General features: G+C 44.4%; 41 protein-coding genes. 13 read left to right on the top strand and 28 right to left on the bottom strand.

What is annotated here, in order from left to right; all coding sequences use genetic code 11:
* Nucleotides 1–506, top strand: a 506-nt coding sequence (locus AB4517_RS14840) for a hypothetical protein (protein WP_372148535.1), incomplete at its 5' end; no start/stop codon positions are given.
* On the top strand, nt 503–1579 hold the full coding sequence (locus tag AB4517_RS14845; protein ID WP_372148536.1) for a sensor histidine kinase: 1077 nt from the start codon (nt 503–505) through the stop codon (nt 1577–1579). The genes AB4517_RS14840 and AB4517_RS14845, both read left to right, overlap by 4 nt.
* Nucleotides 1580–1730: 151 nt before the next feature.
* Here the strand turns inward: AB4517_RS14845 and AB4517_RS14850 are convergent, their stop codons facing one another.
* A complete protein-coding gene (locus AB4517_RS14850) occupies nt 1731–2117 on the bottom strand; it encodes a DUF6575 domain-containing protein (protein WP_372148537.1) in 387 nt (128 codons plus the stop codon).
* A gap of 313 nt (nt 2118–2430) precedes the next feature.
* On the opposite strand from AB4517_RS14850, the gene trxB reads away from it, so the two are divergent.
* The 4 genes from trxB (at nt 2431) to azu (ending at nt 7777) form a co-directional block, all read left to right on the top strand.
* Nucleotides 2431–3390: a thioredoxin-disulfide reductase gene (gene trxB, locus AB4517_RS14855; protein WP_017059752.1), complete on the top strand. Its 960-nt coding sequence runs from the start codon at nt 2431–2433 to the stop codon at nt 3388–3390.
* Nucleotides 3391–3551: 161 nt separating this feature from the next.
* Nucleotides 3552–5336: a heme ABC transporter permease/ATP-binding protein CydD gene (cydD, locus tag AB4517_RS14860; protein WP_102320490.1), complete on the top strand. Its 1785-nt coding sequence runs from the start codon at nt 3552–3554 to the stop codon at nt 5334–5336.
* On the top strand, nt 5329–7050 hold the full coding sequence (cydC, locus tag AB4517_RS14865; RefSeq protein ID WP_017066197.1) for a heme ABC transporter ATP-binding protein/permease CydC: 1722 nt from the start codon (nt 5329–5331) through the stop codon (nt 7048–7050). Before cydD ends, cydC begins: the two co-directional genes overlap by 8 nt.
* A gap of 274 nt (nt 7051–7324) precedes the next feature.
* Complete coding sequence (gene azu, locus AB4517_RS14870; RefSeq protein WP_017063577.1) at nt 7325–7777, top strand: azurin; 453 nt, start codon at nt 7325–7327, stop codon at nt 7775–7777.
* Nucleotides 7778–7848: 71 nt separating this feature from the next.
* Here the strand turns inward: azu and AB4517_RS14875 are convergent, their stop codons facing one another.
* The 9 genes from AB4517_RS14875 to AB4517_RS14915 all read right to left on the bottom strand — a co-directional run bounded on the left by AB4517_RS14875 (nt 7849) and on the right by AB4517_RS14915 (nt 19814).
* Nucleotides 7849–9732: a methyl-accepting chemotaxis protein gene (locus tag AB4517_RS14875; protein WP_017066828.1), complete on the bottom strand. Its 1884-nt coding sequence runs from the start codon at nt 9730–9732 to the stop codon at nt 7849–7851.
* A gap of 323 nt (nt 9733–10055) precedes the next feature.
* Complete coding sequence (locus AB4517_RS14880) at nt 10056–11627, bottom strand: BCCT family transporter (RefSeq protein WP_372148538.1); 1572 nt, start codon at nt 11625–11627, stop codon at nt 10056–10058.
* A gap of 271 nt (nt 11628–11898) precedes the next feature.
* Entirely contained in the window at nt 11899–13497 is a 1599-nt protein-coding gene (locus AB4517_RS14885; protein WP_108123279.1) for a BCCT family transporter, read from the bottom strand.
* A 149-nt stretch (nt 13498–13646) separates the two neighbouring features.
* Nucleotides 13647–14285 (bottom strand): response regulator transcription factor, encoded by a 639-nt coding sequence (locus AB4517_RS14890; protein ID WP_017060961.1) that lies wholly within the window; start codon nt 14283–14285, stop codon nt 13647–13649.
* Entirely contained in the window at nt 14278–15633 is a 1356-nt protein-coding gene (locus tag AB4517_RS14895; RefSeq protein WP_017063573.1) for a cache domain-containing protein, read from the bottom strand. The genes AB4517_RS14890 and AB4517_RS14895 overlap by 8 nt, the downstream gene beginning before the upstream one ends.
* A 104-nt stretch (nt 15634–15737) precedes the next feature.
* Nucleotides 15738–17021, bottom strand: a complete 1284-nt coding sequence (locus AB4517_RS14900) for a TRAP transporter large permease subunit (protein ID WP_029235146.1) — start codon at nt 17019–17021, stop codon at nt 15738–15740.
* A 9-nt stretch (nt 17022–17030) separates the two neighbouring features.
* Nucleotides 17031–17576 carry a TRAP transporter small permease subunit gene (locus AB4517_RS14905; protein WP_017060958.1) on the bottom strand — a complete coding sequence of 182 codons (546 nt, stop codon included), beginning with the start codon at nt 17574–17576 and terminating at the stop codon, nt 17031–17033.
* A gap of 197 nt (nt 17577–17773) precedes the next feature.
* Nucleotides 17774–18868, bottom strand: coding sequence for a TRAP transporter substrate-binding protein (locus tag AB4517_RS14910; RefSeq protein ID WP_017060957.1), 1095 nt, complete (start codon nt 18866–18868; stop codon nt 17774–17776).
* A 553-nt stretch (nt 18869–19421) separates the two neighbouring features.
* Nucleotides 19422–19814, bottom strand: coding sequence for a hypothetical protein (locus AB4517_RS14915; protein WP_017060956.1), 393 nt, complete (start codon nt 19812–19814; stop codon nt 19422–19424).
* Between the two features lie 220 nt (nt 19815–20034).
* Here AB4517_RS14915 and AB4517_RS14920 point away from each other — a divergent pair, with 220 nt between their 5' ends.
* On the top strand, nt 20035–20835 hold the full coding sequence (locus AB4517_RS14920) for a DUF2982 domain-containing protein (protein WP_017060955.1): 801 nt from the start codon (nt 20035–20037) through the stop codon (nt 20833–20835).
* Nucleotides 20836–20946: 111 nt separating this feature from the next.
* Here AB4517_RS14920 and AB4517_RS14925 read toward each other — a convergent pair whose 3' ends face one another.
* The 15 genes from AB4517_RS14925 to nrfB form a co-directional block, all read right to left on the bottom strand.
* Nucleotides 20947–21600 (bottom strand): MBL fold metallo-hydrolase, encoded by a 654-nt coding sequence (locus AB4517_RS14925; RefSeq protein WP_017060954.1) that lies wholly within the window; start codon nt 21598–21600, stop codon nt 20947–20949.
* Between the two features lie 205 nt (nt 21601–21805).
* The gene (locus AB4517_RS14930; protein ID WP_017060953.1) at nt 21806–22354 is read right to left on the bottom strand and encodes a YcbK family protein; all 549 of its coding nucleotides are present in this window, start codon (nt 22352–22354) and stop codon (nt 21806–21808) included.
* Nucleotides 22355–22552: 198 nt separating this feature from the next.
* Entirely contained in the window at nt 22553–24091 is a 1539-nt protein-coding gene (locus AB4517_RS14935; protein WP_372148539.1) for a murein L,D-transpeptidase, read from the bottom strand.
* A gap of 80 nt (nt 24092–24171) precedes the next feature.
* Nucleotides 24172–25260, bottom strand: coding sequence for a DUF1513 domain-containing protein (locus AB4517_RS14940; RefSeq protein ID WP_102332082.1), 1089 nt, complete (start codon nt 25258–25260; stop codon nt 24172–24174).
* Nucleotides 25250–26311, bottom strand: coding sequence for an imelysin family protein (locus AB4517_RS14945; RefSeq protein ID WP_372148540.1), 1062 nt, complete (start codon nt 26309–26311; stop codon nt 25250–25252). The genes AB4517_RS14940 and AB4517_RS14945 overlap by 11 nt, the downstream gene beginning before the upstream one ends.
* 142 nt (nt 26312–26453) lie before the next feature.
* Nucleotides 26454–27842 carry a di-heme oxidoredictase family protein gene (locus tag AB4517_RS14950; RefSeq protein ID WP_372148541.1) on the bottom strand — a complete coding sequence of 463 codons (1389 nt, stop codon included), beginning with the start codon at nt 27840–27842 and terminating at the stop codon, nt 26454–26456.
* A 111-nt stretch (nt 27843–27953) separates the two neighbouring features.
* A complete protein-coding gene (locus tag AB4517_RS14955; RefSeq protein WP_372148542.1) occupies nt 27954–29213 on the bottom strand; it encodes an imelysin family protein in 1260 nt (419 codons plus the stop codon).
* Between the two features lie 176 nt (nt 29214–29389).
* Nucleotides 29390–29986 (bottom strand): GTP cyclohydrolase II, encoded by a 597-nt coding sequence (gene ribA / locus AB4517_RS14960; RefSeq protein WP_009848836.1) that lies wholly within the window; start codon nt 29984–29986, stop codon nt 29390–29392.
* Between the two features lie 249 nt (nt 29987–30235).
* Nucleotides 30236–30412: a hypothetical protein gene (locus tag AB4517_RS14965; protein WP_017060980.1), complete on the bottom strand. Its 177-nt coding sequence runs from the start codon at nt 30410–30412 to the stop codon at nt 30236–30238.
* 89 nt (nt 30413–30501) lie between these two features.
* On the bottom strand, nt 30502–30942 hold the full coding sequence (nrfF, locus tag AB4517_RS14970; protein ID WP_372148543.1) for a heme lyase NrfEFG subunit NrfF: 441 nt from the start codon (nt 30940–30942) through the stop codon (nt 30502–30504).
* Nucleotides 30939–31493 carry a DsbE family thiol:disulfide interchange protein gene (locus tag AB4517_RS14975; RefSeq protein WP_017063563.1) on the bottom strand — a complete coding sequence of 185 codons (555 nt, stop codon included), beginning with the start codon at nt 31491–31493 and terminating at the stop codon, nt 30939–30941. The genes nrfF and AB4517_RS14975 overlap by 4 nt, the downstream gene beginning before the upstream one ends.
* Nucleotides 31474–33390, bottom strand: a complete 1917-nt coding sequence (locus AB4517_RS14980; protein WP_372148544.1) for a heme lyase CcmF/NrfE family subunit — start codon at nt 33388–33390, stop codon at nt 31474–31476. Before AB4517_RS14980 ends, AB4517_RS14975 begins: the two co-directional genes overlap by 20 nt.
* Nucleotides 33391–33518: 128 nt before the next feature.
* Nucleotides 33519–34493 (bottom strand): cytochrome c nitrite reductase subunit NrfD, encoded by a 975-nt coding sequence (nrfD, locus tag AB4517_RS14985; RefSeq protein ID WP_372114430.1) that lies wholly within the window; start codon nt 34491–34493, stop codon nt 33519–33521.
* A 2-nt stretch (nt 34494–34495) separates the two neighbouring features.
* Entirely contained in the window at nt 34496–35182 is a 687-nt protein-coding gene (nrfC, locus tag AB4517_RS14990; RefSeq protein ID WP_017060985.1) for a cytochrome c nitrite reductase Fe-S protein, read from the bottom strand.
* A 3-nt stretch (nt 35183–35185) separates the two neighbouring features.
* Complete coding sequence (nrfB, locus tag AB4517_RS14995; RefSeq protein WP_372114431.1) at nt 35186–35770, bottom strand: cytochrome c nitrite reductase pentaheme subunit; 585 nt, start codon at nt 35768–35770, stop codon at nt 35186–35188.
* Nucleotides 35771–36252: 482 nt separating this feature from the next.
* Here nrfB and nrfA point away from each other — a divergent pair, with 482 nt between their 5' ends.
* Together nrfA and AB4517_RS15005 are read left to right on the top strand one after the other, a co-directional pair.
* Nucleotides 36253–37683 (top strand): ammonia-forming nitrite reductase cytochrome c552 subunit, encoded by a 1431-nt coding sequence (gene nrfA, locus AB4517_RS15000; protein WP_372148545.1) that lies wholly within the window; start codon nt 36253–36255, stop codon nt 37681–37683.
* Nucleotides 37684–37808: 125 nt separating this feature from the next.
* On the top strand, nt 37809–38153 hold the full coding sequence (locus AB4517_RS15005) for a rhodanese-like domain-containing protein (RefSeq protein ID WP_372148546.1): 345 nt from the start codon (nt 37809–37811) through the stop codon (nt 38151–38153).
* Between the two features lie 39 nt (nt 38154–38192).
* Here the strand turns inward: AB4517_RS15005 and AB4517_RS15010 are convergent, their stop codons facing one another.
* Entirely contained in the window at nt 38193–38822 is a 630-nt protein-coding gene (locus AB4517_RS15010; protein ID WP_372148547.1) for a tetratricopeptide repeat protein, read from the bottom strand.
* Between the two features lie 200 nt (nt 38823–39022).
* Nucleotides 39023–41683 (bottom strand): DNA topoisomerase (ATP-hydrolyzing) subunit A, encoded by a 2661-nt coding sequence (gene gyrA, locus AB4517_RS15015; protein ID WP_372148548.1) that lies wholly within the window; start codon nt 41681–41683, stop codon nt 39023–39025.
* Between the two features lie 258 nt (nt 41684–41941).
* Here gyrA and ubiG point away from each other — a divergent pair, with 258 nt between their 5' ends.
* The 4 genes from ubiG to AB4517_RS15035 all read left to right on the top strand — a co-directional run bounded on the left by ubiG (nt 41942) and on the right by AB4517_RS15035 (nt 46991).
* Nucleotides 41942–42685, top strand: coding sequence for a bifunctional 2-polyprenyl-6-hydroxyphenol methylase/3-demethylubiquinol 3-O-methyltransferase UbiG (gene ubiG / locus AB4517_RS15020; protein ID WP_170926849.1), 744 nt, complete (start codon nt 41942–41944; stop codon nt 42683–42685).
* 508 nt (nt 42686–43193) lie between these two features.
* Nucleotides 43194–45476 carry a class 1a ribonucleoside-diphosphate reductase subunit alpha gene (gene nrdA / locus AB4517_RS15025; protein WP_017060992.1) on the top strand — a complete coding sequence of 761 codons (2283 nt, stop codon included), beginning with the start codon at nt 43194–43196 and terminating at the stop codon, nt 45474–45476.
* Nucleotides 45477–45579: 103 nt separating this feature from the next.
* Nucleotides 45580–46713: a class Ia ribonucleoside-diphosphate reductase subunit beta gene (nrdB, locus tag AB4517_RS15030; protein WP_017063554.1), complete on the top strand. Its 1134-nt coding sequence runs from the start codon at nt 45580–45582 to the stop codon at nt 46711–46713.
* Complete coding sequence (locus tag AB4517_RS15035; protein WP_050643837.1) at nt 46713–46991, top strand: 2Fe-2S iron-sulfur cluster-binding protein; 279 nt, start codon at nt 46713–46715, stop codon at nt 46989–46991. Before nrdB ends, AB4517_RS15035 begins: the two co-directional genes overlap by 1 nt.
* Nucleotides 46992–47171: 180 nt before the next feature.
* On the opposite strand, the gene napF is transcribed toward AB4517_RS15035, so the two are convergent.
* Entirely contained in the window at nt 47172–47684 is a 513-nt protein-coding gene (napF, locus tag AB4517_RS15040; RefSeq protein WP_372148549.1) for a ferredoxin-type protein NapF, read from the bottom strand.
* Nucleotides 47685–47728 lie beyond the last annotated feature (44 nt).

Consider the following 47728-nt stretch of genomic DNA (forward strand, 5'->3'; position numbering starts at 1 on the left):
ACATAACATCGATCGAGTCGGTGTCACTTGCTAATATAGAGCACCTGCTTTCATATAATTTACTAATTTTAGATATAACTAATATAGTAGAAGAAGATCCAAGTAAAGGTGGATTAACCTTGCTTAAAAAGCTGAAAAGTAGAAAGCCAGATTTATTGACAATTGCCGCTTCATCTAAACGCTATGATCCGACTTTAACCGAGTTTTTTAAATTGGCTAATGACCAAATAAAGACTCCAATTGAGTCTGAGGCATTGGAGAATAAGATAAAGAAAGTAATTGATGGAAAATATAGTCCTGACGTTGCGGCTAAGAATCTTGACGGGATAATTTCTGGTAAGGATCTTACTTTTAAACAAAAACAGAAAATAATTGATTGTTCGAGAGATCTCATTGAGATGAAAATAAGTGAAAAAGACTTCTTAAAAAAAACAGGAAAATTATCACACTTAATTGATACTCGTGAACTTACTCAACAACTAAATATTGTGAGTGCAATGTTATGATTGACGTACTTAAAGAAATATTAAACTCTGATTCATTTTCAAAAAATTTGTCTCTAGCCATTAACAATAAGCCTTTAGATAGTCACAGAAAAAATGAATGCGATCTTTGTACTTCATGTCCAGAAAAAACTTGTATAGTGGGAAAATCACAAGAACATATATGTGATAAAGGGCTAACGACGTATAGTATGCCACTAGCTGGCCATGTAATAACTGCCTATGGATATACAAATGATAGGTCAATCGTATCGAAGAATAAGAAGCTGAAGAACTCGCTGAAAGGGCGCTCGATGAAACGTGAGCATTTCTATACGGGAATGTATATGTTGACTAATCTTGTCAAAAGTATAGAGGGTTATCAACTTAAAAAATCATCAGAAGTGTTACATTACTTTCACGATGTGTCTAAATGGGGTACTTCCATCGAAAACGCATCGGTGAAAATTATTGAGAAGCAGCAAGGTAACTCCTTTAATGAAAATTTTTCTTCTGCTAGTTCAGACTTAAAGGCAATATATCAATCATCGAAATTACTCACTGACACAATCAACATGATTGAGGTTTATTTCAATCCAGAGTCTGCAAAATTTGAAGGAAAGAGACGAGTAGAAGTCTATAAGTTATTCGACAAGATTCAATCTATTTTATTCCATACGGTTGGTAAGAAGTTCAACAAACGATTCCGTCTCGTAGGAACCTTATATAGAGATATTGATGCATACGAATCATTTCAAATCATTCCATTATCCTTACTCCAAAATGCTTTGAAATACTCGAAAGAGAACGAAATAGAGATTCTACTTGAGGAGGGAAGAGACGGTATACATGTAAGAGTTGAGTCCATCGGCCCGATTATAGAAGACTTTGAACTGAAAAAAATCTTCAAGAAAAACTATCGCGGAAAATACGCTAGAAAGATGAACCATGATGGAATGGGTATTGGTTTATACGTATCTCAGATAATCGCTGAAGCACATGGATTTGAGATTAAAGTTAATAGTCAGCCTTTAAACTATCAAGTGGATTCCATTCCGTTAGCAAAAAACTGTTTTTACTTTGTTATCCCTATTTAATTCAACGTGTCAACCACTAAGCTATAGTTATACGCGAAATACGACTTCAGCAAACCACTGTTCAGTCTCAGATAAAAATGAGCTAGCTATTGCGGCTAGCTCGGTTTTATCCAATTGTGGACTTCAAAACCCGCAACTCCCCTTACACCTACTAAAACACACAAGCTTCTTCAAGGTCGATTTCAAAATCGACGGGCGGTAGGTTGACTAAGTGCTTGCTCGTATCATTCAGTAAATCTACTTTTGCAGGCTTCCCTACTTCGTTTGTGTAGATAGTCGCTAGATAAAGCTTGTCTGAACGTTGGAACGCATCGTAAAAGCTCACTTCTCTGTTTAGCAAGCTGGCCAGCAATGGTTTGGTTACCGGAATGTAAGCCCACTTAATGCATTGGCCGTTGTCGTAGTCCCCACTCCAATACACCATAAACCTTTGGGTGTTTTCATTCTTAACCGTGAAGCACTTCGGCCCTAAGACGTCTTGATACACTTCCAGTAGTTCCAATTTACCTAGCTGTGTGCCTGTTGGGAGTAAGTTCATTGCTCGTTCCTCATCTTTCTAACGTTGCCTATCAAACCTTGCCTATAATCCTATAGTTAAATACTGTTTTTATATACAGTTATTTAAGCGTATTTTGATATGCCGGTTCGAAATCGAAAAGACGGCAGCAACAATCCATGAGGAAGACGGTGGTTTCGCCGATCTTTAAGCCACGAAAACGTTTGTCTTCATTAAGTTCTAACGTATAACGATTAATTACACTTCAGCCCTTGTTTACACTTTTATTGCCTCCATATTTTCCATACAATCCTAAGCGATTATAAATAAAAACAATTTCAATTTCGGAGTCCTCATGAGCGACGTAAAGCACTGTAATTTATTGATTCTTGGTTCTGGCCCTGCTGGCTATACAGCTGCAGTTTACGCTGCTCGTGCAAACCTAAACCCTGTACTTGTTACCGGTATGCAGCAAGGTGGTCAGCTTACAACCACAACAGAAGTGGAAAATTGGCCGGGTGATCCTGAAGGTTTAACGGGTCCAGCTTTAATGGATCGCATGAAAGAGCACGCAGAGCGCTTTGAAACAGAGATCCTGTTCGACCACATTAACGAAGTAGACCTTTCAAACCGCCCTTTCCGTCTTAAAGGCGATTCTGGCGAGTACACGTGTGATGCGTTGATCATCTCAACGGGCGCATCGGCTAAGTACCTAGGTTTGGAGTCTGAAGAAGCATTTAAAGGCCGTGGCGTTTCTGCTTGTGCTACATGTGATGGTTTCTTCTACCGCAACCAGAAAGTTGCAGTTGTTGGTGGTGGTAACACGGCTGTTGAAGAAGCACTTTACCTATCTAACATCGCGTCTGAAGTTCATCTAGTTCACCGTCGTGACACGTTCCGCGCTGAAAAGATTCTAGTGAAGCGTTTAATGGACAAAGTAGAGAACGGCAACATTGTTCTTCACACTGACCGCACGCTAGACGAAGTTCTAGGCGACGACATGGGCGTGACTGGCGTTCGTATTAAAGATACTCAGTCTGACAAGACAGAGGATATCGACGTAATGGGCGCGTTCATCGCTATTGGTCACCAGCCGAACACTGAAATCTTCAAAGGCCAAGTGGATATGAAAGATGACTACATCATCGTTCAGTCTGGTCTTGAAGGTAACGCGACACAAACCAGCATCCCAGGCGTGTTCGCTGCGGGTGATGTAATGGACCACAACTACCGTCAAGCAATTACTTCTGCAGGCACGGGTTGTATGGCTGCATTGGATGCTGAACGCTTCCTAGATGGTCTTAACGATAAGTAAATCTGAGATTGCAGATTTGATTATCGACGCTCTCGCCTTAGTAGATGCAGGGCGTCATCACATTTTGTTGTAAATCCCTAGAGCCCAGCGGTATATCCACTGGGCTTTCTTTTGTATACTACCCGCCCTCAACAAATAATAATTATCATTAAGCCTTCATAATGGATAAGAAAAAACAACGCAGCTTGAACAAGTGGCTTAAGCAACAGAGTAAGTTAGCGAAACGCTGGCTTATGATTGCGATTAGCCTTGGCGTACTTTCAAGCGTGTTTTTAATTGCTCAAGCAGCTCTTCTCGCCTCTATTCTTCACCAGCTGATCATCGAAAATGTCGATAAGTCTGAACTGGTTGGTCATTTCGCAGGCTTGGCATTATCGGTCGTTGGCCGTGCTGGCTGTACATGGGGACGTGAGATCGCAGGTTATCGCTGTGGTGAACAGATCCGTGTCTACATCAGGCAACTGATCCTTGATAAGTTACGTGAGTTGGGCCCTGCTTATATCAAAGGCAAACCTGCGGGTACGTGGGCAACCCTGTTGCTAGAACAAGTCGAAGACATGCAAGACTTCTTCTCTCGTTACTTACCTCAGATGTCTTTGTCGGTAATGATTCCATTCATTATTTTGGTTGTGGTGTTCCCAGTAAACTGGGCAGCAGGACTGATCTTCTTGATTACTGCTCCACTGGTACCAATGTTCATGGCACTTGTGGGTATGAAAGCAGCCGATGCAAACCGTAAAAACTTCAAAGCACTGCAACGTCTTTCTGGTCACTTTTACGACCGTTTGCAGTCAATGACAACCATCCGTCTATTTGACCGCACAAACGCTGAAACAGAAGTATTGAAAGGTGCATCTGAGGTGTTCAGAACGCGCACCATGGATGTATTGAAGATCGCTTTCTTGTCGTCTGCAGTACTTGAGTTCTTCACGTCTATCTCGATTGCGATGACGGCGGTTTACTTTGGTTTCACCTACATTGGTGAGCTTAACTTCGGCCACTACGGCGCGGGCATTACGCTATTCGCAGGTTTGTTTATCCTTATCTTGGCGCCAGAGTTTTACCAACCTCTGCGCGACTTAGGTACTTTCTACCACGCGAAGCAACAAGCGGTTGGCGCTGCCGAAAGTATTGTCGAGTTCCTAGAAACAGACATCACTAAGGTTAAATCAGGCGACACTCAGCTCGACCCGGCTCAAGGCATCAATATTGAAGCTCAAGATCTGAAAGTATTGAGCCCTGAAGGTGTTCAACTGGTTGGTCCTATCTCGTTCGCGCTTAACACTCGCCAATCGACTGCGTTAGTTGGCCCAAGTGGTGCAGGTAAAACAAGTTTGATCAACGCTATTCTTGGTTTCATGCCTTATGAAGGAAGCTTGAAAATCAATGGCATTGAACTGCGTGACCTAGACTTAGCCTCTTGGCGTAAAACGATTAGTTGGGTTGGTCAAAACCCGTTGCTACTGCATGGCACAATTCGTGACAACGTCACCCTTGGTAAGCACGATATCACTGACCAAGTTGTCGCGAATGCACTTGAGCAGTCTTTTGCTAACGAATTCGTAAATGAGCACGGCTTGGATTATATGATCTCTGATCGCTCTGGCGGTCTGTCTGTGGGTCAGTCTCAGCGTTTAGCTCTGGCTCGCGCAATGATTCAAGACGGTCAGTTCTGGTTGCTCGATGAACCCACTGCCAGCTTAGATACTCGTAGCGAACAGTTGGTAATGAAAGGCATCAATAGCAATATCGAAAGCCGCACTGCCCTACTTGTGACGCATCAACTTGCCCCGCTTCAATCGGTCGATAACATTCTGGTTATGCGCGATGGTGGTCTGGTTGAACAAGGTCATTACTCTCAGCTTTCGACTGCGGGTGGTTTGTTTGAAGAGATGCTGAACGCGAACTTAGCTCAACAAGATAATAAGGGTAATTTAGATGCGTGATTTACTGCCTTACCTGAAACTCTATAAAAAGCATTGGTTTGGCCTATCGCTAGGCATGCTATTGGCTTTTGCTACTCTGTCGGCTTCTATTGGCTTGTTAACGCTATCAGGCTGGTTCATTTCAGCTTCTGCGGTTGCAGGCCTTACGATTGCACGTGAAACCTTCAACTACATGCTACCGGGTGGTGGTGTACGTGGTTTGGCAATGAGCCGTACTGCGGGTCGTTGGGGTGAACGTGTTGTCAGCCACAATGCAACATTCAAATTGTTAACTGATCTGCGTATCTTCTTCTTCAAGAAGCTGGCTCCGCTGATCCCAGGTCGTATTTCAAACCTTCGTGATGCTGATCTTCTGAACCGCTTGGTTGCTGATGTCGACGCGATGGATCACGTGTACTTGCGCTTAGTAAGCCCTGTGACGGTGGGTGTGTTCGGGATTTTCTTCCTGACTCTGTTCTTAATGTGGTTCGATAGCTCACTAGGTTTAATCTTAGGTTCTATCCTTCTGATCATGCTGTTGGTTTGGCCAATCTTGTTCTACAAATTGGGTAAACGTAACGGTGGTGAGCTGACACAGAACAAAGCGGATCTTCGTGTGACAACGCTAGATTGGATTGAAGGCTACAGCGAGCTAACTCTGTTCGGTGCTGAAGAGCGTTACCGTAATGCGATTCTAGAAACGCAACGCAAGCTGATGGCGAATCAGTTTGTGAATGCTAACCTAACCGGTATGGCTTCAGCTGCGCTAATGCTGTTCAACGGTTTAACGTTGGTTCTTATGCTTTGGCTTGCGGCTGACGGTGTGGGTGGTAATGCACCAGACCCGTTCATCGCGCTAATGGCATTCGCAACCATGGCAAGTTTTGAACTGCTGATGCCTATCGCAGGCGCGTTCCAGCATTTAGGTCAAACTCTGTCTTCTGCTCGTCGCTTGAATGAAGTTATTCTGTCAGAGCCTGAAGTTCAGTTTGCTGAAGAGAAACTCGACATCAACAAGCCGCTTGATATTACGTTCTCAAACGTGACGTTCAACTACCCTGACTCTGAGCGCAGTGTTCTGAACGCTGTTGACCTAACGATCCCTGCCACGCACAAGGTTGCGATTGTTGGTCAAACGGGTTCTGGTAAATCGACTCTGATCCAGCTTCTGACTCGCTACTGGGATCCTAAAAAGGGCTACATATCAATCGCGGGTATTGAACTGACGCAGTGGAACGAATCGCAGCTTCGTGAATCAATCAGTGTAGTAAGCCAACGTGTCGACATTCTAAATGGTACTTTGCGTGACAACTTGTTGATTGCAAGACCAGAAGCGACCGATGATCACTTAGCGAATATCCTAAAAGACGTTGGTCTAGAAAAGCTGCTTGAGAATAACGCACTTGATAGCTGGTTAGGTGACGGTGGTCGTCAACTATCTGGTGGTGAGAAGCGCCGTATTGGCATCGCACGTGCGATTCTTCATGATGCCCCTATCCTGCTTCTCGATGAGCCAACAGAAGGCTTAGATAAGCAAACAGAACACAGCATCATGACGCTGTTCGAGAAGCACTTTGAAGGCAAGACGGTTATCTTCATCACTCACCGTTTGATTGGTCTAGAGTCGATGGATTCGATCGTTCTGATTGAACAAGGCGAGATTGTTGAGCACGGCTCTCACGAGACACTATTAAACGAAGAAGGACGTTACTTCCAACTTCGTCAGGCAATCTAGCTCCTTCATAAGTTATAAAGAAAACCATTCAAAGCCCGAGTTCATACTCGGGCTTTTTGTTGTCTGTAATTCTAGTATCGAGCAACCATTCCCCCTTAAACGGTTGTTCATGCGCTGATTAGTTTTGCCCTTTCCTACAAAAACTTACCATTTATAAAGCAACGAGTTGCACACAATTCAAGTCGTAGCACATTACTATGATCATCTTTCTAGGATAATACGTATCGATCAACCTCATGGAATAACCTCCCCCTAAAATAATGGAGAACAGTGTATGTCTTTACGATTAATCGCAACAACGATAGCGCTTGTAGGTGCTAGCTTTACCGCTCAAGCGAGCTCGGAATGTGAAGTATCGATTGATGCTAGTGATCAAATGAAATTTTCAACTGACACATTAAGCGTTCCAGCGAGCTGTAAAGAAGTGAAGCTGACGCTAAACCATACTGGTTCTATGCCAGCCCAATCAATGGGTCACAACGTCGTTATAACAGACACTGCGTCGCTACAAGCAGTGGGCATCGATGGTATGTCGGCAGGTATCGACAATAACTACGTAAAACCTGACGACAGCCGCGTTTACGCCTTCACTCGTGTTATCGGTGGTGGCGAGTCAACCTCAATCACTTTCAGCACAGAGAAAATGACAGCCGGTGGCGACTACTCTTTCCTATGTTCATTCCCGGGCCACTGGGCAATCATGAAGGGCAAATTTGAGTTTAAATAACTCGTTAGTCTAGATTGTACAGATACATCAAAGCCCCAACCTAGGTCGGGGCTTTGTTATATTGGCTTCGATTACAGCTTGAAGCGGCTGATTTCGCTTTCTAGCTCGTGAGACAGTTCAGAAAGCTGCGCAGCTTGCTCTGCAGCTTGGTGTGCTTCGTCTGCTAGCTCGTTAGATACGTCACGGATTCCTTCAGTGTTACGAGTAATCTCAGACGTTACTGACGCTTGCTCTTCTGCAGCAGAAGCAATCTGTGTTGCCATGTCGCTGATGCGTTCAACAGCAGCATGGATTTGCGTTAGGCTTGCAGCCGCTGAGTTCGCGTCATCAACACTGGTTTCAGCAAGCGTACGGCTATCGTTCATGATGTTAACCGCTTTGCCTGTTGTACCTTGCAGCAACTCAATCGTTTGTTGAATTTCTTGCGTTGAACCGTGTGTACGTTGGCTCAGAACTCGAACTTCATCCGCTACTACTGCGAAACCACGACCTTGCTCACCGGCACGTGCTGCTTCAATAGCGGCGTTAAGTGCAAGTAGGTTCGTTTGTTCTGCAATACCTTGAATGTTAGACAAGATAGCGTTGATGCTGTTGCCGTGCTCTTCAAGCTCGAGAATCACGTTAGTTGCGATTTGAACTTCTTGAGCAAGGTTTTGGATAGAGCTTTGAGTCTGTGTTACTTGACCAGTACCGTGCTCACACGCGCCAACCGCTTCAGATGAGTTCTGTGCAGTGTGGTCTGCGTTACCTGCGATCTCTTGTGTTGCTGCAGCCATTTCGTTAACGGCTGTTGCTACCATGTTGATCTCGTCTTGTTGCATTTGGATACGAGCACTACGTTCTTCAGCTTGAGAAGCCGTTTGACGTGCTTGGTTGCCTAGCGCAGCAGATACTTCGCTTAGCTTGATCACCATGGTGTGCATGTTACCCACAAAGCGGTTGAAGTTTGCTGCAAGCTGACCAATTTCGTCGTCGCTCTTAGGCTCAAGGCGTTGAGTAAGATCGCCCTCACCTGAAGCAATTTCTTCAAGTGCTGCTGAAACGCGGTTTAGGTCGCGGAATAGGAAGCTTACTAACCAAGACACGAGTACGATTACGATGAGCGTAATAATGACAGCAGTGATGATCAGCTGAGTAAGTAGCGTTGAGTGGTTCGCTTCTTCTGTTGCTTTGTCCATCTGAACCGCGAAGATCCAGTTAGTGTTAGGCACCTTCGTGAAGTAAAGCAGCTTGTCTGCGCCGCGCTCTTTGATGATCTCGATGCTACCCGTACGCACTGCGTTTTCGATGATAGGCATAGAGATATCGTTTGAAAGCTGGCTTACCGGCTTCAAGCTTAGTGCTGAATCTGGGTGTGCTAGGAATGTGCCGTCAGAGGCATCAATTAGCATTGCGTAAGCGTTGTCACCAACATCAAGGCTGATTACATCGTTAACCAACTGGTCGATCAGTACGTCTGCACCAACAACACCAACAAGTTGGCCGTTGTGGCGAACAGGTTCTGCGATCGTTACTAGAAGTGCTTTGGTGATTGCATCTTGGTAAGCCGTAGTAATGATTTGCTTACCTGCAGCGTTTGCTTCTTGGTACCAAGGACGTTGACGAGGATCGTAATCTGCACGATTACGTTCAGGATGTGAACGGTACATTCCACCTTCTGGAGTACCTAAAAAGATATCGTCAAAGCCACCCGCTACACGAGCTTGTCTAAGGAAAGGAACAACATCATCCTCTCGTGAAAAGTCATTAAATGCTGATGCGATATCAGTACGGATATCAATCCAGTTTTTAATACCTTCAGATGCTGCTTCAGATACGCTTTCAGCTCGTAGGTATACGCCATTACGAGTCTGTTCAAATAATTGGTTTGCTGACAACCAAGTCAACGCTGTAGCCATAACGACAACAGCAGATAGGCTAGCGCCTATCAACTTCTGCTTTAGTGTTAGTTTCATGTCAAAGTTTCACGAGTGGTGGGAAATCTCGCGCATACTACCCAATATCAGTATTAAATTCGAGCAATTTTATAATTTAATATCGGAATATAATTTTAAGAAAACCATAAGCTTACCTAATGTCAATTCCTTGGCTTGTCGCCAAATTTAAGGCGGCATTATCTCTACGGTTATTAGTATTTTTATCGCACTTCACATGTTAAAAAGAGACAAGCAAACACGGTAAAGAAGAAACAAAAAAGGCAGAAGAGTTTCCTCTTCTGCCTTCATATTATTTAACACTCTACTGCGTATAAATTGCAGTAGATTTCAGCTTACAAAGCCTAGCGTTTTTCTGTACGCATACCCATTAGCAAGCTCACACACATCAGTAATAGAATGATGGTGAATGGCAATGCTGTAGAGATTGCACCCGCTTGTAGAGCTTGTACTGCTTCAGTACCACCAACCCACAATAGAGCCACAGCAATCGCACCTTCTAGGAACGCCCAGAACACACGTTGAGGCACAGGCGTATCAACTTTACCACCCGCGGTGATGCTGTCGATTACTAGAGAGCCTGAGTCAGACGATGTAATGAAGAAGACTAGAACCAATACAACCGCAATGATTGAAAGCAGAGTCCCGAACGGCAGTGCATCAAACATTTGGAACATTGCTAGTGATACATCTGTTAGGCCGTCTTGACCAAGAATACCAACGTTATTCACGATTTGGTCAATCGCCATGCCACCGAATACTGACATCCAAATGATAGTCACTGTAGTCGGTACAATCAGTACTGCTGTGATGAACTCACGAACGGTACGACCTTTAGAAACACGTGCGATAAACATACCTACGAATGGAGACCATGAGATCCACCAAGCCCAGTAGAATACAGTCCAACCGTGCATCCACGTTTCATCTTCACGACCGTGAGGGTTACTCAACGGAATGATGTTTTCAATGTATGCCATCAATGTCGTTTGGATAGAACCTAAAGTCACCGCGTAGCCGATTAGAGCCACTAAGATAAGCAGTAGGAAGGCCACCAACATGTTGATGTTACTGATAACTTTAACGCCACCATCAATACCACGAAGTACTGATACTACCGCCAATAAAGTCACCGCTGTAATCACAATAACTTGCAGACCTAAGCCCGCTTCAATGCCGAATACATGCTGAATACCACTTGCCGCTTGTTGTGCACCAAGACCTAACGATGTCGCCAGACCAAATAGCGTTGCAAGTACAGCAAGAATATCAACAATGTGACCTGCCCAGCCCCAAGCTCTATCACCTAAAATTGGGTAAAAGATAGAACGGATAGAAAGAGGCAATCCCTTGTTGTAAGAGAAAAACGCAAGTGACAGTGCTACTACGCCATAAATCGCCCAAGGGTGTAGACCCCAGTGATACATGGTTGCGCCCAATGCCAGTTTTGCAGCTTCTGGTGTGTTTGGTTCAACACCTAACGGAGTTTCAAACCAACCCGTGAAGTAAGCCGCTGGCTCTGCCACACTCCAGAACATCAAGCCGATACCCATACCTGCGGCAAACAGCATCGATAGCCAAGAGAAGAATGAGTAATCTGCCGTCGCATCAACACCACCAAGGCGGATTTTGCCGTACGGAGAAACAATCAAACCTAAGCAGAAAATTACAAAAATATTACCCGACCAGATGAAAAGCCAATCAAACGAATTGATAATCTGGCCTTTAACGCCATCTAGCGCAGCCTTTGCTGAAGCGGTATCTGTAATAAGAACACCGATCAGGAACAAAGCGATAAGTCCCGCACTAATACCAAATACTGGGTTATGAACATCAAAACCCCATTTTTGGACGTTATCTTGACCGACAGTGTAATCCGTACTGTCGATACTGTATTTATCTATACCTTTAGTCATCATCCCTCTCTACGGAATTCTATTAGGGTCTATTGACCTCGTATTCCTTACTTACCTGCGACTTAATTACAAACTCGAACCTACGGTCCAAGTAGTACAAGCTGTTGTCACAATAATTCAAATACTTGGATGTCTGAAGTTTAGCAGGTTAACTTGTTGTTTTCAGTAAACTAGAATCGGTTCGATGGAATTTCAAACAATATTCACGTAATTACTCAAGTTTATGACGAAAAAAAGGTCGACCCTGTCGACCTTTTTATCAAAAATACTTTTAACTCAAAGCATTTTGGTGCTTAACCAATTGATTTTCAGTTCGTAAACCTAGCAATAAGCTTAGGCACATAAGCAATAATATGAAGGCAAATGGTAGCGCCATCGATACCGTTCCAGCTTGCAGTGCTTGAATAGATTCCGTACCACCAACCCATAGTAGAACCGCTGCAATCGCGCCGCCCATCAACGCCCAAAATACACGTTGTGGAACCGGTGCATCCACTTTACCGCCAGAGGTAATGCTATCGATAACCAATGAGCCTGAATCAGAAGAGGTGATAAAGAACACCATAATCAAACCAATCGATACCACTGAAAGCACAGAGCTCATTGGCAGAGCATCGTAAGTATGGAAAAGAGAAAGTGTAATATCTTGCAGACCATTCACACCAATCTCGCCCACCTTGTTCGCCACTTGATCAATCGCGATGCCACCGAAAATAGCCATCCAGATGATGATTACTGTCGTTGGGATGAACAATACAGCAACGATGAATTCACGAATCGTTCGACCTTTAGAGATACGAGCGATGAACATGCCTACGAATGGTGACCAAGACATCCACCACGCCCAGTAGAATACCGTCCAACCTTGCATCCACGTTTCGTCATCACGACCGTGAGGATTGCTTAAGGGAATGAAGTTTTCAATGTAGCCCATTAGCGCGGTTGGGATTGCTTTAATACCCGCCATGCCACCAGCGATGGTAACGAAGATAAGTAAGCCCAAAGCAACCAGCATGTTCACATTACTCAGAAGCTTTACACCACCGTTGATGCCACGAACCACGGACATTGTCGCTAAGAAAGTAACCACTGCGATAACAATCAGCTGCATGCCAATACCGCCATCGGTACCAAATGCATGGTTAATACCACTGGTCGCTTGTTGAGCACCTAAGCCCAATGAAGTTGCAAGGCCAAATAGCGTTGCAAGCACAGCGACGATATCAACAATATGACCAAACCAACCCCAAGTTCTATCACCCAAGATAGGGTAGAAAATAGAGCGGATTGATAGAGGTAAACCTTTATTGAAGGTGAAGAAGGCAAGCGCTAGAGCAACAACCGCGTAAATCGCCCAACCGTGCAGACCCCAGTTGTAGATGGTTGCACCAAGAGCCAACTTCGCCGCTTCAGGAGAGTAAGCTTCAACACCTAGTGGTGTTTCATACCAGCCAGTGAAATAAGCTACTGGCTCAGCAACACCCCAGAACATTAAGCCAATACCCATTCCTGCGGCGAATAACATCGACATCCAAGATAGGTTTGAGTGCTCTGCTTTGGCATCATTGCCACCAATACGTATCTTGCCATACGGGGAGACAATGAGGGCAAAACAGAAAATTACGAAGATGTTTGCTGCCCACATGAAGAAACCATCGAAGTTACCAATGACTTTCCATTTGATTCCATCAAGCGCCGCTTTTGCGGTTTCAGGGTCTGCGACTAGAAGTGCCAACAGGAAGATAATGATCGCCCCTGCACTGATTCCAAATACTGGGTTATGAACATCAAAACCCCATTTCTGAACGTTATCTTGTCCTACTGTATAATCGGTATTTTCAATACTATACCTATCTTTTACAGGCTCCATGCTTCCTCTCTAATTTGCAGCGCACAGTTTGCAACATTGTATTCGGCGCTTAAATTTCGAAAAGAAGAATATCAACCTGTCGCAAAAATACTAAAAAAACCTCCATAAAGGAGGCGTAAATTACACATTTAACGTTATTTAGCGTAAGATCAGTCAACAAGCCCGGAGCTGACCGCATATTTAGCAAGCTCTGCCGTAGAGTGAATATCGAGCTTATGCTTAATATTTTGCCTATGGGTTTCTACCGTTCGATAGCTGATATTCAGCGCCTTTGCGACCTCTTTACTGCTCTCCCCTTTTGCGACTAATTTCAGCACAGCCTCTTCACGTCTGCTCAATGGATTCTTGACAGATGGCGTGGGAGTAATCGGCTGAGTAAACAAATTCTGCGTGACTTTTTCACAGAAATAGGTCGATCCTTGATTGACCGTTTTGATTGCCTGTACCATTTTTTCAGCCGAAATCTCTTTCAACATGTAACCGACAGCACCCGACTGCATCACCTTCATGATGTATTCACGGTTGTTATGCATGGTCAGCATCAGGACCTTGGCTTCTGGGTCTTCTTCTTTAATCAGATGGGTGGCATCAATGCCATTCATGATAGGCATGCTGATATCCATCAACACCACATCAGGGCGCAGAGACTTAACGACCTCTACCGCTTCTAGTCCATTGCTGGCCGTACCTATCACGCTAATATCTGGCTCGAGTTCCAATCTCGCCATAAAGCCATCCAGTACCACTTGGTGATCATCAGCAATCACAACTCGAATAACTTCACTCATTCATTAATCCCTCTAGTGTCAGTAACACTGTAATTTCCGTTCCGAGGCCAATCTCACTCATCAATTCAAAGTCACCACCGATGAACTCCACTCGCTCTCTCATGTTACGCAGCCCGATCCCTCGTTTTTCCATCGCTTTATAGGTGTTGAAACCGACACCGTTATCTTGAATCAGTAGTTGCAACACATTACCAATTTGCTGAGCGATAACCGTTACTTTGGTCGCTTGTGCATGTTTTTCTATATTATTCAGCGACTCTTGCACGACTCGATATAGGGTCGTCGCCGCCTCTGATTTTAACTTACCAGGTTGAGTAGCAAACATGGTCTCGACTTCTATGCCCGAGTGCGCCTGAAAATCTAACAGTAATGAAGACAATGCCGCTTCTAAGCCTATGTCATCCAATGAACTTGGACGAAGTTGATGCGAGATGTGCCTCACTTCTTCGATCGCTCGCATCAGTGAATGCTGCGACTTATTCAAATGTGCTTTAAGGTCTTCATTTTGTAGCTTATTACCGAGCAGTTCCAAATGGCAACGACTCGACACTAATAATTGGTTAATACCATCATGCAACTCACGCGCTAGATGCTTCTTCTCGTCTTCTTGGAACATCACCGTCTTATGCGCCAGCTCCTTTAAGTTGTTATCAGCAATCCGATGTTCATGCATGTTAATAGCCAAGGTCAGCACGATGATGACCGCGACCGTTACGCTCAAAATCACCACAATCGAAAAGAACGTGGTTTCAATATTCTTATTTATCGCAGCCTGCATCGAAGCCACTTCTTGGTGTACGTCTTCAATATACAAGCCGGTGCCAATCATCCAGTCCCAACGCTCTAACCAAGCGGCGTAGCTCAGCTTAGACACCACCTCACCCGTCGACGGTTTTTGCCACAAATACTGGTGAAACCCGCCTCCGGTTTGCGCTTCTCTTAACAGAGCCTCTATCAGAAAATCGCCATCTTCATCTTGCAGTTGGAGTAGGTTTTGGCCTATCAATTCTGGCTGAATTGGATGAACCAAGTTGGTCCCGAGGCGATCGTATGCGAAGAAGTACCCATCAGAGCCATATCTAAGTTTAGACAATATGGTTCGAACTTTTTTTTTGGCTTGGGCTTCTTGGATATTTGGATCGTTATAGACGTGTTCTATGGCGTCGAACGCGAGATCAACCGTGTCTTTGAGGGCGTTTTCACGCGACTTGATTAGGCTGTCTCTAAAGATCTCGACTTCTTTAGCGCCTAACGTCTTAGTCTGGTGCAGCGAGATCCAACTAATACTCGCCGTTACCAGCAGCAACGGGAGCAACGTCAGCAAAATCAGCTTGGCTTTTAGAGGCATTCCTTTCCCTCACAAAAAACGGCTTACTGAACATCAATAAGCCGTTTTACTTTAGCAATTTATAGATAGCCGTCGAAACATATCATTCACATTCTTGGCTTCACTCACATTCCATAGAAAGATGGGAAAGCGAGAAGTGATCCAAGTACGAGGATTTGAATCAGAATGAACGGCATCACACCTCGGTAGATGTCCTTAGTCGTCACGCCTTTCGGTGCTACGCCTTTTAAATAGAACAAACTAAAACCAAATGGCGGCGTTAAGAAGGAAGTTTGTAGGTTCATCGCAATAAGGATAGCGAACCATGTCATGTTGATGCCCATCAGTTCAGCAACTGGCGCAATGATCGGCACGATGATGAAACAGATCTCTACGAAGTCGATGAAGAAACCCAGAATCAGAATCACCAGCATGGTAATGATCAGGAAGCCCCATTTTTCACCTGGCAGTTGTAGCATCCACTCTTCAACCAGATAGTCGCCACCAGTGTAGGTAAACGCCATTGAGAATGCCGTTGCACCCAACAAGATAGCAAATACCATCGCCGTTACTTTCACCGTCTCTTTCGACGCCTCGTACACCATCGACCAACTAAATTGACCGTAAAGCAGTGCAAGTATCATCGCACCCGCGCCACCTAATGCGGCTGACTCTGTTGGCGTAGCAACACCTGCGAAGATAGAGCCCAGTACAACAATGATTAACGCTAGAGGCGGAAGAATCGCTTTCAGTGCATTAAACACTTCCTGCTTACGGCTGATGGAGTCATCACGTTCAATAGGTTGAGCCGCTTCAGGGTGTAGCTTTGCGTATATCAAGATATAAACGATGTACGCGCCGACCAGCATCACGCCTGGCCAAATCGCCGCTTGGAACAAGTCGCCTACAGGAACACCTAGAACATCACCCAATAGAATCAATACGATGGAGGGTGGAATGATCTGCCCTAGCGTACCAGACGCACAAATAGTGCCGCAGGCTAAGCCTTTGTCGTAATTGTACTTGAGCATTACAGGTAGGGAGATAAGTCCCATAGCAACAACAGAAGCACCAACCACGCCAGTAGAAGCCGCAAGTAGTGAACCTACTAATACGGTTGAAATCGCGATACCACCACGAACGCCGCCAAACAGTCGCCCCATAGACTCAAGCAACTGCTCAGCAAGCTTGGTCTTTTGTAGAACGAGCCCCATAAAAACAAACAATGGAACGGCCATCAGAACCGTGTTTTCCATAATGGATTGAATTCGATATGGCATGAAGGCAAACATTTCAATGCCCTCAGCCCAAACACCAAAGATTAACGCGATACCACCAAAGGTAAACGCCACTGGGAAGCCAAGTAAAAGCGCAAACAAGGCTACGAAAAACATTACTATTCCAATCATGTTCAGCCTCTACTTGTTTTTTGTATGAATATTGTTTGCATGGATAAGATGCGGATTAAAAATCTTATTCAGTGAATGCAGGATCAAACCTACGCCACTGAGTGCCATCAAAAAGAATGACAGCGGGATCATAGCTTTGATGATCCAGCGATACGGCAGGCCACCGGGATCGCCTGAGGTTTCACCCAGTTCATAACTCTCTTTGGCAACATCGATACCAAACCAAGCCACCAGCAGGCAAAACGGAAGTAGAAAGATAAGCGTGCCAAGCAGGTCAATAATCGCTTGTGCTTTAAAGCTCAGTTGCTCGTAGAACACATCCACTCGCACATGACCACCAGCCTTGATGGCATAAGGAACACCTAATAGGAAAACGGCTGAGAAGAGGTGCCACTCCATCTCTTGGAAGGCGATAGAGACATCGTTGAAGGCATATCTCATGACAACGTCATACACGACGTTGGCGATAAGTAAAATAAACAACATACTGGAAAGCCATCCCAGTGCGTCACCGATACGATTAAACAGGCGTTCAATATAAATTAGACTTCGCATTCCCGACTCCATGGAATTTGAAAAGACATCGCGCAGCTGAGGTAACGAGCTGTAGGACGTAGAAAAGGTTCTTGAGCGTAATACAGGATTTATCCTGCTTAGTTATTATGTTTTAAATGAACCCTCGGCTTATTCACTCTTAAATACTCAATAAGAAAAGCTTCGGGTTCATTTAACTTCAGTTCAACAACTGTCGATTATTTCGCTTGGCTATTTAGATAAGCTCTATGTGAAATATCCGTCCATGAACGTACTTGCTCTAGGTAGCTTGCTTGTGAAGCTTGAATCTCTTTTGCTAGCTCATCTTTCTCAGCATGTGCAGCCAGTAGGCGATCGTTCGCTTCTTTCAGAGCAGACATAACCTCTGGTGGGAAATCTTTCACTTGTACATCTGGGTATTCTGTCTTCATTGAAACCCAGTTCTTACCACTTTCGTGCGTTGCTTGTGTGTACATGTCGTAAGCCGCAGTACGCATTGCAACACGTAAGATTTCTTGTAGGTCTTCAGGCAGCTTGTTCCATGTACGCTTGTTCACTAGGAATTGAAGCTCTGAACCCGGCTCGTGCCAACCTGTGTAGTAGTAAGGCGCGATTTTGTGGAAGCCCATTCGTAAATCCAGCGATGGACCTACCCACTCTAGTGCATCAATCGTGCGACGCTCTAGAGACGTGTAAAGTTCACCTGGGGCAATGTTCGTCGGTTTAGCACCTAGCTCAGCAAGAATCTCGCCTGCAAAGCCCGGGATTCGCATTTTCAGACCTTGTAGATCTTCAACGCTGTTGATCTCTTTTTGAAACCAACCCCCCATCTGGATATCCGTGTTACCACCAGGGAAAGACATCAAGTTATGTGGAGAGTAAACCTGCTCCATTAACTCCATACCACCACCGTGATAGAACCACGCGTATTGTTCTGCTGGCGTCATGCCGAAAGGCATAGAAGTGAAGTAAAGAGTGTTTGGAACTTTACCTTTCCAGTAGTAAGAGCCTGAGTGACCCATGTCGTATTGACCAGACTTAACCATGTCAAAAACGCCAAGAGGTGCTTTGTGTTTGTTTGCTGAATCGATTCTGATTTGCAGTCGACCATTCGACATCTTCTCAGCCATCGCCGCCATGTTTTTGGTTGCATCACCGAAAACTGGGAAGTTTGGTCCCCAAGTTTCCGCAAGTTTTAAACGGTAAACCTTATCAGCGGCTGTAGCACCAGTAGCGACCAAAGCTAAACAAGCCGCAGCAGTTACTGCAACGTTTTTAAAAACTCGTGTGAGGGAGTTAGAAATGAGACTCATGTTCACGTCCTTTGTTGGGTTAACACTCTTTCTATGAGCATTTTTTATGATTCAACATAAGAGTGCACCGTGATGAGGCAACAAGATATCAGGGAGAGCACGCACGCATGGCGTTAACAAAGTTACGTATTAGACCAAAGGATTAAGTAGAACTACGTAGGAGATGATTGAATAGTGTCGATTTCAAAGGAGTTTGGATATTCACCAAGGCAATGCGTATTGATAAATACCTAAGTATTAATAATTAAATACTCTTAACAATTGATTGCCATTTCGTGATGAAGCTCTATTCATTGCTGTATTTTAGGGGAAAAAATCAAGGCTTTGCTCTCTTGATCTACCTAGCTAACGCCCTAATTTAGTGCTTGCTGATTCGAAGCTCTGACACGAGACAACACTAATCAGTTAAGCCGTATATCGAATTGGAATTGAGATTATAGAGCCTAGGTTTAGGCTTGGATTTGGGCTCGGACTTGGCATAATGTGCCAGATACAAAAAAGCCTCGAAAATCGAGGCTTAAAAACTTAACGAAGCGAATGTAATCCCACAGGATTAGATAGCTTTGTAGATAACCTTGTTACCTGCTAGCTGCTCTTTCGCTACTAGGTTTTCTTCAAGAAGTTTTTTCAATGCGCCTGTTGCCCATGAAGCTGCTTTCGCGTCTTCTTGACCAGCTTCTAGGCCGATACCTTTAGGGTTAATGCCTTCAGCATTGCTAACAACGATGTCTAGAACTTGTTGTTGCTTAGGAGTCAGTGCTACTGCAACTTCTTTAGTTGCTGCTACTGCTTTCTCTACCGCTGGTTTTGCTGCTACAGTTTTTTCTGCTACAACTTTCTCTGCGACAGGCTTCGCTTTTTTCGGCGTTGCCACTGCTTTAACTACAGCCGCTTTAGTGCGTTTCTGCAGTTTAGCCTGCACCTTACGCTTATGAGCAAGTCTCATTGAATATTTCTCCAGTTCACTGCTCTTTTCGCAGTGGTGAAAATTTGAAGCGCGATTTATACCAAAAAACAGGAGCTATTTGTAGAGTGAAGCGTCGAAAGTCGACGAAAAATACCGATATTGTCTACTAGCGTCTATTATTTAAACATCGACTTATCAATTCAGGGTCATATACACTGGTTATCCATCCAGACAAAAATATGAAAACTTGGTGTTACCTATGGACACTCGTCACCTTAGTAATTTCTCTTTGCCTTCATTCACTCGCTCGTACCGTATCCTCGCCATTATTTTAGGCTTCATTTGCTTGATCGTTTCGCTCTACAGTGACAATCCAAAGTTACTGATCGTGGGTGCTTTTTGCAGTATTGCGCTTCTGGGAACTGGCTACTATTTGATGCTGCGCAGCCGAGTGATGTTCACACTTACCCCGACTCATTTTCAGCAGCACTTTTACAAAGGGGGTTGGGTTTTAAAATGGAGTAACATCCAAAAAATTGGTCTTTGCACTTATGAACAAGATGGTTGGCATCAACCTCTGCCCTGGGTCGGAATTAAAGTAAAAGATTACTCGCCCTACCTCGATTCGATTTGCCCTAAAATAACTTGTGAATTATTGCTCAGCCAACGAGCACTTTTGTACTTAGGAGCCAAACAAGCAGGCAAAGAGTCCAACTTTGAGGATATGGTTCTCGACTCATCGCATTACCATGCGCGTTGTACTGAAAGTGGCTGTGTCGAACTAAGCCAATACAAAGAGTCGCAGAATACCGACAACGTAAATTTCAACGATAACCAATCACAGGACAACCTTGATTCACCGAATGAGACAAACAGTCCAAACGCGGTGATTAAAAACTATTCTGGATTGCAGGCGATGCTTGCCAACAGAATGAAATATCAAAGGGGCTTCCACGGTTATGACATTTTCATATCAACCCATGATTTGAATATGAGTGGAGAAGAGTTTGTGGGGCTGGCTCGACGCTACTTGGCTGCCGCTGAACGTCTTTCTGATTAAGGTTTACCAGTAAGTTCACACACAATAAAAAAGCTTAGCTTTCAGGACAAAAGCTAAGCTTCATTTTCAATCAATCGACACAAATAATCGGTTGGAAAATCAAAGATTTAATTAGTACAGAGGCATTTCATCTGCGACGAACGGGTTTGATGCACGCTCGCGACCGAATGTCGATTCAGGACCATGGCCCGGAACGAATGTTACGTCACTGCCTAGTGGCCAAAGCTTAGTCTTGATTGAAGCGATAAGCGTATTGAAGTCACCTTGTGGGAAGTCAGTACGGCCAATTGCGCCGTTAAACAACACATCACCCACAAACGCTAAACGAGCTTGCTCACTGAACAGTACAACGTGACCTGGCGTGTGGCCCGGCGTGTGAATCACATCAATCACTTGATTACCAAAAGTGACTTTGTCGCCCTCTTCTAACCAAGTGTTTGGTTCAAAAGCTTTACACAGTGGGAAACCAAACATCTGACTTTGATTCTCTAGACCTTGTAGCCAGAAGTTGTCTGCCTTATGCGGGCCCACAATTTCAACCTTCAAGATCTCAGCAAGTGGTACCGTACCGCCAACATGATCTAAGTGACCGTGCGTCAGTACCAAGTTCACAACCTTAACACCGAGTTCTTCAATGATAGCCGCGAGTTGTTGAACATCACCGCCCGGATCGACAACGATGCCTTCCATGGTTTCATCACACCACACAATCGAGCAGTTCTGAGAAAAAGAGGTAACAGGTACAACTTGATACTTAAGAGACATATACAAACCTTAAAGAGCGAATCTGGTGAACAACTCGAATATCGCTATGTTATTGGCAACAAACCCAACAATAACAAACTAAACAGCAACAAACTGAGCAGCAATAAACCGAATTATTAGAACAAACTGAAATTTGGGCAAACTATGACATTGGATGTCTACTTTGACAAGTGCCTACCGTATCACTCAATAACTCAGCTTAGCTCTACCAGCTGCGAACTGGACCAGTATCAATGTGGATGAAGTTACTACGAGCGTAATAACCAACACCACCTGCTTGCAGACTTTTAGCTACGTCTCTCAGTTCCTTTAAATCAACACCATCGATACGAAAATCGATCGCTTTACCAAGCATGTGATAGCTCTTTTTAGCGACACCACTCGACTTAGAGCGCAACGCTTCGTTGGTTGCTGGAGAGCGGTAGCCAGAGATGATTTGAACTTCTTTTTGAATACCCAGTACATTTTGAATCTGAGTGATCTGATCAAACAGGTTCTTATCCATTGGATGAATCTCATTGCGGCGGAAGTCACGGCACAGTTTGCTAAGGCGTGCCATCTCGTCACCAACATAGTTAGTGCCATCGAAATAACAAGTCTCTAATCGTTCACCAGTGTGAAGATTGTTCATGCTAATCGTTCTTGGTTGATCCGGGTATGAAGCGAAAGCGATAGAAGGAGTAAGAGAGGCGACTACAGCAGTACCACCAGCGTAAGTCAGAAACTGACGGCGTGAAAATAAACTTTGAGACATACAGCAAAAAAACCAATTAGATCGAACGAAAAATGCACGATACATAATGGAATTTGCTGCGTCAACGTACAAAAACCGTGCAAAACGTTAGTATTTGTAACCTTTGCACGGTTAGTTATTGATACTCATTATAATTTTATCAATAGAAGCTTGGTTGTCATTTTTCAGTCAAGATCACCTTTCTTGACCATATTTCAATCAACCGCCCTCTTTATCATATTGGTAGATATCACCGCGGTATTGTATGCCTCCTTCTTCAAACAACACGGTTTGATAAATGATATGCACTGGAATTCGCTTCTTGAGACGAACCTTAGTATTGGGCGCAAGTTCATCATCCTGATTCGGCACTTTCTTTACCTTAGTCGCAAATAACAACTCCGCGAGTTCCTCGGCATGCTCAACACGAATACAACCAGAGCTATAGGCGCGGAAGTCATCGTTAAACAAGCTTTTACTTGGGGTGTCATGGAGATAGATGGCTCGCTTGTTGGGCGTATTGAACTTATACAAACCCAATGCGTTACTAGAGCCTGCTTGCTGGCGCATTCGATAAGGAAAAGAGTTAAAGTTAATCGTTTGCCAATCTATCTCGGTAGTATCGACAGTTTCCATCGAACGCCAACCATCGATCACTTGAAAATTGTGTGTTTCAAGATAACTCTCGTCGGCTTTTACTTTAGGCAAGATATCTTTAACCATGATTTTCCATGGCACGTTCCAAGTCGGATTTAAGATAACCGAATCAAGCTTTATCTCTAAGAGTGGTGTTTTTCTCGATTTTCTCCCAACCACAACTTTAGATTCAAAAACCTCTTCCCCATCTTCCCAATACTTCATATCAAAACTAGGTACATTCACCACAATCAGTGAGTCTCTATTTCTTGGCCATAAGCGGGCACGCTCGGCGTTCAATGCTAGGGAAGTAAGTCGATCATCAAAGCCCATATTGATCCATTTGATCGTGTCTGGCCCGATGATCCCATCATCCGTAAGACCGTGCATGCGTTGGAAAGATTTAATCGCCTTTTGCAGATCTCGATCGAACTTGGGAAAATCGACCGCGATCATCGAGGTATCAACACCAACCAAAGCAATGCGCTCAACAAGAACCGTCTTGTCTGAAAACTCGTCACCCAAGCGCTTCAAACCTTTCTGTCTATATCGTTCAATATTGAGTTCAGAGGCGGTTTCTAACACCGAATAGGTTGCTTTGAATTGGTCAAAATCCCCAACAGGCGGCGCGTAAGACAACACCATCTCCAATAAGTAATCATTGGCAACGCTGCTTTTTAAGCTCATCAGAATATGCGGAGAAGGCGCAGGTAATTTGGAATGCAACTTGCCCGAGAAGTACCAATCTTTACCGGCAAGCGGCGCATTTTCAACGTAGCTCAGGTAGTAGATAAAAGTATCGGTAAGTAATATGTCCAATTCTTGCCATTGAGCATGGGATTGATAGTGACGGATTTGCTTGAGTTGTCGCTCGAAGAATGGTGCCATTTGCGCTTGTTCAAGAAGCGACAATTGGAACTCAAACGCTTTAACCAGCTCAGGAGAATCCCAAAGGATAGGCAGAGAAGTGTCTTGATAGATACTCTGTGTGAGCTCTGGATATATAAGCATGAAAGAGAGTTCTGATTCCGCCGGAATGAAACGGCTCTCGTCAGAACTCGCATAGCTCCATGCATGCACGGAAACTAACACCAATAATCCACAGAAGTATTTTGCTAACATGCTTAACTCCGTCACCAACAATTCCATAAGTATGGCAAAGAAACGGGAGTAAGCATGTTATTTTTTAAGGGATTTATGAATCAAATTGCACTCCAGTGATTATCCCACTGGACCGATGATTGCTGAGTTGATTTCTCATAAGGCTTGCGCTGGCTAACCACACTGCCCGCCCCAGAGCTTAATCGAAACTCACCATCAAACAGCACAGCACCAGAAGCGTCAGATAATGCAGACAGTTCTACTAATTCTTTGGTCTCTTTCGACCAAATACCGTAGCAATTGCCTCTTGGCGAAGTCGCAATAATCCAATCGTCTGACGCCGCAATACTGGCGATATAGTGATTGAACCTTGCCCATTGCTCAGGCTCTGCGTTCAGTGATTCAAACTGGCCACCTTTAGTGTGCATCGCCAACAGCGAAGGATACTCGTCTGGCTCACCGCGATATTGCTGACCACAAAGCACGGTTTCAGCACCATCATGGGCTAAGTGTCGAATACTCAGCTTCTTGTCTAGCAGTTCAACCTGATCAAGCAACACACCTTCAGGGGAAACATAACTCAAGCTCGGCAGCATCGAATCGAGGTTTTTCGGTGTTCTACCATCAGTATGAACGCCACCAACGCCGATCGCGAGATTACCATCCGGCATGATGATCACTTCATGTGGGCCGATACCGAAACCAGTGAACTCTTCGACCTTACGATAGCCTTGCGCGACATCGTAAACGCCAATCACGCCTTGGCTGGTGTCCGTTTTCCCTTCGGTGGCATACAGTAACTTGCCATCTAATGAGTAAACCCCATGACCATAGAAGTGGCGGTTGTTACCTTTGACGACCATTTTGATCTGCTGACCGTTTTTATAGTCAAACACCATAAAATAGTCACCAGGACGACGAGCAAAAACCACCGCATGCGATGAGGTTGGGCAAATCGCGACGCCATGGCCACGATTGGGGATGGGAAGTTGGCTCAGTGGCATGCCAAATTCGTCAGCCACAACTGCAGAATATTGACCACGACCATTAAGCGCACAGCCAATCAGTTGGGGATCGTTCGACGCACTCACCCCATCCTTTCGAGTCGCACACCCAAACGGAAGCAATGGAACAGCTGCACAACCCAGTGCAGCCTTGAGTAACGATCTTCTCGTATTATCAGTCACCATCGGTAGCATTAAATCCTATTACCACGCCAAGCTCTATCGCTACTTCTTCATGAATCAGGTACTTCAAACGTTCTAGTTTGTTGTATTGAGTCAGCACCTCTCGGTAGCCCTCTTTGCTCTGTAATAGAGTAAACAAGCTAGAGTCTGTAGGCCAAGTATCTAAGGTTAGCGTGAACTGGGCAGCTACACGATCGGCAAGGTCATTTAAGCCCTTTTCTCTCAATAAACCATCAAGACCATTACCATCTGCTAAGTACAATTTCTCTAGCGCCGCTACGTTCGATTTCAGCTGAGTCATTGAGGTTTGAGCGCGCCATGATTCCGAGAAGTAAGGGCGTGGATGACCAATTTTAGCCATCGGACGACTCAGTTTTTTCATGCTGTAATCAAGTTGATTGGTCAACAAAGCGATGTACTCCGATTCCCAACGCATCTCGTCCAGTGCTAACCACGGGTTAACCTGCCAAGCTTCAGCAATAGAGGCCGATTTCATCGCCAGGTTTTGTGCGATAGCTTGTGAAGATAGACAACCTGAAGCTTTGTCTTGAAGCAATGGAGATTGCTCGTCGTACAGAGACCACTCCAAGGCGCCAAGCCCTTGAACAGTCACACTCTGCTGTGCGATTTCATCTTGTGACCAAGCTTTATCTTGCTGAGTCAGTTGACGCATTTTTAGACCTGTGGTGTTCTTTTTGTCTGGCCAAAACTGAACATTCCAGCTCTGTTCCAATGCCGCTGTTGGGCCTCTTTCTTGACCTTGTAGTGCCATCCAACTGTTCATTGTAAGCTGCCACTGAGCTTTCAACGTATCAAGCTCAACACTATTGGTTTGGCAGTAACCCTGCATCAAGACTTCTAGTTCACTGGCTTGCTTGGCAAATAGAACTGCAGAATCAAACTCTTGTTGATAGACACTGCGACTAATATGACTTGCCGTGTCGGCTTGATAGGACACACCGTTAACCTCAGATGAAGCAGTCTGCTCACCCGATGATTGACAGCCTGTCATGATTAATACCGACAAAGGCATTAACAAAAATTTATGTGTCATGCTGTTACCTTACTTCCTAATTTTTCTTTTAATTATATGAGTTCACTAAATATGAAACGACCGCTGAGCTCGTATTCCTACAAGTTCAGCGGTTGTGTTCTTTAGGTTAACTGAGTAGTTAAACCGCTAAATCTCAGTCCGACTACAGCGAGTTCAAAAACGCCAGCAGTGCTTCACGCTCAGTCGCATTCAAAGACAGTACGTTTTGTTTTGCCATTTCTGCTTCACCACCATGCCAAAGTACCGCTTCCATAACGTTTCTTGCGCGACCGTCATGAAGTAAGAACGTATGACCGTTCACTTCTTTGGTATAACCTAATCCCCAAAGTGGTGTGGTACGCCACTCTTGACCATTGGCAAGATACTCAGGGCGATTGTCCGCTAAGCCTTCACCCATGTCGTGTAGCAACATGTCGGTATATGGGCTAATTAACTGATTAGATAATGCAGACAGACCTTCTCGCTCTGCCGTGCGAATTTCAGCTTGGTGACAGCTTTGACAACCAATCTCTTTGAACAGATTTTTACCTTGAACAACCGCTGGGTTATCGACATTACGACGAACAGGTACCGCGAGATGCTGCGAATAGAACTCAACAAAATCTAAGATGTTGTCACTGACTTCTGGCTCGCCACCATTTGGAAAATCATCACAGGTTGATTGCGCTGATGTGCAGTTTTCATTCGGAAATAAGCTGCTTGTCAGGCCTAAGTCACCGTTAAATGCCGCCGCGTTTTGCTGCATTAAGTTTGGCTGCCCGGCTTTCCAACCGAAACGACCTAGCGCCATTTCATTGGTTTGAACATCAAGAACATAGTTGGCTTTACCCGACACGCCCTGTTTGTCTGCCAATTGCTGCTCTGCAAATCCAAGAATCGTTTCTTGTGGGATACTTTCAAGCAAACCAAGACCAATCATTGGCGGCGCCACTCGAGCTGAAAACTCGGTCTTAGGATGCATCTCGCCGAAAGCAAGTTCAGTAATATTTAAAGTGGGTTTACGCAGAGTAACGACGGTGCCGTCTTTGAATTCAACAGGAACATCCGTGTAGCTAATGTTCACTTTGCCCTCTGGTTTTACACCTTGAAGCGCAAAATCTTGTAGCTGACCGCCGTACGTCGGCTCTGGAATTCCACCATCTCGAATGAAGGCTTGTCGCTGCTCAGGCGTTTCAGCCGGAATGCTTAAACGAACCAACATGGATACTGCGTTCTCATCTCCTTCTTCTGGCGCGTGACCACGACCATCTTTGATGTGGCAGTTTTGACAGCCGTTAGTATTAAATAGTGGTCCTAACCCATCACGAGCATCGGTTGATGACGGTGCAGGAACCCAAGGGTTTCTAAAGAAGCTATTACCTACGCTGAAATCCAAGCGCTTACTCATTGGTAGATTGGCTGCGGGAAGGGAAAAAGCGTTCGCTCCTTCTTTCTTCACGGTCGTTTTGCCGCCAGAGTAGGTTTCATGAGCGTGTAATGGAGATACGAAAAACAGTGCGGTTAATAGTGAGGCTGAGAGATACGACTTCATACATTGCCTTGCTGTGTTTTTGATTTTAGTTTTTATGTGGGTGTGGCTTTCTTGAGGATCAAACAATTAAGGGCTCAATCAGAGCCCTTACATTTGTGTCGGCTCGGGTTCTTAGAACTCGTGATCCGCTGTGTCTGGGTTTAGGCTATCAATGCCAATCACACCCGCAGCACGCTCAATAGCCGCTGTTTGAGACACTAGCGCAACAATTGTTTTGTTTACTAGTGCATTACCCGCAGCGTTGTCAGCAGCGATTAGCTGATCGAAGTGCTGGTTGTTTTTCTCTGCAGACGTTACTAATTCGCCTACTTGTGCACGTGCTAGGTCAAACTGCTTTTGAATCTCTTTCGCAGCTTGCTCATTTTTTTGCTCTACTAGGTCGAACAAGCTTGGGCCGGAAAGCAGAGTACCGTCTTCACGCTTGTATAGACCCGTGTAAACATTGTAGATGCCTTGCTCGTTGTAGTAGTGAGAGTTGTGCGTGTTATCAGAGAAGCAGTCGTGCTCGTCTTCAGTAGAGTTTGCTTCTAGTGCAACCTTCATACGCTCACCCGCTAGCTCACCTAGAGACAGTGAACCCATGCCAAACAGCATTTTACGAAGACCATTCTCGCTAGATTCAGAAAGAAGCTCTTGACGGTAGTTGCCTTTCTCGCCTTCAGCCCACTGCTTTTCCATCCATTCTAGGTCTTGGATAAGTAGCTCAGCAGATGCTTTTAGGTATGCGCCACGACGGTCACAGTTGCCGTTAGTACACTCAGCGCCAACAACGAAATCAGTGTAAGCACGCTCACCTGCACCGCTGTTTGTACCGTTTAAATCTTGGCCCCAAAGTAGGAATTCAATTGCGTGGTAGCCAGACGCTACGTTCGCTTCAGAACCACCGATCTCGTTCAAGTCTGCGATTAGCTCAGGGGTGATGTTGGTTGCATCAACGGTAGTCTGACCAATTTGGAAAGTCTTGTTAGCCACGATGTTTGCGCTAGCGCCTTCGTTACCAAGTTCATATTGGTAATCAGTCGAAACATAATCAATCAGGCCTTCATCTAGTGGCCATGCGTTCAGTTGGCCTTCCCAATCATCAACAACAGCGTTGCCGAAGCGGAAAACTTCTGACTGTTGGTATGGTACGCGAGACTCAAGCCAAGCTTGTTTTACTTGTTCGAAGTTGCCAGCAGAAGGAGAAGCTAAGAAGGTATCAATAGAAGAGTTCAACGCTTTTGCTGTAATTACTGAATCTGCAAACACTGCATGCGCAATATCTGCGTAATGTTCTACAACTTGATCTTGAGTTACTGCTGCGAAAGAAGAAGCAGAGGCAAAAATGAGTGACGAAGTTACGGCTTTTGTCACTAAAGATTTAATGGTCATGAAGCATCCTTGTTGAGCTTTAAATTATTATTCGTAGTAATAGTGCAAACCATTATCATTTGCACTACGGATTGAAATAATACAAACTTACAATTTTATTGCAAGATAAATACAAAAAAACCTCACATATGTGAGGTCTTTAAACATTTTTATGTTAAGCGTAACAAAGAGGCTAATCAGATATCCAGATTATGCTTACCGTGTGAGACTTTTGCCTTCAGGTAGCTTTCATTACCCGATTTGATATGAGCAGAGGTATTCACCACTTCTTCAATCTCAATACCAAAAGATTTTAGCTCATTGATCTTCTTAGGGTTGTTGGTGACTAAGCGGATTTTTGTAGTACCTAAGGCGCGTAGCATTTCAGCAGCTTCAGTAAAATCGCGTAGGTCATCGCCAAAACCTAGGTGGTTGTTGGCTTCATAGGTGTTCATGCCTTCGCTTTGCAGACGGTACGCATCGATTTTGTTGTACAAGCCAATACCACGACCTTCTTGGCGAAGATAAAGGATCACCCCACCCGTCTCACCCATAATTCTAATGGTTTCGTCTAACTGCTCGCCACAGTCACAGCGAGAAGAATGGAAAACATCACCAGTCAGGCACTCAGAGTGCATACGAACAAGAGGTATGTCTTGTGTCTTGTCTGCTGATTTAAATATCACAGCAACATGCTCTTTATCTGTTTTCAATCCATGAAAAGACAGAAGTTCAGCATCTATACTGCTTGTTACCCCTACTTTGAAATCTATTCTGGCACGCACTTCCGCCATAGCTATACTCACTTGAAAATTCGATGTATTTAACGACGCTACATTATATGTCTAGGCAATATTTTGTAGCTAACTATCTAATGATAGACACTATGAGGCTGTTAACAATTTTTTTCAAGGTCGACCTTGTACAAATTGTTATAATATAACAATTATTTTTCAAGTAAGAAAAAACCCCACATTGGGATGACCAACATGGGGTTATAAATTAAACAGTTGCGGCTAAAACTACACTTTTTTACAGAACGCTCAACTTACTTGAGTTTGCTTCCAGATGACAAGTTGCACCCAAGCATTCTCTAATTCGGTTAGCTCTTCTTGCGTAAGCGTAGAAATGCTCGACTTAGCACTGTATCTCTCTGCCCATTTATCTGACTGGACATGAGTATGGAACTCTTTCTTTAAATTTGAGATTACGTTATCCACAGATACATCCTTATATAGCAGTGCTTAGCCTTTATAATCGGTTAATGTTACAAAATACAGGTCAGTTGGTAAACAGTAATACACAATTTTTATGAGCTCTTCCTAACACTTTTTACTGATAAATATATAAATAAGAGAAGTAATAGGCTCGGTAGCAACCAAAGTAATAGATTTGAAGCCGTCATTGCCGGTTTATAAAGTACAAACTCACCAAATCTTTCCGTCATATATTGAGTAATTTCACTATTACTCTTCCCTGCTTTCACCATATTGAACACAACAAGACGTAAGTCTTTTGCTATTGGTGAGTTGGATTCAATCAGATTTTGGTTTTGACATTGTGGGCAGCGTAACGTTTTCGCCAAGCTGATAGCACGTTGCTGTTGTTCTGGATTATCAAACTCAAACAGTTCAACTTGAATACTCGTCTCTGTATTACTGGCAGTAAACAGATCTTCAGCTATGGTTGAAAGGCTAATCACTAAAAGCGCTGACAGCATAAACAAGGTTTGTATTAGAGACTTCATCATCCATTCACACCATCAAAATACATCGCAAGCTCATCTTTCCATACCATTTCATTAATCACGCCCAATAGCTTTTTAATGATCTGGCCATTGGCATCAACCAAATACGTTTCAGGTGTGCCGATTACGCCCAACTCTAATGCTAACTTGCCTTGAGGGTCACTGATCACGGTTGAGTACGGGTTGCCATCGTTCGATAACACGTTAATCGCAGCCCCAGAGTTATCTCGATAATTAAGCCCAACGATGGGAATGCCTTTATCGTGAAGTTGAAGCAAAAATGAATGTTCGGTTTTACATATCCCGCACCAAGATGCCCATACATTAACCAGTTGATAAGGGTGCTGCGTGACATCAGTAAGCGTAATTTTCTGCTGACCATTGACGCCTTCACTATTCACTAACGCAGTCGATGTAAATTCTGGAAATGCCCTTTGTTGTTCAGACACAATGGTCGACTGCTGCTTATTATCAAGCGCAAAGACAAATCCCAGCACCACAATCAATGCTAAGGCAATTAGAGTAATTAGCTTGTTACGAACGCTGGTATGCATACTGTGACGCCTTAACGGTTTTCTTTTTACGATGAGTCAATGAGAGCAAAGCGCCGATAATGGAGAACAGCCCACCAAACCAGATCCAGCGCGCATACGCCTTATACTGAACACGAAATGCGTAAGCGGTGGAATCGACTTTCTCGCCCATGGTGATATAAACATCGCCATGCCAGAACCACTTCATTGCAGGCTCACTCATGTTCATAACACGAACTTGGTAGTGTCTTCTTTCTGGCGCGATGGAAAAGCTTTGCTCGCTAGCATCTAATTCGAGTATCGCTTTTTCTGCAGTAAAGTTGGAGGCGACATAGAGCTCGGTATCACGATGAGAGAGCGTCCAGCCCATAAACTCAACCTCTTCACCTGGGCTCAATTTGTAACTTCGCTCAAATGAATGGTAACTGTTCATCGCGGCACCTATCGCTAATACTGCGACACCCACATGCGCCAACGTCATCACCCATACTTTGCGTTGAAACTTAGAGTTGCGCGTTACCGCTAAGCCGTAAACATGAGTCAGGGCTACCCAAAACGCAAGTGACCATGTCATTAGCACCATCACTTGGATCGCTTCAACTTGCAAAACATAAGTTACAAAGCCAAGACAGAGAGACAATAAGGCAATAATTCCAATCACACCTTTCGACGCTTGAGGTTTGATACTGAGCAATGGCGCTAACCCTATCACTCCCATCGCAAGCAGAGCCAATGGCGCAATAAGAAGATTAAAGTAAGGTGCGCCCACAGAGATATTTCCAAGGCCAAGTAATTCAAAAACCATTGGGTAGAAGGTACCAAACACCACCACCGCCGTACCCAGTACAAATATAAGTACCGCCACTAAACTCAAAAAACTTTTACTCGCAAAGCTAGTGATTGGATTCGACTCGAAAGATTCACCACGAACAATAAGAAGAGAAAACGAACTCACTAACACCAAAACCAGTATCAGCAACAGCGCGATACCTTTGGTTGGGTCAACAGCAAAAGCGTGTACCGATGTGAGTACACCAGAACGAACAATAAAGGTGCCTAAGATACTCAAACAAAACGTAATGAAAGCGAGACTGAGAGACCATTTCAGTAGCTGTTGTTTTCCCTTTGCAACGCCTAGGCTGTGGAGCAAAGCGGTCGAAGTTAGCCACGGCAACAAGCTGGCATTTTCAACCGGGTCCCAGAACCACCAACCACCCCACCCTAACTCGTAGTATGCCCACCAAGAACCAAGAATGATCCCTGCGGTTAAAAAGATCCAAGCGACCAAACAACAACTGCGACAATGAGCGACCCAATCGAACTCAATCGGATCCACCAGCAAAGCGGCCACAGCAAATGCCAAGACCACAGAGAAACCAACATAACCCAAATACAACAGAGGCGGATGGAATATCAAACCAACGTCTTGCAGCATTGGGTTAAGGTCACGCCCTTCAAGTGGCAAGGTCGAATTCAGTTCAAATGGGTTTGATGCGAACAAGGTGAACCAAGCAAATATCGCGAGCAGTAGGTTCATGACCCACAACACACGACTTTGGTATTCATCCGAATAGTGTTTTTGTAAGGCGATAACGCCAGACCAGACGCTGATCGTCAGTACCCAAAATAACAAGGAACCTTCATGACCTGCCCATACGGCTGCGAGCTTAAAAAATGAGGGTAATTGAGTATTTGAATGATCAGCGACGTATAAGATAGAGAAGTCATCACTGACAAAGGCATAGCCAAGCAATGCGACAGAAGTGAGAGAAAACAGCGCACTTAAAAGAGAGAAACTGCGGATTAAACCTAGATTTTGCGTCCGTTTATTTAGCATTTGGTAAAACGAATGCACACCAATAACGCTGCTGAGTACAGCAACAAAAACCAAACTAAACAGCCCCAAAGAACCGACCATATCACCTCAATAAGGCTCTACCTGAGCAGAGCCGATCTAAACACGCATCTCATGTTTATTAAGAACATGTTCATTAATAAGCAGATATTTAGTATCCAACATCTGCTCACTAATAAACTTGAGCGAAATTAAGCTATCGTTAACTGCCCTGCATAAAGGACAAAAGTTCGCAGCATTAATACGCCCATTAGGCTTAGTGAAGTCACCGAGAAAATATACACCGAGCTATGGCGGATTGAGGTTGGTGTAACGGCATTCAGCAACAACGGTAGAACCATGCCAACACCGATTACGCCATACCAGAACCAACTCGCCCAGAAACCACTGCCGATTGCGTTCCATACGGCTTGCTCACTTTGGCCACCAGCGAAGATAAGCCCAGTAAAGAAAGTAATCAGAACAAACAACTCAAACATCACGACCGGACGTTCGAACCCGTGGATCCAAGAAATACTCGCACTATGCGGAGACTCCTTAAAGACCAACACACCAAATAAAATACACGCCGCCGCTCCCGAGGATAAACTCGAGAATAAGAACAATATCGGCAACACTGGGTTATTCAGCATTGGGAAGGTATTTAGCGCAGAGAGTAAGAAGCCAGTGTAAGCCGCAAGTAATAGCGCAAGCACAGCTAAGAATATTTCAAAAACATTCTCAAAAGATTCTAATTTGCCAATCCAGTTACTGACAAAATCGAGTCGCCCTTTTAACCATGCTTGATCACTCAAGAATACGGCAATCTGATTTCGGAATATAATGCCGATCCAAACAAATAGGATCACCATATACACTTGGAATAAGATCACACCCATCGACATCACTGACGTCGGATTATAAAAGATCATGATCTTCCAAAATGATAGTGGTTTCGTCAGGTGGAAAACCAAGATCAATAAACCTGAGATGATCCCGAATGGTGCTAGAAAAGCCGTTGCCTTTAATACACCATTATTCGCTGGATCGTCCTCAATCACCTTTCTCTTAAGGTAAATCGAGATCATCACTGCACCCGCTGACATACCCGCCAAAAACAGATAGATAGCAATGATCCAGTCCCAAACCACGGTACCTGATTGAAACGCTGTATCCCATGCACTCATAATCAAATCTCCCCTTTTTGGTGTGGCACTTTATAGAGTTTTGGCTGAGTACCTAGATAAGCCTTATCTCTGTAAACCACTTCAGATTTAAGTACCTGGTTTATCTCGCTCTTAGGGTCATTTAAGTCGCCAAATATCAGCGCATTGGTAGGGCAAGATTCAACACAAGCAGGTAATTTACCTTGCGCAAGATTGGTATCGCGGCAGAAGTTACATTTGTCGGCCGACTTATTCTTAGGATGGAAGAAGCGCACTTGATATGGACAAGCTAGCAGGCAATAACCACAGCCGACACACTTCTCTTTATGTACATCAACAATTCCTGTCTTCTCATCTTTATAGGCGGCGCCTGTTGGGCAAACCATCACACAAGGTGCATTATCACAATGTTGACAAGAGTTACGAGTGAAACGGTAATCAACATTTGGATATTCACCTTGAGGTTCGCTCTTTATGATTTCTAAGCGCGATACGCCTTCAGGCACTTTGTTTACTTCACGACACGCCTCAGTACAAGCAGTACAGCCAATACAAGCGGTTTCGTCATGAACCATTCCGTAACGCTTGGTGCCATCTTCCTGAACATTAGCCAGCGTTTTGCGGCTTGTAACCGCTGCAGTACCTGCAACACCAGTTGTGAAAATAACGGCACCCGCGCCAGCTAAAAAGTTTCTTCTTGAGCAGCTCATAGATTACTCCCCTTCTTTCTTCTGGTTGAAGTCTGAATGGCAATCCACACACAGCTTGATGGTTTGCTTTTTATCTAAGCCAAGCACCTTCGCTTCACTCGCATGCACATCGTGACAGTTTGAACACGTTAAATTTTGTGCGTGAACGTCGTGGGTCCAGCTCGCTTCGCGCAGCTCATCAGGCTTGTGACAATCTATACATTGGCTATTGGCATCTAAAATTAAGCTAGGGTCTAGGTAAACTTTGTCGGTACCTGGTTGTGATTGAGCCTCACGATACTTCACCACTTTAGGCGCGCCTTCGCGGTGGTCGGGGCTAATAGAACTATGACAGTCGGTACAATTTACTTCACGGCCAAGCAAAGCGTGTGCACTTTCACCATGTGAACCCAATACCGTTTCTTTTGAATCTTTATGGCACTGAACACACTTGTAGTCTTTGTCACGGATTAATTCGACTTCATGTCTTGTTGATTCTCCTACTGGCGTAACAGCAGGCTCTGCAACAGCATGAATGGAATAACCATAGAGGCAGAATGCTAGAAGGGATTTAAGCATTATGACTATGGCCAATTTAATATTGCCCATTTTATCCTTTCCTTATACCGGCATTATTTAACTCTCAACTAAATAATATTCCGGTTAAACAAAAGTACCCTTAAACGATATTATTACCGCTTAAATGATATCAATTCTTATTTTGGATAAGCCACAACGCTTTCTATATTTAGAATATACCCCTAATTAGGTAAAGCGAAATATACAAAGGGTAATATGTGAACACAATCACCCTATTTATAGTGAGGGCATGTCGGGTAATTATTTGTTATATATGATAATAATTCTCAATAAGACCAGTCTAACTTGACGTCCACATACCCCTTTAGGGCTATATAAACTTCAACGTGATTGAAGTCACTGTCATTAATTGATCTAAAACAAGCAAACATCCGACACGTAACAAAATGTGTTTATTTATGAATTAATATAAACAGCAATTCTCCAGTTCTTAATTTGAATAGCAAACTCACAACGCTTGGTATAAAAATCAGTATATTGGAGATATCACTGTGAAAAAGCATTGGATACGTAATTCCGTCACAGCATTATTAATGGTTAGCGCATCACTAGTAAGCGCGACCAGTTTTGCTGCGTCTGAACAAAAAGAAATTGGTGATCCTCGTAACGACCAGTTCGAGCAAAACCACCCAGATCAATACCATTCATGGAGACAAACGTCAGAGAGCGAAGCCATTGAAGACGCACTAAAAGAAGATCCAAACATGGTTATTCTATGGGCGGGCTACGGTTTCGCGAAAGACTACAACAAAGCCCGCGGCCACTTTTATGCGGTTGATGATGTAAGACAAACCCTGCGTACTGGCGGACCAACCGACGAAAATTCAGGCCCAATGCCAATGGCGTGCTGGAGCTGTAAAAGCCCAGACGTAGCACGCGTTATTGAAGAGCGTGGTGAAGACGGCTACTTTGAAGGTAAATGGGCTCGTCTTGGCAGCGAGATAGTCAATCCAATTGGTTGTGCCGACTGTCACGATACTCAAAGTGAAGGCTTTAAAAATGGCGAACCTGCACTAAAGATCACTCGTCCTTATGTTGAACGTGCGTTCGATGCGATTGGGAAGAACTTCGAAGAGCAAGGTCGCTTTGATCAGCAAGCCTCTGTGTGTGCTCAGTGTCACGTGGAATACTACTTCACGGGTCCAACAAAAGGTGTGAAATTCCCTTGGGATAAAGGGACGCGTGTTGAACAGATGGAAGAGTACTACGATCAGATTGGCTTTAAAGATTGGACGCACAAAGTATCTAAAGCGCCAATGCTGAAAGCACAGCACCCAGGCTTCGAAACATGGCGCGAAGGCATCCACGGTAAGAACAAAGTCGTTTGTGCTGACTGTCATATGCCGAAAGTGACCAAAAAAGACGGTACCGTTTACACCGACCATAAAGTAGGTAACCCATTCGACCGCTTCGAAGATACGTGTGCAAACTGTCACACTCAATCTAAAGAAACCATGCGTAACATCGTTTCAAGCCGTAAAGCGCAAGTGCTAAACATGAAGCTGACCGCTGAGAAACAAATCGTTGCCGCTCACTTTGAAGCAGGCGCGGCATGGGAGGCTGGTGCAACCGAGCAGGAGATGGAACCTATCCTACTGGATATCCGTCACGCTCAATGGCGTTGGGACTACGCTATTGCGTCTCATGGCGTTCATATGCACGCTCCTGAAATCGCTCTAGAAGTGCTAGGTACTGCCGTTGACCGCGCAGCCGATGCTCGTACGAAGATTATTCGTCTACTAGCGAAGAAAGGCATCACTGATCCAATCGAGATTCCAGACATCTCGACCAAAGAAGCGGCTCAAAAAGCGCTTGGAATGGACATGGATAAGATGAACGCTGAGAAACAACACTTCTTAGACACGGTTGTTCCTAAATGGGAAGAGCAAGCTGAAAAGCGTGAAGCCAACTACGAATACTAGTTTCTTCAATTAGACCATTAGGTAAAAACCAGTCACACTATTATTGTGTGGCTGGTTTTTTAGGTTTGGGGCAATACACATCAATATCTCCTCCCCAATCCACTCGCCAATTCAAGGAATATACAATGAAAACCTTACTTTCACTTTCAGCATTATGTATCGCACTACTCAGTTCAGGCGTTCAAGCTTCTGAGCGCGCTGAGACAGGGTGGGAATTAATAGAGAAAGGCGCATTAGTGGTTGATGTCAGAACACTAGCAGAGTTCGAACAAGGGCATCTAGACAACGCCATCAACTACCCTCTTTCTGAAGTGGCTACTCACTTCGCTAAGATAGATAAAGACCAGCCGATCGTTTTGTATTGCCGCAGTGGTAATCGCTCAGGACAAGCCTATCAATTCTTGCAAGCTCAAGGGTTTACCCAAATCCATAACGCAGGTGGGTTGATCGAAATTCAGGAAAGTAAATAACTAAAAACAAACGATTAACAACTAGCGATTATGCCAAGCTTAACGGATCATCTGTTTGGCTTGGTTGATCGAATGAATAATCGAAACGCGATCAATCCCCTTTTGATTGGAATCGAGGATTTGAGTCCACGCATCAATCGCTTGTTGATAGCGCATGCTAATGAAGTGATCGGTCGCAATCAGCATCAAGGCCGTACGATCATTAGGATCAAGCTGCATTGAGTGAGCCAATAACGCATTCACATCATCGCTCATCGCTTGTGAACTAAGATAGTAAAGTGCCGTTGCTTTGGCTGCATAGAGCCCGGAAGGTGCTTGAGGGTCTAATCGAATCGCGTAGTCGTAGCAGGTGAACGCTGCATCAAATTCCCCTTTCTGCATATACACACCACCAAGCTTAAACCACAAATCGGATTGATTCGGATCTTGCTTGAGGCTTTGCTGCAGCTCATCTTGGAAATCTGTTGCCGTGTAACTACTGCTATCATCTAAAGGAAGTTGAGGTACCTCTTGTTTCAGTTGAGACCAAACAAACACGCTCAAAGCGACCGCAGTAATCGAAATCACTACATTGCTTTTTAGATGACCGCTGTTTTTGTTCGCCGCAATGACGACCACAATCAAAAACAGGCTCATTAGTACCAACGCAACCAACAACCAGATGTCCATTTCACACTCCTTTCTATTCACTCCCTACTCTATCGTTTTCATCTCTCCTCTATATTGATCAAGGTTTAGCTATCGAGATTTTAGCGATCACAGCTCTGCTATAAAGTCACACCAAGCTTCACAAATAACAGGCAATAAAAAACCGAGCACTTAGGCTCGGTTTTTTCAATGGTAAGCTTAATTACTTAGCGTAATTGAGATTACTCAGTGTCTTGCTCGCTATCACTTTCAGAGTCAGAAGCATCTGATGCTTGCTCTTCACTTGATTCAGCAACTTCAGCGTTGATAGTTTCAGCACCAGCTTCTTCAGCTTCGCCTTCTACAATCTCAGCTTCTTCTACTTCGTCGATACGTTGTAGACCTACAACATTCTCGTCTTCAGCAGTACGAATCAGTGTTACACCTTGAGTGTTACGACCAACTTGGCTCACTTCCGCAACGCGAGTACGTACTAGCGTACCTGCGTCGGTGATCATCATCATTTCGTCGCCTTCTTCAACTTGAACAGCGCCAACAACTGGGCCATTACGTTCAGAGACTTTGATAGAAACCACACCTTGCGTTGCACGGCCTTTCGTTGGGTATTCAGCTAGTTCAGTACGCTTACCGTAACCGTTTTGAGTCACAGTTAGGATATCGCCTTCGTTAGAAGGAACAATCAACGATACTACTTGATCGTCTTCTGGAAGCTTCATACCACGAACACCAGAGGCAGTACGGCCCATTGCACGTACTTTGTCCTCGTTAAAGCGAACAACTTTGCCCGATTTAGAGAACAGCATGATGTCGCTATCACCGTTAGTGATGTCAACGCCAATCAGTGAATCATCGTCACGTAGGTTAACTGCAATTAGGCCGTTAGCACGTACGTTTGCGAACTGATCCAGTGATGTCTTCTTAACAGTACCGTCACCCGTTGCCATGAAGATGAATTTCTCGTTAGAGAACTCAGAAACAGGCAGGATAGCCGTGATACGCTCACCTTCTTCTAGAGGAAGAATGTTAACGATAGGCTTACCACGAGCAGTACGACTTGCTAATGGCAGTTGGTAAACTTTCAGACGGTATGTCTTACCACGAGTAGAGAAACATAGGATGTTATCGTGAGTATTAGCAACAAGCAGACGCTCAATGTAATCCTCATCTTTCATCTTAGTTGCACTCTTACCTTTACCACCACGACGCTGAGCTTCGTAGTCGCTTAGGATTTGGTACTTAACGTAACCTGCGTTAGAAAGCGTTACTACAACGTCTTCTTGAGCAATCAGCTCTTCCATGTCGATGTCATGAACTGCCGCTGTGATTTCTGTACGACGCTCGTCGCCATAGATTTCACGTACTGCTTCAAGTTCTTCACGGATAACTTCCATCAAACGCTCAGTGCTTGCAAGAATGTGCATTAGCTCAGCGATTTCTTCTAGAAGGGCTTTGTACTCGTCTAGAATCTTCTCGTGCTCTAGGCCAGTTAGGCGGTGAAGACGAAGTTCTAGAATAGCTTGTGCTTGTGTTTCCGTTAGGAAGTATTGACCATCGCGGATGCCGTATTGGTCTTCCAACCAATCAGGACGAGCCGCATCAGTACCTGCACGCTCAAGCATTGAAGCAACGTTACCAAGATCCCAACCACGAGACACTAAACCAACTTTAGCTTCTGCTGGTGTTGGCGCGCTCTTGATCAGTTCAATGATTTCATCAATGTTAGCAAGTGCTAGAGACAATGCTTCAAGGATGTGTGCACGGTCGCGTGCTTTCTTCAATTCGAAGATAGTACGACGAGTCACAACTTCGCGACGGTGGTCTACGAAGCACTTAAGCATGTCTTTGATGTTGAACAACTGTGGTTGACCGTTATTCAACGCAACCATGTTGATACCGAAAGTCGTTTGCAGTTGAGTTTGAGCGTATAGGTTGTTAAGAACCACTTCGCCTACTGCATCACGCTTACATTCAATAACAATACGCATACCGTCTTTATCAGACTCGTCACGCAGTGCACTGATGCCTTCTACTTTCTTATCTTTAACCAGTTCAGCAATCTTCTCGATCAAACGAGCTTTGTTTACTTGGTAAGGGATCTCAGTAACGATAATGGTTTCTTTACCATTCTTCTCTACTTCGATATCCGCTTTTGAACGCATGTAAACCTTACCGCGGCCAGTCTTGTAAGCATCTACGATGCCTTTACGACCACTGATAAGTGCTGCTGTTGGGAAGTCAGGACCAGGGATATAGTCCATTAGCTCATCAATAGTGATATCTTCATTATTGATAAATGCTAAACAGCCATCAACAACTTCACCAAGGTTATGTGGTGGGATGTTGGTAGCCATACCTACTGCGATACCAGAAGCACCGTTTACCAATAGGTTAGGAATTTTTGTAGGAAGTACTGCTGGAATTTGTTCTGTACCATCGTAGTTCGGTACGTAATCCACAGTTTCCTTATCAAGGTCAGCCAGGAGCTCGTGAGCAATTTTCGCCATACGAACTTCGGTATAACGCATTGCAGCCGCGGAGTCGCCATCGATAGAACCAAAGTTACCTTGGCCATCAACTAGCATGTAACGCAGTGAGAACGGTTGCGCCATACGAACAATAGTATCGTATACAGCACTATCACCATGTGGGTGGTATTTACCGATTACATCACCTACTACACGAGCAGACTTTTTATATGGTTTGTTCCAATCATTACCTAGTACATTCATCGCGAACAAAACGCGGCGGTGTACAGGTTTTAGGCCATCACGCACATCTGGAAGGGCACGACCAACGATGACGGACATCGCGTAGTCTAGGTATGAACCTCTAAGCTCATCTTCAATATTTACGGGCGTGATCTCTTTCGCTAGATCGCTCATAGAGCCATTTTCCCTCTATAGTCAGATCGTATTTTTGAATACGTATAAGACCGAAAAATATAACACAAATTTACCTACGGAGGCATCACTTTCCCTCTCCTTTTACCATCTTGTGACCCTTGTAGCCAATCAATTGATGAGAAATTGCACCTCCGCATCATATCTTGCTGAAACATGGTCACTTTACATCCAATAAACTAGCAAAATTGTAGATCTTCTGGTCAGCGCGAAAAGGCAAGTTATAATGCCTGCAATTTCATGGATGCATTATTTAACTTGGAAATGCCGATTATGACTAAATCACAGAACGTAGACCCAGCAGAAATCAAGAAATTCGAAGACATGGCGTCACGCTGGTGGGATCTAGAAGGCGAATTTAAGCCACTACATCAAATCAACCCACTGCGACTAAATTACGTATTAGAGAAGACTGAAGGCCTATTTGGTAAGAAAGTCCTCGATGTTGGCTGCGGCGGCGGTATTCTTGCAGAAAGCATGGCGGTTGAAGGTGCGATAGTGACAGGCCTAGACATGGGTAAAGAACCGCTAGAAGTCGCGCGCCTTCACGCATTAGAAACGGGCACCAAGCTCGATTACATCCAGAGCACTATCGAAGACCACGCAGAACAGAACCCACAGACGTACGATGTGGTAACGTGCATGGAAATGCTTGAACACGTTCCTGACCCACAATCTGTTATCACTGCCTGTTCGAAATTGGTGAAACCGGGCGGCCACGTGTTCTTTTCTACATTAAACCGTAACTTCAAATCTTACCTGTTCGCTATTGTTGGTGCAGAAAAGCTACTTAAGATTGTTCCTGAGGGCACTCATGAGCACGAGAAGTTCATTCGCCCTGCAGAACTTATCAAGATGGTCGATAACACTCCGCTGCAAGAACTAGGGATTACAGGGCTGCACTACAATCCTCTTACGGACACTTATCGTTTAGGCACAAATGTAGACGTAAACTACATCGTCCACACGCAAAACTTTGGCTAAAAAATATCGGTAGCCCTACCGTAAAACCTTTTGTAAAAAAGACGAATGAAAAGAGTTGCAATTACCATAACTTTGCGACTTTTTTCAGTCTAAATTTCGTGCGCTAGCTTCCATTTTGACCACCTCGATTTAAATTTAATCGCCTAAAATCAATCGCCCATTTTGGCCAAAGATCAAGGAATTTTTTTTTATGGGCGTGCAAAAATAAAGCATCATTAAAAGCCGACTTTTATACAATCAAGTCACATATAACCTCATCAGTTAGTGGTCACTTACAGTTTTTTTTCAATCCACCACTTATCCACAAGCAACCCCATTTCTTTACCTTGAAAAATATCAGTTGTAGCACTATCTTGTAACCCAACAAACAAATGACCCCTATATGTTGTGTTTGAACTACAATGTATGGGTAGACCAAGATCACAAAGCCGAAACGTAATTTACAAAAATTACACAGAAATACACAAAAACACGGCCTTGTTCAGTTTTGTTAGGGAAATTAAGCAGAATGAACCAACAACTTACTGTTACCAAGCGTAACGGGCGCAAAGAAACGATCGATCTAGAGAAGATCCATCGCGTGATTACATGGGCAGCTGAAGGCTTGCACAATGTTTCTGTATCACAAGTAGAATTGAAAGCTCACATTCAGTTTTACGATGGCATCACCACTACTGACATTCATGAAACTATCATCAAGTCAGCAGCGGATTTAATCTCTGAAGAGACTCCTGATTACCAATATCTAGCAGCACGTCTGTCTGTATTCCACCTACGTAAAAAAGCGTACGGCGAATACGAGCCGCCTGCACTGTATGACCACGTTGCAAAACTGGTTGATATGGGTAAATACGATAGCCACCTTATGGAAGACTACACGAAAGCTGAATTCGAAGAGCTTGACGAGTACATCGACCACAAACGTGACTTAGACTTCTCTTACGCAGCGGTTAAGCAGCTCGAAGGTAAATACTTCGTGCAAAACCGTGTAACGAAAGAAATCTACGAGAGTGCTCAGTTCCTTTACATTTTAGTTGCTGCGTGTCTATTCGCTAAATACCCGAAATCGACTCGTCTTGACTACATCAAACGTTTTTACGACGCATCGTCTACGTTTAAGATTTCTCTACCTACACCGATCATGTCTGGTGTACGTACGCCTACTCGTCAATTCAGTTCTTGTGTACTGATCGAGTGTGGTGACAGCCTTGATTCAATCAACGCGACAGCAAGCTCAATTGTTCGTTACGTATCTCAGCGTGCTGGTATTGGTATCAACGCAGGTCGCATCCGTGCGCTTGGTTCTGAAATCCGTAATGGTGAAGCGTTCCACACGGGCTGTATCCCTTTCTACAAATACTTCCAAACAGCAGTAAAATGTTGTTCTCAAGGTGGTGTTCGTGGCGGTGCAGCAACGGTATTCTACCCACTATGGCACGGTGAAGTTCAGTCTCTATTAGTACTGAAAAACAACCGCGGCGTTGAAGAGAACCGAGTTCGTCACATGGATTACGGCGTACAGCTGAACAAGCTTATGTACTCTCGCCTAGTTCAGGGTGGCAACATCAGCCTGTTCTCACCTTCAGACGTACCTGGCCTTTACGATGCGTTCTTCGAAAACCAAGACCGTTTTGAAGAGCTATACGTTAAGTACGAAAACGATCCTTCAGTGAAGCGTGAAACGGTTAAAGCCGTTGAGCTTTTCTCTCTGCTAATGCAAGAGCGTGCTTCTACTGGTCGTATCTACATTCAGAACGTTGACCACTGTAATACACACAGCCCGTTTGATTCTGAAGTAGCACCTGTTCGTCAATCGAACCTATGTCTAGAAATCGCGCTTCCTACTAAGCCACTTTCTAACGTAGAAGATGACGAAGGCGAAATTGCACTATGTACGCTTTCAGCATTCAACCTTGGCGCAATCAATGAACTGGACGACCTAGCAGAGCTTTCTGAGCTGGTTGTTCGTGCTCTAGATGCACTGCTTGATTACCAAGACTACCCGCTTCCAGCTGCATACAAGTCGACAATGAACCGTCGTACTTTAGGTGTAGGTGTAATCAACTACGCATACTACCTAGCGAAGAATGGTGTTAAGTACTCTGATGGCAGCGCGAATGGCCTGACTCACCGTACTTTTGAAGCAATTCAATACCACTTGCTAAAAGCATCTGTTGAACTAGCGAAAGAGCAAGGCCGTTGCCCATCTTTCCACGAGACCAACTACGCGAAAGGCCTACTGCCAATCGATACTTACAAAAAAGATATCGACTTAGTATGTGAAGAGCCACTGCACTACGATTGGGATTCTCTACGTGAAGAGATCATGGAGCACGGTCTGCGTAACTCTACGCTAACAGCGCTTATGCCTTCTGAGACATCGTCTCAAATCTCGAACGCGACTAACGGTATCGAGCCACCACGTGGTTACGTATCAGTGAAAGCATCGAAAGACGGCATCCTTAAGCAAGTGGTTCCAGATTTCCTAAATCTTAAAGAGAACTACGAGCTACTTTGGAACATTGGTTCTAACGACGGTTACCTACACCTAGTGGGTATCATGCAAAAATTCGTTGACCAAGCTATCTCTGCAAACACTAACTATGACCCAAGTGTTTACGACAGCGGTAAAGTACCAATGAAGAAGCTGCTTCAAGACCTACTAACAGCGTACAAGTACGGTGTTAAGACGCTTTACTACCATAACACTCGTGATGGTGCTAAAGACGACCAAGGCGATGCAGTTCAAGTGCCGGAAGAAGATTGTGAAGGCGGCGGTTGTAAGATCTAAACCGCAATAAACATTAAGACCCCAGAGAAGAGTTATCTTCTCTGGGTTTAAAGCATTAACAGGGTCCGTTTTATTACGGGTCTTTAAAGGATTTGAGGCATTTATGGCTTACAGTACTTTTTCTCAGCAAAAAAATGACCAACTAAAAGAACCAATGTTCTTGGGTCAGTCGGTAAACGTTGCACGTTACGACCAACAAAAATTCGAAATCTTCGAAAAGCTTATCGAGAAGCAGCTTTCTTTCTTCTGGCGTCCAGAAGAAGTAGACGTGTCTAGCGACCGTATCGACTACAACAAGCTTCCTGAGCATGAAAAGCACATCTTCATCTCTAACTTGAAGTACCAAACGCTTCTAGATTCAATCCAAGGCCGCAGCCCTAACGTTGCCCTACTTCCATTGGTATCTCTACCAGAAGTTGAAACTTGGATTGAAACTTGGTCTTTCTCTGAAACGATTCACTCTCGTTCTTACACGCACATCATCCGTAACATCGTGAATGATCCAGGCGTAGTATTCGACGACATCGTTGAAAATGAAGAGATTCTGAAGCGTGCTAAAGACATCGCTTTCTACTACGACGACCTAATCAAGCTAACGGCTGACTACCACCGCTACGGTGAAGGCAACCACAGCATCAACGGCGAAGACGTCAAGATTTCACTTCACGACCTGAAGAAGAAACTTTACCTATGTCTAATGTCTGTAAACGCACTAGAAGCGATTCGTTTCTACGTAAGTTTCGCATGTTCATTTGCATTCGCTGAGCGTGAGCTAATGGAAGGTAACGCGAAGATCATCAAGCTAATCGCTCGTGATGAAGCCCTTCACCTTACTGGTACACAGCACATGATCAACTTGCTACGCAATGGTCAAGATGATTTTGAATTCATGCAGATCGCTGAAGAGTGTAAGCAAGAGTGTTTCGACCTATTCAAAGAAGCGGCTGAGCAAGAGAAAGAGTGGGCAGAATACCTATTCAAAGATGGCTCTATGATTGGTCTGAACAAAGACATTCTTTGCCAATACGTTGAGTACATTACCAACATCCGTATGCAGGCTGTTGGCCTAGGTACGGCTTACCCAGCAGCAACGTCGAACCCAATTCCATGGATCAACGCTTGGTTGTCTTCAGATAACGTTCAAGTTGCTCCACAAGAAGCAGAAATCAGTTCTTACCTAGTTGGCCAAATCGACAACGAAGTAAAAGCTGACGACTTTGAAGGATTTGAGCTGTAATGCCAACAATCAAAATCAACAAACTGACTTCAATTGAATCTAACCCTTCAAACACTCTGTTGGAAACAATGGAACAAGCTGGGTTAGAGCCAGAATACAACTGCCGAGATGGTCACTGTGGCGCTTGCCGCTGCACGTTGGATTCTGGTGAGATCGAGTACGTTGGTTTTGCTATGGCTTACACGCAAGGTAATGAGATATTGCCTTGTATCTGTAAAGCAAAGACTGAGCTATCGCTGAGTAACGTTATTCATAGAAACAAGCAAAAACGCGCATAAGCCAGCTGGCTTTAGGTCACTTTGTTCGAATATCGTCAATAAGAATCAAAAAAGGGTCCGCTTCCTTTAGGAATGCGGACCCTTTTCTATTTATGTCTTTAGGTATCTAAAGCGACTCGTCTATCACTCAACCAAAGCCTTTCTGCTAACTTGCTGCCACAAAGCCAAACCAGACGTTTACTACTGAATAAGGTTCAAAGTCACAGAGCCAATATAACAAGCGCTTCGGCACTCTCCACAGCCGTTACACTTATCTTTGTCCACTGTAGGCAACTCTCCTACTTCGATGTGTATTGCACCAGCTGAACACGCCGTTTGGCATGCTGAACAGTCCATTTGCATGTAATTATTGCAGCTATCCGCAAAGCTCGGCTTGAGGTCGATATAAGGCGTGACCGTTGGATGAAGTGCGCCGGTCGGACACACTTCAGTGCATTTGTTACACATAGAACAACTGTTGTAATCCAAATTCAGCAGCGCACTGCCCTCTAGCATCTCAATAACGCTATTTGGACACGATTGTTCACACAATCCACAACCGTCGCAAAGACGCTCAAACAGCACCTCATCGACCGCTCTTGGCGGTCTTGCATGCAAGCGCTGTGATATCTCTTCATAATTCGCGGCTGCTTTAACCGGTTTAGAAAGTCGAGTTAAGAAACTGCGTCTATTTGAATTTATTTGTTCAGACATTAGTCGATATATAACTTTTTAGTAGCAACGTTTAAATTATATTC

This window comes from Vibrio sp. 10N.222.52.C3, assembly GCF_041474195.1.
GTDB classification, from domain to species: domain Bacteria; phylum Pseudomonadota; class Gammaproteobacteria; order Enterobacterales; family Vibrionaceae; genus Vibrio; species Vibrio crassostreae_C.

Coding starts and splice junctions, on each gene's coding strand:
- AB4517_RS14945 (WP_372148540.1), bottom strand. CDS start 26,311: ATGACACATAAATTTTTGTTAATGCCTTTGTCGGTATTAATCATGACA.
- nrfD (WP_372114430.1), bottom strand. CDS start 34,493: ATGAGTGCATGGGATACAGCGTTTCAATCAGGTACCGTGGTTTGGGAC.
- AB4517_RS14885 (WP_108123279.1), bottom strand. CDS start 13,497: ATGGAGCCTGTAAAAGATAGGTATAGTATTGAAAATACCGATTATACA.
- AB4517_RS14980 (WP_372148544.1), bottom strand. CDS start 33,390: ATGGTCGGTTCTTTGGGGCTGTTTAGTTTGGTTTTTGTTGCTGTACTC.
- gyrA (WP_372148548.1), bottom strand. CDS start 41,683: ATGAGCGATCTAGCGAAAGAGATCACGCCCGTAAATATTGAAGATGAG.
- AB4517_RS14900 (WP_029235146.1), bottom strand. CDS start 17,021: ATGATTGGAATAGTAATGTTTTTCGTAGCCTTGTTTGCGCTTTTACTT.
- nrfF (WP_372148543.1), bottom strand. CDS start 30,942: ATGATGAAGTCTCTAATACAAACCTTGTTTATGCTGTCAGCGCTTTTA.
- AB4517_RS14975 (WP_017063563.1), bottom strand. CDS start 31,493: ATGCATACCAGCGTTCGTAACAAGCTAATTACTCTAATTGCCTTAGCA.
- AB4517_RS14850 (WP_372148537.1), bottom strand. CDS start 2,117: ATGAACTTACTCCCAACAGGCACACAGCTAGGTAAATTGGAACTACTG.
- AB4517_RS14915 (WP_017060956.1), bottom strand. CDS start 19,814: ATGAGACTTGCTCATAAGCGTAAGGTGCAGGCTAAACTGCAGAAACGC.
- AB4517_RS14930 (WP_017060953.1), bottom strand. CDS start 22,354: ATGTCTCAAAGTTTATTTTCACGCCGTCAGTTTCTGACTTACGCTGGT.
- cydD (WP_102320490.1), top strand. CDS start 3,552: ATGGATAAGAAAAAACAACGCAGCTTGAACAAGTGGCTTAAGCAACAG.
- AB4517_RS14910 (WP_017060957.1), bottom strand. CDS start 18,868: ATGAGTCTCATTTCTAACTCCCTCACACGAGTTTTTAAAAACGTTGCA.
- AB4517_RS14880 (WP_372148538.1), bottom strand. CDS start 11,627: ATGACTAAAGGTATAGATAAATACAGTATCGACAGTACGGATTACACT.
- AB4517_RS14955 (WP_372148542.1), bottom strand. CDS start 29,213: ATGACCATTAAATCTTTAGTGACAAAAGCCGTAACTTCGTCACTCATT.
- AB4517_RS15010 (WP_372148547.1), bottom strand. CDS start 38,822: ATGGACATCTGGTTGTTGGTTGCGTTGGTACTAATGAGCCTGTTTTTG.
- AB4517_RS14890 (WP_017060961.1), bottom strand. CDS start 14,285: ATGAGTGAAGTTATTCGAGTTGTGATTGCTGATGATCACCAAGTGGTA.
- AB4517_RS14950 (WP_372148541.1), bottom strand. CDS start 27,842: ATGAAGTCGTATCTCTCAGCCTCACTATTAACCGCACTGTTTTTCGTA.
- ribA (WP_009848836.1), bottom strand. CDS start 29,986: ATGGCGGAAGTGCGTGCCAGAATAGATTTCAAAGTAGGGGTAACAAGC.
- AB4517_RS14845 (WP_372148536.1), top strand. CDS start 503: ATGATTGACGTACTTAAAGAAATATTAAACTCTGATTCATTTTCAAAA.
- azu (WP_017063577.1), top strand. CDS start 7,325: ATGTCTTTACGATTAATCGCAACAACGATAGCGCTTGTAGGTGCTAGC.
- AB4517_RS15035 (WP_050643837.1), top strand. CDS start 46,713: ATGCCAACAATCAAAATCAACAAACTGACTTCAATTGAATCTAACCCT.
- AB4517_RS14875 (WP_017066828.1), bottom strand. CDS start 9,732: ATGAAACTAACACTAAAGCAGAAGTTGATAGGCGCTAGCCTATCTGCT.
- trxB (WP_017059752.1), top strand. CDS start 2,431: ATGAGCGACGTAAAGCACTGTAATTTATTGATTCTTGGTTCTGGCCCT.
- ubiG (WP_170926849.1), top strand. CDS start 41,942: ATGGATGCATTATTTAACTTGGAAATGCCGATTATGACTAAATCACAG.
- cydC (WP_017066197.1), top strand. CDS start 5,329: ATGCGTGATTTACTGCCTTACCTGAAACTCTATAAAAAGCATTGGTTT.
- nrfB (WP_372114431.1), bottom strand. CDS start 35,770: ATGGGCAATATTAAATTGGCCATAGTCATAATGCTTAAATCCCTTCTA.
- AB4517_RS14895 (WP_017063573.1), bottom strand. CDS start 15,633: ATGCCTCTAAAAGCCAAGCTGATTTTGCTGACGTTGCTCCCGTTGCTG.
- AB4517_RS14925 (WP_017060954.1), bottom strand. CDS start 21,600: ATGTCTCTTAAGTATCAAGTTGTACCTGTTACCTCTTTTTCTCAGAAC.
- AB4517_RS14920 (WP_017060955.1), top strand. CDS start 20,035: ATGGACACTCGTCACCTTAGTAATTTCTCTTTGCCTTCATTCACTCGC.
- napF (WP_372148549.1), bottom strand. CDS start 47,684: ATGTCTGAACAAATAAATTCAAATAGACGCAGTTTCTTAACTCGACTT.
- nrdA (WP_017060992.1), top strand. CDS start 43,194: ATGAACCAACAACTTACTGTTACCAAGCGTAACGGGCGCAAAGAAACG.
- AB4517_RS15005 (WP_372148546.1), top strand. CDS start 37,809: ATGAAAACCTTACTTTCACTTTCAGCATTATGTATCGCACTACTCAGT.
- nrfC (WP_017060985.1), bottom strand. CDS start 35,182: ATGAGCTGCTCAAGAAGAAACTTTTTAGCTGGCGCGGGTGCCGTTATT.
- AB4517_RS14905 (WP_017060958.1), bottom strand. CDS start 17,576: ATGCGAAGTCTAATTTATATTGAACGCCTGTTTAATCGTATCGGTGAC.
- AB4517_RS14935 (WP_372148539.1), bottom strand. CDS start 24,091: ATGTTAGCAAAATACTTCTGTGGATTATTGGTGTTAGTTTCCGTGCAT.
- AB4517_RS14940 (WP_102332082.1), bottom strand. CDS start 25,260: ATGGTGACTGATAATACGAGAAGATCGTTACTCAAGGCTGCACTGGGT.
- nrdB (WP_017063554.1), top strand. CDS start 45,580: ATGGCTTACAGTACTTTTTCTCAGCAAAAAAATGACCAACTAAAAGAA.